The organism is Salibacterium sp. K-3 (assembly GCF_054052005.1).
On record NZ_JBSVZE010000005.1, the window covers coordinates 1 to 54,202 of the forward strand.

A 54,202-nucleotide genomic window follows, 5' to 3' on the forward strand; every position below is an offset into this window, starting at 1 on the left:
CTGTACTGCTTCTTATCTGTATGGTTCGTTGAACCATTTGAATTGACAGACGCTTGACTTTCATTCAATTTTCAAAGGACAATTTTCGTTCCGCCTCGATGGCGACTTTTTTATACTAACACCGTGAAAACGGAATGTCAATATATTTTTTGTCGTTTCTTATGAGGTGCGCTGCCTTTCGCAGCGACAAATAATAATATATCACCTGAATTTATGTTACACAACCCGTTCATTTAAATTTTTTATTTTGATTTTTTCCTGAAAGCAGCATCAAACGAAAAGAGGGCTTCCGATCCTGTCGCAAGCCCCCTTCAGCCTGTTATTCCTGAGATTGGTTCCGCATCTGCGGGAATAATAGAACATCCCGGATTGATGCAGAATTTGTTAACAGCATGACAAGACGGTCTATTCCTATACCAAGGCCGCCGGTTGGCGGAAGACCGTATTCCATAGCTTCAAGATAATCAGTGTCCATCCGGTGTGCTTCCTCGTCTCCGCCTTCCCGTTCCTGAACCTGAGCTTCGAAACGGCGGCGCTGATCGACTGGGTCATTTAATTCTGTAAAGGCGTTGCCGTGCTCCCGTCCCATGATGAACAATTCAAACCGGTCTGTAAAGCGCGGATCATCTTCGTTTTTCTTGGCCAAAGGAGAAATCGCCAGTGGATGGCCGTACACAAAGACCGGCTGGATTAATTTTTCTTCAACGAAGTGTTCGAAAAACTCGTTGACGATGTGGCCAAATGTCATCGTTCCGGTCACGGGCACACCATGTTCTGCCGCTAATGCATGAGCTTTTTCATCGCTCATATCTTCCCGGAAGTCGATACCTGTCTCTTCTTTAATCGCATCCACCATATGAATTCTACGCCACGCCGGGGCCAGATCAATTTCATGACCGCCGTAAACGATGGTTGTGGTACCCAGCACATCTTCCGCAATATGGGCAATCAGGTTTTCGGTCAGTGTCATGATGTCGGTATAATCAGCATAGGCTTCATAAAGTTCAATCATCGTAAATTCCGGATTATGACGGGTGGATATCCCTTCATTCCGGAAGACACGGCCGATTTCATACACCTTTTCCATCCCGCCGACGATGAGCCGTTTTAAATGAAGTTCAATAGCAATCCGGATATAAAGTTCCATGTCAAGGGCGTTATGGTGTGTGATAAACGGACGGGCGGATGCACCTCCCGGGATGGAATGAAGCATCGGCGTTTCGACTTCGAGATAACCCTGCTTGTCCAGATAACGCCGCATCGCCTGCAGAATTTTGCTGCGGACCACAAACGTATCCCGGACCTCAGGGTTTACAATCAGATCCAGATAGCGCTGGCGGTAACGTTGCTCGACATCTTTTAATCCGTGGAATTTATCCGGAAGAGGGCGCAGAGATTTGGATAAGAGATTAAACGTCGATACCTTTACGGATAATTCACCGACTTTTGTTTTAAACGCTGTACCAGTCACTCCGACAAAGTCGCCGATGTCTGTGTTCTGAAATAACTCATATACATCCTCACCGACCTGGTCTTTGCGTACATAGATCTGAATCTGGCCGGAAATGTCCTGGATATGAGCGAAACCCGCTTTCCCTTTGCCGCGCTTGGTCATCACACGTCCGGCCAGGGAAATGGACGTCTCCTTTTCTTCCAGTTCCTCTTTTGAGAATTCATCAAACTGCTCCGCCATGGAAGCTGCCGTATGGGTTCGGTCGAAACGCTTTCCGAACGGGTCTCTCCCCTGTTCCTGCAGGGATTCCATTTTCTCCCGGCGGACCGCCATTTGATCATTTTGTTCCTGTTCCTGACTCAACAACAACAACTCCTCATTTGTAAAAATTTAAACTCCGGCTGTTCTCATACAAAGAGGACTGACCCTTTATGCCGAGGGGCAGCCCCTTTTTTGGTACCGGATTATACCGCCGCCGTTTTTTCCCGTTCTTCCAGTTGTTCGACGAACTCGTATAAAGCATCCGCAACATCATTCCGGGTATCCAGATGGTTGATTTTATCCCGTACTTTGTTATTACCGCGCATGCCTTTCAGGTACCAGGCCGCATGCTTTCTCATTTCCCGGACCGCAACGGTCTCCCCTTTGAGGTCAATGAGACGGTCCATGTGAATCATGCATACATCTATCTTCTCCCGTGGTGCCGGTTCTTCGCTAAGTTCCTCGGTTTCCAGGTAATGTATGGTACGGTACAGCATCCATGGATCACCAAGAGCTGCACGCCCGACCATCACGCCGTCGACTCCGGTCTGTTCAAGCATCGCCTGGGCATCCTGAGGTGTCTTTACATCACCATTGCCGATGACAGGCACCTGTACTGCATTTTTCACTTCTTTCAGGATCTCCCAGTCGGCAACCCCTTCATACATCTGTACACGGGTGCGCCCGTGCAGGGATACAGCTTTACCTCCTGCTTCCTCGATCGCCCTCGCGTTTTCCACGGCAAGAATATGTTCATCATCCCAGCCCATTCTCATTTTGACAGTGACGGGCTTATCGACCGCTTCAACAGCGACTTTGACCATTTCATAGATTTTATCCGGGTCGAGCAGCCATTTCGCTCCTGCATCACATTTTGTGATTTTCGGGACAGGGCAGCCCATATTGATATCAATGATATCGGCATTCGTCTGTTGATCAACGACCTGGGCCGCTTCTGCCATCGTCTCCTTTTCCCCGCCGAAGATCTGAAGACTGAGCGGCTTTTCGCGTTCATCCACATAAAGCATTTTCATGGATTTCTCGTTTTGATTGACAATAGCCTTGTCACTGACCATTTCTGCACAGACGAGACCGGTGCCGAATTCCTTGGCAATCAGACGGAATGCGGGATTGCAGACTCCCGCCATCGGTGCGAGTACCACCGGGTTTTTCATCTCAATATTATCTATTTTCAGCAACTCGCGCGCACCTCCTGTACTTAATCGGATTGAAGTTCCTTTATTGACACTCCCAAGGCATCTGCTGTCTTTTTTAAAAATGTCTCATCCGGGACTCTGGTTCCCCGTTCCACCTGTCCGAGGATGGAAACAGCGATTCCCATCTTCCTGGCAAGACTGATCTGCGTAAATCCTTTCAGCTTTCGAAAGGCCCGGATCCTCCTTGCCCAGAGCAGCTCTTCCATAATTGTACACCCTCTTTTTCCTGACCGGATACTCGAGCTGTAAGCTCACGTATCGTCTGTTCATAATAGGATACGTAATGCGGAGCAGCAATTTCACACAACGGTATCAGTACAAAAGCTCGTTCGTGCATTCTTGGATGAGGAACAGTTAATTCATTCATCTTAATATTTTCATCATTGAACAGTAAAATGTCAAGGTCTATCGTGCGGGGGCCCCAGCGTTTATGACGGACCCGGTCCAATCGCTGCTCTACAAACTGTGTTATTTCCAGCAGTTCTACCGGAGATCGTCCGGTCCGAAGCGACAGAACCATATTTAAAAACGGAGGCTGGTCTGTGACACCAACCGGGGCCGTTTCATAAATGGAAGAGAGCTGCGTGACCTCCAAACTTTCCTTTTGTTCGAGCGTACGTACCGCTTCGCGCAGATAATGTTCCCGGTCACCGACATTTGACCCAAGAGCGATATAACTGACGTTTTTCATCCCCGCGACCTCGCCAGTTCAATGGCCACATACTCGTAATGGCCGTCAATCGGCGGGTTTGGTTTTTTTACTTTGACAGATGCCTCCTGCACAATAGAGAAGGTGTTTAATATTTCTTCGGCAATCCCTTCGGCAATGGTTTCCACCAGATTGTAGCATTTGTCTTCCACGACCGATTTCACGGTTTGATGGGCCTCTGCATAATTGACACTTTTCTCCAGATTGTCTTCGGCGGCAGCTTCCGTGAGGTCCGCGTGCAGAACGAGATCCACCTGAAACGGCTGGCCGAGCTTATTTTCTTCCGGAAAAACCCCGTGATACGCGTAAAACTCCATGCCTTTCAGGAAAATTTTATCCAACGGTTTTCACCTTCCCCTTTCCAAGCATCGCATCCATCATCTTTACCGTCCGGCTCATTTCCAGTACATCATGGACCCGGACAATGTCAGCGCCGCGTTCTATCCCGAGGCTGATCGTGGCACCGGTTCCTTCCACCCGGTCGGATGCGGGAAGATCCAGCGTTTTTGAAATCAAAGACTTGCGCGAGGTGCCGAGAAGGACCGGATAATCGAGCGCGGTAAACTCTTCCAGCCTCCGCATCACTTCGAGATTCTGATCATACGTTTTGGCAAAGCCGATGCCGGGATCCAGCATAATGCGTTCTTTTTTTACGCCTGCGCTGCGGCAGATGTCGATGCTTTCCTGAATATCGCTTATCATATCCTCCATAACATCGTGGTAATCTGTGTTTTCCCGGTTATGCATTAATATAATCGGCACATCGTAACGGGCAGCAACCTCTGCCATCGCTGGATCTGCTTTGGCGCCCCAGACATCATTAATGATGCCTGCTCCCGCTTCCAGGGCCTGGCGGGCGGTTTCAGCCTTATACGTATCAATCGAGATCGGCACTGTCAATCGGGCGGCCAGTTTTTCCAGCACCGGAATCACCCTGCGCCGTTCCTCGTCTCCGTCCACTTTGACGGAACCGGGACGGGTGGACTCCCCGCCGACGTCAATCATATCCGCACCCTGTTCAATCATCTCAAAGGCACGCTCAAGCGCTGCATCTATGCGGTTAAACTGTCCTCCATCCGAAAAGGAGTCAGGAGTAACATTCAGTATGCCCATGACATAGGTTTTGTCTTTAAAATTGATTTCTTCGAATTTCATAGCAGTCTCTCTCCTTCTCCCTCGTCCATTCCAGGCCCTTTTATATCTGCCGCTTTCCACAGGAGTCCGCGGTATGAAGCATATTCCTGCTGCAGCAGACGGGCTGCTGTCCACTGAGCTTCATGGTACCGGTGTGTGCCGATTCGGCGGAGCGGTACAATTTCCTGAATCGAATTGGTCAAAAACGCTTCCTCCGCGCGGCGAATATGATCTGCCGAAAAACGGCCTTCTCTAATATAATACCCGTGTTTTTCTGCCAGCTGCATCACAAACGCACGAGTCACTCCGTGTAATATCCCTGTTTCAGGCGAAGGAGTATACAGTGTATCCCCACGCCTCCAGAAAATATTCGATACGATTCCTTCGGCTACAGCGCCCTGTTCTGTCAAAAACAGACCTTCCACCCCGGGACCGGCACCTGTCTCCCGTTTTCCGGCAATATTGTTCAGGTAATGGTGGGACTTCAATCGTTCCGGCGTCTCCGGTGTATTACGGGGAATACTCAAAAACTCTGCTGTTTTCGATGTTTCCTGTATATCCTCCGGAGCAGGGAGGGGTTTCATATAAATGATCACGACAGGGTTTTCATATACCTCTGTGGAAATACCAAGGGCTGCAGACCCTGCGGAAATGTTGTAACGAACATAGGCATTGTTCCAGCCGTTGGCTTGCAGCAGCTCCTGCAGCTGGGAAAGGACGGTCTCTCTGTCATATGTCCAGGCTATATTCATCCATTGCAGCCCGCTTTCCATTCTCCGGAAATGGTCATCGAGCAGAAAGGGATGTCCGTTGTAAATCCGGAATGTTTCAAACAGACCCAGTCCGTACATAAAACCATGTTCAAAAACAGAAAGACGAGCAGCGCCCGCCTCCTGTACCTCTCCATTTATATACACGTACATCGTTTTAAACTCCCTGCGGACTTTTATGGGCTTCAATAAAATTGCGGAGCAGCTGTCTGCCTTCACCGGTCATAATTGATTCCGGGTGAAACTGGACGCCTTCCACCGCCATCGTTTTATGGCGTATTCCCATAATATCACCCTCACTGGTTTCCGATGTGATCTCAAAGCAGTCCGGCAGGGTTTCCCTCTCTACAATCAAGGAGTGATAACGGGTGGCAGTGAAAGGATCGGGCAGTCCCTTATACACCGACCGGCCGTCGTGATGAATGGCAGACGTTTTGCCGTGCATCAGCTTATCCGCCCGGATAACCGTACCGCCGAAGACCTGGGCGATGGACTGGTGGCCAAGACACACACCAAACACTGGAATGCGGCCGGCAAACCGATTCACCGCTTCCATGCTGATCCCAGCCTCATCCGGGCTGCATGGTCCCGGGGATACCATCAGAAAATCGGGCGCCAGGTCCTCCATTTCTTCGAGTGTTATTTTATCATTACGCCGGACAACCAGCTCTTCGCCCATTTCTCCCAGATACTGCACCAGGTTGTACGTAAACGAATCGTAATTATCAATCATTAAAATCATATACGTTCTCCTCCTCTGCTCTTCTCGTTCTCCCATGCCTCAGCTTCGCTCTTCTCTTTGGCTTTCCACAGCGCCCGGGCTTTCTTCAGAGATTCCTCGTACTCCGCCTCCGGATCCGAATCAATGACGATCCCTGCACCCGCCTGAACATAGGCTTTTCCTTCTGTCACAGCCATTGTCCGGATAGAAATATTCAATTCCATATCATTGTTAAACCCAATCCATCCGAACGATCCGGTATACATGCCGCGCCGGACCGGTTCGAGTTCTTCAATGATCTCCATCGTCCGGATTTTCGGGGCTCCGGTAATCGTTCCGCCGGGAAAAGCTGCTTTTATCATATCATAAACATCCACCTGGTCGGCAAGTTTTCCTTTCACATTGGAAACAATGTGCATGACATGAGAATACCGCTCCACCACCATCAGTTCGTCTACTTCCACACTTCCCGGAGTACATACTTTCCCCAGATCATTGCGCTCCAGATCCACCAGCATCACATGTTCCGCCCGCTCTTTTTCCGTATCCATCATTTCCTGCTCATAAGCTGTATCCGCTTCTAAGGAATGGCCGCGCGGCCGGGTGCCGGCGATCGGCCGGGTGGAGGCTTCCTTTCCCCTCTTTTTGACAAGCAGTTCCGGAGATCCGCCGACGAGCTGCAGATCCGGCGTATGAAAATATCCCATATAGGGGGAAGGGTTCAATTCCCTCAGTTTTTCGTATATATGAAGCGGCGGGGTCAATAGAGGCTCCGACTGCCGTACAGATAAATTGACCTGAAACACATCTCCGCGGCGGATATATTCTTTTACTTGTTCCACCGATTCCGCAAAAGCACCTTTTGAGAAAGACGAGCTTTTCCCTGCTGCAGGCTGCAGCAGCGGTGCATTATATTCCCGGTGCCGGGCAGACGGCTTTTTCCACTGCTCTTTCAGCTCCTGCCAATTCCGCGCTGCCTCGGCTTCATGCCCTTTTTCATGATGAAGAACAATCCATAATGTTTTCTGTTCATGATCGTAAATGAACACCTGCTGGAAAGCCAGAAAATACAGATCGGGGGTTTGCAGGTCATCCGCCGCCTCCACCGGCAGCTTTTCGATATAACGGATATAGTCGTAACTAAGCGAACCGGCCACCCCCGTCTGGAAATCCGGAGCCCCCGGTACCGTTTCCACCTGGAAAGGCGCAAGCCACTGCTTCATCTCCTCGAGCGGCTCGCCCTCTCTCCGGACCGTCTCCTCTTCTGTCTTGATGTGCAGGATTCCGTCCTTTGCAGTAAATACCGCAAACGGATCAAGGGCCGCCATGCTGTACCGCCCTTTCTGCCCGCTCTCCAGGAGAACGTGGTACGGCCTCCCGGCACTGAGCGTACGGTACGCCGCATAAAACTGTTCTTCCGGATACACAAAAGAAGCCGCCATCACCGTATAGGATGCAGCGGGATCTGGAACCGGGGACATTCCTCTATTCATCATCATCACCTTCAATACAGGAAAAGCAGAGCCGCCAGGCCCTGCTTTCCCAACATGCGTTTGATTTTACTCTTCTTCTTCGAACTGGTAGAGAGGAGTACTGAGATAGCGTTCACCATTACTTGGAATAACAGCCACCACTTTTTTACCCTTACCGAGTTTTTTCGCTTCCTCAAGCGCTGCATAAATCGCAGAGCCGGACGAAATACCGCCGAGCACTCCTTCTTCTTTGGCAGCGCGTCTGGCGTAGTCAAATGATTGTTCGGTTGTGACTGTCATCACTTCATCATAGATATCTGTATCAAGAATCTCCGGAACAAAACCGGCACCAATCCCCTGGATTTTATGAGGACCTTTATTACCTCCGCTCAATACAGGGGAATCAGCCGGTTCCAGTGCAATGATCCGCAGATCCGGATAATGCTCTTTCAACAGTTTGCCGGCACCTGTAACTGTTCCTCCGGTACCGATACCGGAAACAAAAGAATCAATCTGACCGTCCACCTGCTTCAGCAGCTCGCGTCCTGTCGTTTCGCGGTGGATTTCCGGGTTGGCCTCGTTTTCAAACTGCTGCGGCATAAAATATCCTTTTTCCTGCGCCAGTTCCTTTGCCTTGCCGATCGCACCTCCCATGCCTTCCGGTCCGGGCGTTAACACAAGTTCTGCGCCGTATGCACGCAGAAGGTTGCGGCGTTCCATACTCATCGTATCCGGCATCACAAGGACAGCACGGTATCCTTTGGCAGCTGCTACCATCGCAAGGCCGATTCCGGTATTACCGCTTGTCGGTTCAATGATGGTGTCGCCTTCTTTCAGTTTGCCGTCCCGTTCCGCGGCTTCAATCATCGCGAGGGCAATCCGGTCTTTAACACTGCTTCCGGGATTCATATATTCCAGCTTCAGATAAACGTCTGCATCGTTTTCACCGGTTAAGCGGTTCAGCTTGACTAGTGGTGTGTCGCCAATGAGTTCAGTAATGTTATTTGCCACTTTCATCTTAACGGTTCCCCCTCAAAATACCAAGTAAATTTATTGGTTTTATTGTCTATATAGTATCAGCCTTTGCATGACGTGTCAAACAATTCAGACTTACTGCTCCTTGTTCTCTATATTCCACGCTTCTTCCTTCAATTCCTGCAAATCTTCGGCAGAAAATTGATAAACCTCATTGCAGAAGTGACACTGCGTTTCCGCGCCGCCGTCTTTTTCGATCATATCCTGCAGTTCGTCCGTGCCGAGTGACATTAACGCATTCGACACCCGTTCCTGGGAGCAATGGCAGGAAAAAGAAACCGCAGACCGTTCGAGCACCTTCACGTCTTCTCCCAGAATCATATGCAGGATATCTTCCGGCGCTTTTTCCTTCTCAATCAGCTTGGAGACCGGCGGCATAGCTTCCAGCTGCTGTTCAATACGCTCGGCCAGTTCATCCTCTGCATCCGGCAGCACTTGAATGATAAATCCGCCGGCCGCCAGAATCGAATTGTCCGGATTGACTAGAACACCCAGACCCACGGAGGAGGGAATCTGTTCAGAAGAGGCAAAGTAATACGTGAAATCATCTCCGATTTCCCCGGAGACGAGGGGGACACTTCCGGTAAAGTGATCTTTCATGCCAAGATCCTTTACGACCGACAGTACTCCTTCCCCGCCGACCGCACGGGATACATCCAGCTTTCCTTTGTCGTTCAGATCAAAGTGTACCTGCATATTGTGGGCGTATCCTCTCGTATCTCCGTTGGAGCTGCTGTCCACAATAATCGGCCCCATCGGACCATTTCCTTCAATCTTAATGGTCAGTTTATCGTCGCCTTTCAGCATCGCTCCCATCATCGACCCGGCCGTCATGGCCCGGCCCAGGGCGGCGGAAGCTGTAGGCCAGGCATGATGGCGCCGGGCTGCCTCGTTGACCATATTCGTCGTCTGAATCGCATAAGCCCGGATCTTGCCGTCATATGCTGTTGATTTCACCAGGTAGTCTTCCATAGAGGAGGACCTCCTTCCTCTTTTTTTATCAGGTTTTGTTTTTCCCGTATATATAACGAAGCCCTTTCAGGGTCAGAAAGGCATCCACCATATCAATGGATGCAGCCGCCTCCCTGATGAAAGGAGCATCACCGCCGGTGGCTATCACAAGGGGATTCTCCTTCACTTCTTCTTTCATCCGGGTGATAATGCCGTCCACCTGGCCGGCATATCCGAAAAACATCCCGGATTGTATCGCATGCACTGTATTTTTTCCAATAATCTGCTCCCTGGGTTCCGCCTCCACTCTCGGCAGCTTGGACCCATGCTCGTACAGCGCTTTTGATGAAATGGAGAGCCCCGGGGCAATCACACCTCCGATATATCGATTCGACGCGTCAATATAGCAGAAAGTGGCCGCTGTGCCAAAATCGGCCGTTATCAGCGGGCCGCCATGTTCCTCCACCGCTGCGACAGCATTGACGATCCGGTCGGCTCCCACTTCCCTGGGGTTTTCATAACGGATGTTGAGTCCTGTTTTTACCCCCGGGCCTATCACGAGAGGAGAAACATGTAAGTATTTTCGACACATTCCCTCAATGACCGGCTGCACCGGCGGAACAACGGAAGAAATGATCGCTCCTTCCACCTTTGCCCCTGTTGTTTCAGCTGTCTGTTCCACTAACGGCTGTATCTGCAGGCCGTATTCATCTTCTGTTTTTCGTTCTTCGGTCGACAGACGCCACTGGCCCGCCAGTTCTTTCCCCTGAAACAGACCGAAGTGAATATGAGTATTTCCAATGTTCAGGACGGCGATCACCGGTTCTTTCCCTCCGATCCACTATTTATGAAAAACATTCCTCTGTTAAAAAGGGATGCCTTGATTTGGCATCCCTTTTCTTCAAACAACCTGTTATCTCCGATCTTCATCGTCAGAAGAAGGAGGGCTGTTATCTCCTAGTTTTTCCGAGTCCGTTTTATCTTCCACCTGGTTTCCTTTTGAAGGGCTTCCGCCGGTCTCTTCTTCCGTGGAATCGGCGTCATCCGCTTCGGATTCCTGCTTGGACTGAATGTTTACTTTCACATCACTGTCGTCCGAACTGGAAGTGTGCTTTGCGCCGACTTCTTCATCATCTTTATTGGTATGATGATCCTCCGGAAGCTTTCCATACTCAACAAGGGACTCAATCTGTTCTGCGTCAAGGGTTTCGAGTTCGAGCAGAGAAGAGGCAACCGCTTCGAGTTTATCCTTGTTTTCCGTAAGAATCTGTCTGCATCGTTCGTAACACTCATTCACGATATTCTGGACTTCTTTATCTATTTCGTGAGCGATGGCATCACTGTAGTTCTGCTCATTCTGAATGTCGCGTCCGAGGAATACCTGGCCGCCGCTGGATCCGAACTGCACCGGTCCGAGTTTTTCACTCATGCCGTATTCGGTTACCATTTTACGGGCAATTTCGGTCGTGCGCTGGAAGTCGTTATGCGCACCCGTACTGACTTCATTGAACATCACTTCTTCTGCGACGCGGCCGCCGAGAAGCCCGGTGATTTTATCAACCAGTTCAGGTCTTGTCATAAAGAAGCGGTCTTCTTTCGGGAGCATGACGGCGTAACCGCCTGCCTGTCCGCGCGGCACAATTGTCACTTTATGCACCATATCGGCATTCTCCAGCTTGACGCCGACCACCGTATGACCCGCCTCGTGGTGAGCCACAATGTTCTTTTCTTTTTCGGAAATAACCCGGCTCTTCTTCGCCGGACCGGCGATAACACGGTCAATGGCTTCTTCAATATGAACCATCCGGATTTTTTCCATGTCCGATCTGGCTGCCACAAGTGCCGCTTCGTTTAACAGGTTCTCCAGGTCCGCCCCGGTAAATCCAGGGGTCCGCTGCGCGATGGCTTTCAGGTTCACATCATCGGCAAGCGGCTTATTGCGGGCATGTACGCCGAGCACTTCTTCCCGGCCTTTTACGTCAGGACGGCCGACCATGATCTGGCGGTCGAAACGGCCCGGACGCAGAAGCGCTGGGTCAAGAACGTCGGAACGGTTGGTAGCGGCAATGATAATGATTCCTTCATTAGCACTGAAACCGTCCATTTCAACAAGCAGCTGGTTCAGCGTCTGCTCGCGCTCGTCGTGGCCGCCGCCCACACCGGCGCCGCGCTGACGGCCGACAGCATCAATCTCGTCAATGAAAATGATACATGGTGCGTTCTTCTTGGCATTTTCGAAAAGGTCACGGACACGGGATGCGCCGACACCGACGAACATTTCCACAAAGTCCGAGCCGCTGATGGAGAAGAACGGCACTCCTGCTTCTCCGGCAACCGCACGGGCAATCAATGTTTTACCCGTTCCAGGAGGGCCTACCAAAAGCACCCCTTTTGGAATCCGGGCACCGATACTGGCGAATTTGCGCGGGTCTTTCAGAAAGTCCACTACTTCTACAAGTTCCTGTTTCTCTTCTTCGGCACCGGCAACATCCTTGAATCGCTCTTTCTTCTTTTCTTCCTGATAGAGCTTCGCTTTGCTTTTGCCGAAGTTCATCATCTTACTTCCGCCGCCCTGAGCCTGGCTCAAGAGGAAGAAAAAGAGGATGAAGATGATAACAAATGGAATAATCGAGGTGAAGAACGTCACCCAGGCGCTGGGTTCTTCAGCAGGTTCTGTATCCAGTTCCAGCGAACCGCCTTCAGGCCCTTCTGCTGTCATCAGCATCTGCGTATTCTCTTCGGAAATCGGCAGATGGGTCTGGAAGCTTTCGTCCTCTGTCTGGCCGGTTTCCTGTCCTTCAACCAGATACACTTCACCTTCCGGCTGCAGTGTGACCGTTGCTATTTCGTTGTTTTCCAGTTTCGTGATAAATTCTTCCGTCGTCATCTCTGTTGTATCCGTCTGGTCATTACTGAGAAAACTGATGATTCCTATAATGACCAGGAACAATAGCAGGTAAAAAACAGTGTTTCGAAAAATTCGGTTCATTCCTGACCTCCTCCCACGGGCATTGACAACTTAGGTAATAGTACCATATTTGTTTTCTTTCTCACAATCATGACCCCTTGTAAATCTCCGGCTTAAGGATACCAATGTAAGGGAGGTTGCGGTACTTTTCTGCATAATCCAGACCATACCCTACGACAAACTCATCCGGCACGGTAAATCCTGCAGTATCCGGAATCAGCTCCACCTGCCTGCCCTCCGGTTTATCCAAAAGGGTGACAACCTTCAGGGAAGCCGCTCCTCTATGTTTGATCAGACTGATGAGATAATTGAGTGTCACGCCGCTGTCAATAATGTCTTCCAGAATAATGACATCTCTTCCCTTCACCGTCGTATCGAGATCCTTGATGATCTTCACTTCTCCGGAAGAAACGGTGCTGCTGCCGTAACTCGAAACATCCATCACGTCTATTTCCAGATGATCATCGATCCGTTTGGTAACATCAGACATAAAAGGGAGTGCTCCTTTCAGCACCCCGATAACGAGCGGAAAGCGCCCTTTATACTCCTCCGTTAAATCACTGCCGATTTCACGGATCTTATTCTGCAGTTGTTCTTCATCAATTAAGATCTTCTGGATATCATTATGCATTTGTTTTTATTTTACCCTCCCGAGTGATATATACGCACATAACGGCTGTTTTTTTCTCACAAAATGTCCGTTCCCCATCATACCATGAATCCCTGTCCGATTTCATCCTAAAAGGATGTGCCAAAGCGCCGCCGGCATATTATAAAGACCGGACGCCGGCATTTCCGTTCGCCGGCGCGGAGATGATACACTGATTTTTTCACAAAAGGAAGCCACAGCACGGTGCTGTCCGCATCCGTCACCACCGGCTGGAACGGCCGTTCATAAAAGGGGGTTTTTTCATCTATAAAGATCCGGTTCACCTTTTTGCTTCCGGTCATTCCGAGTGGGGGGAGGCGGTCCCCGTCCTGCCGCGGACGGATGTGAAGAGGAAACGATACGGCTGCAGGTTCGATCACCAAAAGATCCTCTTCTTCTCCGGTGTGCCGGGGAGAATGAAAAGAAGCTTCAAACACATAATCGCCAAAAGAGGCTTCACCCGGGGTGGAAAGGCTCACAGGCTGCGGTGCACTTCTGGTCTGCTGCAGTGGAACCATGGAAATCGTTATCTGGTCATAATCACGGCGGACTTCCAGATTCCCCGGCCAGTCCAAAACCGCGGATGGACGACCCCCATGCAGCAGCGAAAGAAACTGCTCAATATGTACGATCGACAACTCCGGTACATTATGCATACAAAGATACTTTAATATTAGAGGAATACCTCTTCTTTGTAAAGGGAGAGGAAGCGCTTCCATTCCTTTTATGGAAATCGTCACCGAATGTTCATCTTCCCTTATGATCCTTTGCCGCCATTCCTCTTCCGCCTGCTCTTCAATATAGCGCCTGTCTTCCTCGATCCAGTCTGCATAATGTTGAAAATGGCGGTGGACGAGAGGCTCTTCTTCTTTCAGGACAGGGAGAATGCGTTGTCTGATCCGGTTTCTCGTATATTTACCGGAGGCATTGCTTTCATCCTCCTGAAATGAGATCCAGTGGCTGCGGCAGTAGTCGTAGATCTCCTCTTTCGTTACACCGAGCAGAGGGCGGATCAAGGTGCCTCCGCCAAACGGCCGTTCTGCTTTCATGGCAGTCTCTCCCAGCAGGGCCCGCCCAGTCGTCTGCTTCATGACTATCGTTTCGACCTGGTCATCCGCGTGATGTCCCACAGCCAGAACGGAAATCGATTCCGCTGCCATCAACCCTGCCAGATAATCATAACGAAGCCTGCGCGCCTGTTCCTGAACGCCGCCCCCCTCTTCCCTTATTTTCTTTTCTACGGAGACACGGGCGTTATAAAAAGGGATACAGTTGTTTTCACACCATTCTTTCACAAACCGTTCATCCCTGTCTGCCGTTTCCTGCCGCAGTCCGTGATGGACATGTGCTGCCAGCACAGTAAGATCCCACTCTGTTTCCATCTCTTTCAACAGATGGAGAAGGGCCATGGAATCAGGTCCGCCGGAAACAGCAGCAAGGACCCGCGAACCCGGCTGCAGCAGATGCCGCGCTTTTATCCACTGTTCAACGGTCTGTTTCATAACGCTTACCGGCTCCTTTCCCGATTGAAAAGATGGAGAGGGCAAATCCGACCCCTCCTGCAATCGCACCCGCCTGCAGAAGCGTCTCCACACCTAGACCAAGGCCGTTCACGTAATTCTCTTCAACAAATGCAAGCATACTTGAATACGCACGCCCCCCTGGCACAAGCGGTATTATACCCGGGATCATAAACGTCGTCACTGGCACTTTTTTATATTTGGCAAGGCGGTGGGAAGTAAGAGCAGCAGCAAACGCAGCCACAGCGGCAGCATTGACCTGGGTCAACCCGATTTCGGGAAGAGTGCTGTAAATAAACCAGGTCATGATACCGATTCCTCCGCCCCACCAGACGAGACGAAGCGGAATATTGAAAATAATACCGAACGCCACGGTCGACATAAAACAGAACATCAGCTCAAGCCACATCGTTACCGACACCCCCGCTCATTCATCCACTAAAAATAAAGAATCGATAAAGAAACTACTGTCCCTGCTGCGATCGACAGAGAAGTGACGGCAGCTTCCGTTCCGCGGGCCACCCCGGCTACTAAATCTCCGGACATGAGATCCCGCACCGAGTTGGTAAGCGGAATGCCGGGCACAAGCGGAATAAGCGTCCCGATCACGACCTGGTCCATGTTCTGCACCAGACCTCCCGTCTCCATTCCTACAACCGCAAGAACACCTGAAACGGCTGCGAGAAACTCAGAAAAGAACTTAACGTTCAGGACCTTTTGATACAGGACGAGGGTGAGGGTGGTAATTAATCCGCCGATAAATGCGGGAAAAATATCAATAAACGTGCTGCCGATCAGATAGGAAAAAGCAGCGCCGCCGATGCCGGAGGCCAGATAAATCAGCCAAAGCGGATAGTTCATGGGCGCCTTTTCAATATCGGTCAACTGTGCGGCGGCCTCTTCAATCGAGATAATACCATGGGTGAATTCTCTGGACACCTGATTGACCGCCGTCACTTTGCTTAAGTCCTGGAACCTTTCCCGGACCCGGATCATCTGCATGAAATCCGTCCCGTCTTCGGTACGGAAGGCAAGAAAAATGCCGGTTAACGTAACAAAACTGTTAATATTACGCATTCCGGCTGCTTTTGCCATCCTGTACATCGTTTCCTCCACCCGGTACGTCTCAGCGCCGTACCGCAGCATTAACTTACCTCCTGTAAGACAGAGCGACATCGTCTGTTCCGCTTTCCCCATGAAGGGTCCTCCCCCTCTTTTTTTCCTTTTACATCCATTGTCCCATAAAGTATAGAACAGATGAGAGAAAGAGAAAAGAGGTTGTAAGAATTATTTCTGTCCGGTAGGACGGCTTTTCTTTTGAAGAGGAGGCTGAGGTCCGTCTGGATGGTGCGGGCGTTCCACTTTTTTGTTTCCGGGACGGGGGTTCCGGCGGTTTTCGGCTCGTCTGTTTTTCAATCGTGTAAATCAGATCTTTTTTCATAATCTGAGCATTCGGATAATCTCCCTTCAACGCCCGTAAGAGAACATTCTGATAATCCGCAAGCGCCGGGGAATGTTTGATATAGCGGCGTAACAATGCCATCGTTTTCTCTGCGGAAGCGCCGGGCGGTTTTTTAAAACGGCGCGGATACTCGGTTTCCATAAAAATCATGGCCGCGGCAAATAAATCATAAGAAGGCTCTGCTTTCCGGTCGCCAAGCCCCCAGGAGCCCCGGTCATAAAATTCCGTATACTCTTTTACCGCCCTTCCCTGCCTCGTCGTTCCACCCACGTCAAACCACCTGACTCTGGAAGGCGGTCCTGTAATGATTAAATTGTCAGATTTAAGATCTCCGAAGATCCACCCTTCCTGATGCAGACGGTCCAAATCCCCCAGCAACTGCACCATAAAAACAGGGATCCACTCCGTTCCCCGTTTTCGTGCAAAATCAAGAAGTGTTTCCCCTTTCAGATATTCCATACAGAAAAAAGGATAAACCTCTCCTCTCCAGATCAAATCATCCACATCCAGGAGCTCCGGGCCGAGAACGTTACCCCTCACTTTCGAAAATGCTCTCAGGACGTTGACTTCCGAAGTCAGAGACATTTTATTTTCGCCAATTTTTACGGCTTTCGGTCCGGTTCTTGTATCCGCCAGATAAACCGCTCCGTTTGCTCCTTTTCCCAATTTACGGATGATTTTGTAGGGATTTTGATTCCATTTACCGGTCCACGCCGTTCCCGGCGCCAGATCAAAAGCCTGATTCTTCGATTGGGAATTCATCTTCTCCATAACGTTTCAGACTCCTTTTTGATAACCGCTTGTCAAAATGCTGCAGCGCCGCTTGAAGAGCAGGCCCGGTCGGGGTGATGCCGCCCGCCGTCAGCCGGTGGAACATACCGGTCAGCGAATTCATTTCCGGAGTCCAGTCCAACACCTGTTCCGCGTCTTTTCTTTTCCCGGGAAATAAAAACAGGGAAAAATGATTATTTCCTTTTCTCGAATTCAGACTGATCGACAAATCCATCAAGGCATCCTGTACCATCGGGAGTTTTGGTTTCATACTGGCACTCGTATCAACGAGGATCAGTACATCCAGATCCACCGTTTCACCAAGCTCATCGACAACATCGACCACTTCTCCTCTTTTATCCGGGGGGAGATCCTCCACCTCCTGGTGATCACCAAGTATCTGGCTGAGCTCTTGATGCACAACACCGTGAAGAGTACGTGTCATCGCCTGTTTTGTTACCATCTGAACAGTATGGGCCAGTTGATCGACATTGACGAGCTGGCTGACTCCCCCTCCGGAAGCCGCGATGTTTTCCACTTCCTGCATACCGTGGTCACGAGCAGCTCCGTGATCCAGCACGCCTATCACGTTTACGGTGATTCCTTTTTCTTTGGCAAAGGCCGCTACTGACGCCGGGTCTTCCCCTTGATTGGAACACCCATCGGTTAAAAGCAATATCTGCTTTATTTTTCCATGATTCATCTCATGTCCCCTCCGTTTCTGGTATTATTTTCATCTTTGACGGAGGGGTGAAAATATATACCCGGCTCCTTTCCTCACGCTTTTTTTCTTTTTAAGGGCACGGTACGCCCAGCCGGAATAGCCGCCCATTCCGGAATATTCCGCTGAACAGAGGCCGCCATAACGGTCATATCATCCCTGATGTTCCCCTCTGAGGCTTTGATGACTTCTTCAAGCAGATAATCTGCCATGTCCTGGGGATCCTCAGAATCCATCTGGCCGATCAAACGTTTCATCCATATTTCCTTGTTTTCAATCTGGACGGCCGCGTCAAAAATACCATCACTCATCATGATTACCATATCGCCCTCTTTCATCTGTTCGTTAACAACATCCAGCTCCGCATGCTCCACCATTCCGATCGGAAGGTTTCCTGCTTCAATCTGTTTTACCTTCCTGCCTCGTTTGATAAATCCGGGCAGGGAGCCGATTTTGATAAAGCGCCCCCGTGCCGTCTGCAGATCCATTAAAAACAGATCCAGCGTTGAAAACATTTCTTCCTTCGAACGAAGGCTTAAAACGGAATTAATGGATCTTACGGCCGTCTGCTCATCCATTCCGGAAGCTAGAATAGTTTTTAAAATTTCAAGCGCAGACTGACTGTCCCGGTTGGCTTTCCAGCCGCTGCCCATTCCGTCGCTGATGGCCATGACATATTTGCCCGTTCCGATGTCCATGGCGGCATGACTGTCACCGGACACCCACCTTCCTTCTTTGGCAACAACGGCCGCGCCGGCTTCAACTGTATACGTGCGGGCCGAGGAAAACGTGACGTTGGAATAATCGGTAATATCTTCGTACGGCTCTTCCCGGTCTACTACAATATGCTCATTCAAGATATCCGACAGCATCGGCGCTATGATTTTTTCGGCCTTCTCTTTTCCGGAAGGTTTCGAGACGCTCATTTCCACTTCCACATTACCCTCGTCCAGCCTGTATATATCTACATGGCCGATATCGAGGCCGGCATCCTGCAGCGCTTCATGGATCTCTTCTTCCTGCAGGTGGTGCGCCTCTTTTTCCTGTTGAATTTCCCTGGCGAAGTTGTTCATTACATTCGAAACCCCCTGCAGCTGATCGGCCACAAGCCTGCGGCTTTCATTCATCTGCCTGGCTATAACCTTTTTTGTTTCTTCCCGCTGAAGTTCTTCGGCCATGACCTCTATCATCCGCTTGTCATAATGGCAGTAGTTCTTCCAACGGTTGGCCGTGCGGGGGGTGACTCTGCCGTTTTCCTCCAGTTCCCGGACCAGCCGTGTCATGCCGTCGTATGTCTGTTGAAACTGCCTCACCCAGCACCGCTCTTTAAGAAAACACTGCTGGCAGGTGTTTTCCGTTACTCTGCTCAACACATCGTCTTTTTCACGGCTGTCCTGCTGCTCTGCGCTGTCCGTCTCGGCTCCGGATTCAAAGCTTGTCGATAACGTCTCAAACAGCCGGGAAAACTGTTCCACCTTCATGGCGGTAACATCCCTGATTTTTTTCATATGTTTCTGCTGTTCGCGCGCATATTCAGGCGTGCCTGGAATATATTTTTCTATAAAAGCTGTCATAACGCGGGGAGTAAGCAGAAACACGCCGACAGCCGCTGCTGATTCAGCCAGCGTCAGTGAGACCCCGTTCAACCCGTCCCCGTAAAGAGCGATCAAAGCAGTTCCCAGCAGTACTCCGATACTGACCCCGATTCTGCCTCCTTCTTTCAGGAGGCCGCCCAACAGCCCCGCAAAAGCAAGCAGGCTCATTTGATATAGATTGGCAATCGAAGCAAGACTCAGAACCAGGCCGGCGATGACGCCGACTGACGCTCCAATTGCCGCACCTCCGGTAAAGGAGAACAGGAGTACCAGATAGCGGGCCAGTATATGTTCCGCCCCCATGCCGTAAATTACCCATCCAATCGCCCCGGTCATAATTGAGGCGAGAAGAATAATAAAACAGATAATCTCTTCATGTTTTAACGGCTGTTTTCGTTTGTTTGTGATAAGTAAAGGAAGACTCTGCAAAAATATCATCGTCAGCATGAAACTGAGTCCTGCTTCCACACCTGCCATGACAAAGGCATACGATGTAACCGTTCCTTCCATCAGCCAGATCACCGCTGTCCGTGCGCCGATGGTGGCAGTAAATACGGTCAGCGGCAGCGTCCAGGATGTTTTCCAGCCGAATCGGTTCATCCATTCATAGAGCGCTATAAATAATGGGACAGCTGCGATAACAAAAGCGGCATGCAATACTGCACCGCTGAGCACCCCCGCCATTAAACCGGCTGCCCCGATCACCGCTTTTTCCCGGCGCCATGCATAGACAACCGCAAAAAACGGGATCGCAAACGGGAATAATTCTGCCAGCAGTACCGCCCGTCCCAGCAGCATCCCCGTGATAAACACGAGCGCTCCCCACTGGATGAACAAGCGTTCCAATCCTGCCGCCGTCCTTCTCTTCCACCGCTCCCGTACAACTTTCATTTTTCTTCCTGCCGCCTCAAGCAGCGGTTGTACTTCTTCCGCACGCCGGATCAAATCTTTCTGGGACATTACACGCACCACCTGATCTTGAAATGATGGGACTCATTATACCGGGTGCGGAGTTCAATGTTTGTCAAAATAACCAAGCCGGTCCGAAAAATCCTTCGACGATTTCCTGTCAGCCGTCCAGCCTGTTATGACAGCGTTTTTACGGTATACAAAAAGGAGTATAAGCAAATTGAAACAATTTCTTACAGCAAACAAAGGGGAATAGTGGAAGAGAATGAAATGAAGGGAAGAAGCATGGGAAAAGCATCCTTCGTTTTTCGTCAGAGTAAAAAAAGCCTGCCTCCCGCGCTTTTGCTGCGGAAAACAGGCTGTGGTGTTATGTATGGTAGCGGCGGAGGGAATCGAACCCCCGACCTCACGGGTATGAACCGTACGCTCTAGCCAGCTGAGCTACGCCGCCTTAAGGAAAGCAACACGAATGATTATATAATGAGAGCGGGGAAAGCGTCAACCTCAAAATAAAAAATGCTGCCGGGAACGTTTCTGTTCCGGCAGCAGGCAGAGAGTGTATCTATCAATTCTTCAGCAGCAGGTCTATTTTCTGGAACCACCGCCGCGTTTAGAGTCTGTCTGTTTTCTCAGGGACGACAAGCGTTCCTCGCTGTCCTTCATAAAACGATTCATTTTTTCCTCAAAGGATAACGAACGCTGCTGGCCCTTGTTTCCCTGTCCGCCGCGTCCCCCTTTGGAGCGGTCGTTCTGGGAACGGTCTTCTTTCGGGCGGTCAACGGCTTTGCGGATCGACAGACCGATTTTTCCATCGTCTTCGACCTTCATCACCTTTACAGTCACTTCATCCCCGACACTGACATAGTCGTTGATGTTCTCCACATACTTGTCCGCCACTTCACTGATATGGACCAGTCCTGTTTTACCTCCCGGCAGCTCAACAAATGCTCCAAAATTGGTGATTCCTGTGACCTTCCCCTGTACCTTGCTGCCTTCTTCAATGGACATGTAAAAAATGCTCCTCCTTATCTTCGAGCTTGATTTTAACGCCGTTAAAATCACCATTATTATACTCGACCGCTGAAAAAAGTGTCAATCTGCGTTCTCTGCCTTTTTTTCCGGTAGTTTATACAGTGTTTCTCCGGGCTTGGTTAAATAATAGTCCCGCCTGGCAATTTCAGCTATGTAGTCGAGATCATTGTAGTTTTCAATATCCTGTTTTAATTCTGCTTCCTGCGCTTTTAATTCTTCCATCTTCTGTTCCAGCTCCGCCCGTTCCGTTTTTTTCGCTTCCAGGGTCGACAGCTGCGATGTCAGAAGGACAGTGAACACAACAGCCAGCACAACCCCGACAGCTGCGAGTGCTGTCAGGCGCCGGATTAATCCCCGTCTATGCTTATCAACAGCGTTGCGCTGCCTCTCCTGTTTCTTTTCCTCTTCCTGGACGTAGGAACGGTTCATTTCCGTAACTTTCTCTTTATTTGATACCAATCCATATCCCTCCGGCATATTACTGCTTGGTCAATCTTTTTTGCGGTGTGTTATCACGTCGGTTGTTTTTCTTATAAATGCAAGGACAGGTGCGGGAAGCACTTTTTCCACTACCCGGCGGAACAACCGGGTCGTTCCTGTCAAAGGCACCAGTAGAAGATGCAGAATAAAGAACAGAAAATTTTTAATTATCGTTAGTCCCATCATAACGGAGCCGGCGGCCAGTTGCAATACGAAGTTCAGCGGACGCAGCACAAGCACCTTAAATACAGCGGTAAAGATCCTGCGCACCCGGTTCCCTGTCCGGCATAGCATTTCCAGCCTGCCGAGAAAAGATGAACGTCCGTAATACCGGTAAAGAAAAAAACCTGCCGCCAACCCCGGGAAGATATAGAACCGAAGTTCCCCTTCATTGATGCGGAGAAGCGCATAAAATACAATCAAAGCCTGCAGAATCCAGAATAAAATATCAGCGCCGGCTCTTGTCCACATGCTGCGCCGGACCAGCCCAAGACACAGACGTTCATATACATCCAGGGACACACCGGCAGCCACTCCCATCATAAACATCGCCGCCATTGTCTGAAACTGCACAGCCAGCGTCACTTAAACAACTTCCCCAGAAACCCTTTGGATTTTTCCTTCGAGGAATCCACGTACACAAGGTCGTCCACTCTGCCTTCAATAGCAATCACTCCCTCATGTACATCAAGATTCTTGATATGAAGTTGATCCCCCCGCACGGAAAGAAAACCCATGGATGTTTCCAGTAAAAATTCTTCATTGTCAAAGCTCTCCACTTCTTTCACACCAGTAATCTCCAGGCTTTTCCTCCCTTTCATGACAACCTCGTGAGACGCACCGGGCCGCTGCAGCACCGGTTCTTCAGAAAAGGACATAGCAGATGCTCCCTTCACGGATATAGCTTGTATATCATCTATATGTGCATCCGCCGGTAATTAGTCCTGTATTTTTACGAGAGTGGTTCGTCGCGCAGCAGCGTATACATGGATTCCGAAGCTTCTTTTTTCGTGGTGTCCTGGATGTCGTCGACTCTTACCGTAATGACTTTGGTGCCGAACTGGATCGTTATTTCATCTCCCTGCGCCACTTCCGTCCCCGCTTTTGCCTTATTGCCGTTCACCGTGATTCTCCCCTGTGATGCCACTTCTTTGGCCAGGGTTCTTCTTTTGATTAAACGGGACACTTTTAAAAATTTATCGATTCTCATCCGTGTTTCCTCCTGTTCCTGCGTTTTTGGCCGCTTCCCAGTAACGGTCCATTTCTTCCAGGGTGGCATCTTCCGGCCGCCGCCCCTGCTGATACAGCGATGCTTCAATATGCTCAAAACGCTGCCTGAATTTACGGTTGGTCATGTGAAGCGCTTCTTCCGGATACAGATGGTGATACCTGCCCAGATTCACAAGAACAAACAGCAGATCACCGTATTCTTTTTTCATGGATTCGGCCGAGCCATATTTGACTTCATAGAGCCATTCGGCTAGTTCTTCCTGGAGCTTCTTCCACATCGGTGCGTCATCGTTCCAGTCAAAGCCGGCCTTCCCCGCTTTTTTCTGGAGTTCATACGCCTGCATCAACGCCGGCATGGAAGACGGAATGCCTTCCAGCAGCGATTCGGGCGGAGCACCTCCCTTTTCCTTCTGCTTCACCGCTTCCCAGCCGGCGTTTACCTGATCCTCGGTTTCTGCCGTTTCCCCGCCGAATACATGAGGGTGACGACGGATCATTTTTTCCGTTAATGTCTCTGTCACATCTTCCATCGTGAAATAGCCGTCTTCCTCTCCGATTTGGGCATGGAGAAGCACCTGAAGCAGCACATCGCCGAGCTCTTCCTGCAGATGTTCCTCATCCTGCTCGTCGATGGCATCCAGCACTTCATAAGCTTCTTCGAGCAGATATTTTTTCAGAGACTCGTGGGTCTGTTTTTTATCCCAGGGACAGCCGTCCGGTGCCCGAAGCGCTGCAATGACCCGGCGGAGAGTTGAAAATTCCCGGTACATCAGTGTTTCATCTGTCACCGGAGGCACATACAGCGCGGTCAGATTATCGACAGCAGCCATCCGGTCGAGTTCAAACAGCGGCAGCCGTTGAATCGTTTCCGATGTTGTTCCAGCTGCTGTCACCAACGTTACCTCATAGTCATCCGGGTATTTTTCCATCAACGTTAATTTTACATCGGAGGCACTCATTTGATCATAAATCTGACTGATGATAATATGCTGATTCATCCGTATATCATCGGGATCCAGAGCGGTACCGTCCAACAGCTGAAACCCGTCATTCGGATCCACGTTCAACGCGGTGAACATCGGATCCAGAAAACTCTGTCCGCCCTTGATAATAACATGAAGATGTCCCTTTTTTTCTTCTTCCAGGAGCATTTGAACGGTTGTTTCAGCCGTCATCGGATGGCCTGGGACCGCGTAGTAAATCTCTTTATACCGTCCGGCAGCCCGGAGCAGTTCATCGACAATGGCTTCATAAACTTCTTCGAAGGTATCATGTTGTTCGTACAGGTTATCAAAACCGTGAAATGACACACCTTCCTGTTTCAGTTCTTCAGCGGCAGGATGCTTTTCCGTCCGGACATACAGGCGCTCTGCGCGGGTCAGCATTTTATAGACACCTACAGACAGCCCGGATAAATCCCCGGGGCCAAGGCCGGTAATATGTATAACCGGGGAATTGGCATGTGTATGTTGTTCTGTGGTCACAATTTATCTCCTTTCTGGTGCGGTCGGTGGTCCAGATGATGAAAAACGGGAAGCAGCATCCGTTCCTCCCTCGTAAACAGAGACCATTTTTTCATTAGTATCACCTGCAGAGAGGCCCCAGCCGCCGCTGAAGTCAGCGCCTGCCACGCAGCTGCCGGGCGGGTGCGTTCCGTAAATATCCACTCATACCCATAGTCTAACATAACCAAAAGAACGGCCATTGCCGCAAGTGATGCAGCCAGCCTCCCCATCCATCTTCCTCCAGGGACGTTCACCACACGCAGGCGGACAATACATAGGATACCGCATCCTGCCGTCACCGCCATCCCAAGAACCGTAGATGCTGCTGCTCCCTGGATACCAAATAGAGGAAGCAGCGCAATATTGCCTGCAGCTTTCACCACTGCTCCAATCCCCAAAAAAAGAACCGGCCGGATGAAGTAATGATGTCCCTGCATCACCGCTGACGTTATCATCACTACCCCGCTGAACAACAGCGTCACCGCCAGTACGCGGAGGGCCCCGGTCCCGGAATCATTTTGAAACAGCATGACGTTGACAGGTTCTGCGGTCATTATTAAACCAGCTGCCGCCGCGCTTCCAAGAAATAGAACAAGACGGAGCGTCAGGCCGGCATAGTGCCCGGCAGCCTCTTCTCTGCCTGTCTGTTTCTCTTTCTGAATCAACGGAACCACCGTCATGGCAGCCGATGTTGCGAGAACAGTACCAAATTGCAGCAGCGGCTGGCCCCGGTCAAACATACCTTTCAGGCTTTTTGCGTAACCGGGTTCTGTTCCACTTTCGGTCAGAATTCGTACAACAGTAAACGCATCAATCCATTGGTACAACAGAAAAATCATCGCGCCCGACGCCGCCGGCAGTCCACGGAGCAGAACTGCCGCCCGGATTTCTTTGATACGGCGGAAGACATCGACGACGGACACCGAAAAAGGAGCACCTCGGCGGGTCCAGACAAACACAAGATATCCGGCGCATACTGCAGCCCCCAGCACGGATGCGGCAGCGGCGGCTTTTCCGGCGGCATAGGGACCGAATCCGAACCAAACAACAATGGCAGTACCTCCTATTATCCCGGCAGACCGGATGACCTGTTCAGCCAGATGGGAGACAGCAGCAGGGTGCATATTTCCCAGGCCCTGATAATAGCCACGAACTGTTGATATAAAAGGGACCAGTAACAGCACCCCTCCCGCCAGCCGGAGAATGTCTGCCAGGGCCGGGTCCCCCATCCACCCGGCAATAACCGGCGCCGAAAAAAGAAGCAGCCCAAAAACCAGACCGTGAACCAGCAGTAGCACCATAAAGGCTGCATACGCCGTCGTATCCGCTTCTTTCCACGTTTTATCCGCTCCACGTTCTATCATCAGGCCGGACAGGGCCACCGGAAACCCGTACATGGCCAGGATCATTGCCGTACCAAGCAGCGGATACACCTGCTGATAAACGTACAGCCCCTGATCACCAGCCATATTCTGATACGGCACCCGGTATAAAGCACTCAACACTTTTCCAATAAAGGCAGCCGCCGTCACAAGCATTGCGCCTTTCCACCATCTGCTGTTATTCCTGCCCGTACCAGCCATACTCATCTTCCTTCCTCGATCCCCAAGTGTACCATAAAATAAACAAAAAGAAGGAACCCCTTCCTTCATGGAGGTTCCTTCTTTCAAAAACGAGATACGGTTTTACTGTTCCATCTGCCTGGCCAGGAATCCGGAAGCGGTTTCGAGCAGTTTGGCGGAAATCGCTTCATCTACTTTATCTTCCTTGGCAATCATGACAACAGCGCCGATGGGATCCCCGTTTGCAATAATCGGGGCAACCGCATACCCTTTCATCGTCTCTTCATGATCACTGACGAGATTATAATCGCCTTTACTCGATGTCACCTTCGTTTTTCGTTCCGAGATGGCATCCTCCACCACCCGGCCGATACTCTTATTAGCATAGTCTTTTTTTACGCCGCCTGATACAGCGATATACGTGTCACGGTCGGCGACCAGTACAGGGTGATGGAGGGTATCATATAAGGCCTCTGCGTATTCCCTGGCAAAGTCACCCAGCTCGGAAATGGGCGAGTATTTTTTCAGGATGACTTCTCCGTCCCGGTCGACAAAGATCTCGAGCGGGTCGCCCTCCCGGATGCGGAGGGTACGTCGGATTTCCTTTGGAATAACTACTCTTCCCAAGTCGTCAATACGTCGAACGATTCCAGTTGCTTTCATCAATTGGAGCTGCCTCCCTTTCTGCTGTTGGTTTTCCTGGGATGGATAAGAGACATAATAAAGGCTGTGTCGATTCCGGGTCTTTAGACAAGAGACGGAAAACGTTGTGCCTGATTCCTGTATTGTCTTTATTATCCACCAGCAGAAAAGAACTATTCATCCGATTTTGAAAAAGGAGGGCTTTTCTCCCCCATTTTTAGGAAGAGGCTGTCTCCTCGGCTTCTTTTTTCGTCTCAGAAAGTTTGGCCATCAGGCGCTCCATCACGTCAAGAAACTGCCGGTTCGACATTTTATGCTGATGTACCGCCAGCTTAATCTTTTCGCCTTCCGCTCCGATCCCGACGTTTCGTCCAAATTCGTGTACAGCTTCAAACAGCGCTGCGCCGTCGGTCGACTTACTGGCTTCCTCAGATAGCATAATGTTGGTTTTGCCGGCTTCCTGGGTGATGGAGGCCACTCCGTTATCTTGCGCCAGCAGTTTGACTTTCGATAAGGTAAACAAGTCCGCCGTTTCCTGGGGATACTCACCGAAACGGTCGATCATTTCATCCTGAAGGTCACGCAGATCTTCCAGCGATTCGAGACCCTTGAACCGTTTATACATCTCAATCTTCTGTTTGGAATCATCGATGTAGGACGCCGGAATATAAGCATCCAGTCGTACATCCATTTCCATCTCCGGCTCCGTTTCTTTCGGAGCTTCTCCCTTCTGTTCTTCAATCGCTTCTTTCAGCATTTCGGAATATAGGTCAAAGCCGACCGATTCAATAAATCCGTGCTGTTCGGCACCTAGAAGATTTCCCGTCCCCCGGATGGACAAGTCACGCATGGCTATTTTAAAGCCGGAACCAAGCTCGGTGAATTCTTTGATTGCCTGCAGCCGCTTTTCCGCAATTTCTGTTAGTATTTTATCCCGCTGATAAGTGAAATAAGCGTAGGCGACCCGGTTCGAGCGTCCTACCCTGCCCCGGATCTGATAAAGCTGGGAGAGTCCCATTTTATCCGCATTATAGATAATCAACGTATTCACATTCGGTATGTCGACGCCCGTTTCAATAATGGTTGTAGTTACGAGCACATCCTTATTGCCTTCCAGAAAATCTATCATGACGGATTCCAGTTCCTGTTCATTCATCTGCCCGTGGGCGTAGGCAACCTCCGCCTCGGGAACCAGCATCGAGACCTGGTCAGCCATTCTGCTGATATCATCCACCCGGTTATAGAGAAGATATACCTGTCCGCCCCGGCTCAATTCCCGCTGGACTCCCTCCTTGACGAGAGATGGATTGTAATCCATCACATACGTCTGTACCGGAAAACGGTTTTCAGGCGGGGTCTCAATGACAGAAAGATCGCGGACGCCGAGCATCGACATATGCAGCGTACGAGGTATCGGTGTTGCAGTCAGGGTGAGTACATCAATATTGGCTTTTAACTGTTTGATTTTTTCTTTGTGGGTCACTCCGAAACGCTGTTCTTCATCAACGATGAGCAGCCCCAGGTCTTTAAAGGTAATATCTTTGGACAATACCCGGTGGGTGCCGACAACGATGTCGAGTCCCCCGGTCTTCAGCCCCTTGATCGTATCAGACTGCTGTTTTTTGGTCCGAAAACGGCTGAGCATGCCGATGTTGATCGGGTAGTCGGCAAAACGTTCCGTCAATGTATCGAAATGCTGCTGAGCCAGAATCGTAGTAGGAACAAGCATGGCGACCTGCTTTCCGTCCAGAATCGCCTTAAAAGCCGCACGGATCGCGACTTCTGTTTTTCCGTAGCCGACATCACCACAGAGAAGCCGGTCCATTGGACGTTCGCGTTCCATGTCCGCCTTGATTTCCCGAATCGCTTTCAGCTGATCTTCGGTCTCCTGATAGGAAAAAGTATCCGCAAATTCCTGCTCTTCTTCCTCATAATTGCCGAATGCATGCCCTTTCGAAGCTTCCCTGGCGGAATATACCTTAATCAGGTCATCAGCAATATCCTTGACCGAAGATTCCACTTTGCGCTTCACTTTTTTCCATTCCGTGCCCCCGAGCGCATGGACTTTCGGTTCTTTCTCCTCCGAGGCGACATACTTCTGCACAAGATCGATCTGCTCCACCGGGACATATAATTTATCATTGCCACGGTAGGAAATGTTGAGGTAATCCTGATGCACCCCGTTGACTTCCAGTGTTTCGATGCCGAGATATTTTCCGATACCGTGATTGACATGAACAACGAGATCTCCGGTTTTCAGTTCGGAATAACTTTTAATGCGTTCTGCATTGGAGAGCTTCTGCCGACGCTGCGGCCGGCTTACTTTTTTCGTAAATGTCTCTTCCTCGGTAATAACGGCCGTCTTTTCCATCGGCAGTTCGAAGCCGCTGTTGAGCTGGGCCTGTATGATCGAAGGCCTTTCCGGCGTGAAAGGTCCTTCGGGATCGGCCTTATCCGCTTCCATTCCGTAATCATACAGCACATTCTGGAGTTTCTGGACACGTTCTGCATCCGCTGCGGCAAAAACAACCGTGTACCCGTCTTTCTGCCAGCGCTCCATCTCATTCTTTAAGACATGCATCTGCCCGTGGAACTGCTGCATGGCTTTACACTGAATGTTGGCCACATTCTGGGGATGAATGGAAGGATTATTTCTTAAAAACAAAGAAAAATAAACTTTCGGCTGCGTTCTCCCCTTGAACAGATGCTCAAACGAGATCGACAACGAAAGATTCACAGGTGCCTGTCCCTGTTCCAGCACAGCCGCAGACCATTCGGCTTCTTCCTTGTCCAGGCTTTCCGCCATGTCCTGAACTCTGCTGATCTCATCAAGAAACAACACGGTCTCCTCCGGAAAATAAGATAACAGCGTAACCGGCTCGTCGTAAAAATACTGCATGTACTTATACAGGCCCTGAAAACGGGTCTGTTCCTCGAGCTGTTCTTTTTCATGCCCGAGATAGGTCTGCAGCTTTTCTTTGACCTCTTGATCCTTTACCTGCTGCAATGTTTCCGCAAGCGACTGTTCAAGCCGCTCGGCCGCTTTCTCAAACTGTTCCGTATATAAAATCGTTTCCTCGGCCGGCCCGATCGTAATGCCCTGAAGATGATCCAGAGAGCGTTGATCCTCCGCCTGAAAATAACGGAGGGAATCCACCTCGGTATCAAACAATTCAATCCGCACCGGATGCTCTTCAGTAAGCGGATAAATATCAATGATACCGCCCCGCATGCTGAATTCTCCCGGAGCCGATACCATATCCGTCCGTTGATATCCTAAAGATAACAGCCTCGAAAGCAGATTATCGGGGTCGATATCTTCCCCGGTCTTCACCGAAATCCGGGAATCCCGCCAGATATCGACCGGCGGAAGCAGTCTTCTTACTCCAGCTGTCGGGGCAATCACAATGCCCTGGAAATCATTCATCAGTTCATTCAGCACTTCAATGCGCTGCGCCCTCATTTCCGGACTCGCTGCTGCTATTTCAGAAGCTATCAGCTCATTGACCGGATATAAATAGACAGGGTGGTCCGTCAAATCGATAAGATCCTCGTACAGCTTCTGAGCCTGAAGTAATGTATGGGTAATAATAAGCTGGGGCCGGTCCACTTCCGCCTTCGTCAACGCCATGAACAAGGAGCGGGCGGAGCCGCTCAACCCTGCGGCCAGCTGTTCACTCATCCCATGTTTAATACCGTCTACAACCGCTCTTACGTGGTCATTGGCGGACAGAGCATTCTGCAGTCCCTTCATGACACTCGTTCCTCCTTCATTCCCTGGCCCGGCCGTAAACCAACCGCGCATCGTGTCTCTTTCCGTCCATCATCCCATGAATGGACGGAATGAAAAACATATCTTTTCGTTCAATAAGAAAAAGGGCTGGTCTTTTTCCCCGCATCATAATTACGAAAGACCAGGCCCGTTGTTTTTTGCCTATTTCCGCACGCAGACTTACTGAATCCACCTGTCGAGTTCGTGAAAGTGAGGATTCTGCTGCAATGCTTCTTCACAATGTTCACACGTGACTCTCACGTGAACGTGGCCATCCGACCCGTAATGAATCGTCTGCTGCTGCTCCTCATCCGTCAGCTGGTCCAGTCCCAGCCTCGGTGACACCAGCAGTTCCTCATTCTCCAACGTTCCGACCTCGGTGCCACAGTGCCTGCAGTAATAACATATAGCCATAAGAAAAGCCCCTTTGAAAAAGGTATCTGCTTTATAGTATGGCCGGGACAAAAAAAGCTATACCACTCCGAGCGGCTAAATTTTCCTGTTATACTGATTCATCACTTCGGCAAACGGATGGGATATCCATGCTTTTGCTGCTTTGGCCGCCAGCGGGATCGATTCCTGCATCTGCTTCTTTTCTTCCGGGGTAAACGTGCCGAGAACATGAGAGATCACCGAGGTGCCTGGATCAGGATGGCCGATGCCGATCCGCATCCGCTTAAATTCTTTTGTTCCCAGATCATGAAAAATGGATTTCAGGCCGTTATGTCCACCGTGACCTCCGTTCAGGCGGAGACGCAGCGCCCCCGGCTCCAAATCCAGATCATCATAGATGACTAAAAGGTTTTCCGGCGGGATTTGATAAAAATCCATGAAAGGCTGAAGCGCCTCCCCGGATAGATTCATATACGTAAGCGGTTTTATGAGAGTGATCTTTTCTCCTTCTATCACCGTTTCAGCCGTCCGGCTCTTTTTTTCCTTTTTCCAGGACACATTCAGGCTTTCCGCCAGACGGTCAGCCGCCTGAAAACCGACATTATGCCGCGTTTTTTCATATTTCCGGCCTGGATTGCCAAGACCTGCAATAACCTTCATCGGCCGTCCCTCTTTTCTGCCTCTTTCATATTCACACAGTAAAAAGGCATAACCGCACCACGGCTATACCTTTCACACTGCTTTATCATTATTCGTTCTTCTCGTCTCCGGCAGCCTGGTCATCGTCTTCAGCACCAACAAGCTCCGGCTCCTGTGCCTCTTCTTCCTCCGGCTTCTCCTGGTCTGGAGTCTGGACAGTCACAACCGTTTCTTCGGCTTCGGTAACGAATTCATAGGCTTTACCGGCAGTCAGGTCGCCGATCTGTATCGAATCTCCGATACCCAGTTCTGAAATATCCACCGTGATTTCTTCCGGAATATCTGTCGGCAGGGCACGTACGGTTATGTTGTAGAGGAGCGGGGAAAGCACGCCGCCTTCTTTTTCACCCGGTGCATCTCCGACGAGATTGACGCTTACTTCTGCCTCCATTTCGGATTTCAGGTCGACTTCAAAGAAATCGATATGCACAAGATAATCTTTGATGGGATCCACCTGCATATCATGTACAATAACCTTATGCTTACCGGATTCTCCATCTACGTCCAATTCAATGATACCGTTACGTCCCACTTCACGCATTGTTTTAATAAATGTGATATTTGGAACGGAAACCGGAGTACTTTCCGTATCTTTTCCATACAGGACGGCTGGTACGTATCCAGCTGCACGCAGCTGCTTGGATGCGGATTTTCTAAAATCCGTCCGCGGATTGGCTTCTAATACTGTAGCCATTGTTATTCACCTCGTTCTATTGTCTTGTTAGGGAATCTATTTTCAAACCCACCTGAGAAAGGATTATACCATTTCAGCAGATGAATATCAAGATAGTTTGCGGTATTCAACCGGTTATTCAAACAACGTACTAACCGATGTCTGTTCATGCACGCGGATAATGGCTTCCGCAATCAGGGGCGCTACCGACAACTGCGTGATTTTATCGATCTGCTTCTCTTCCGGGAGAACAATCGTATTGGTCACGGCCAGTTCCTCGATATTGGAATTTTCAATCCGTTCTATCGCCGGGCCTGACAATACAGGATGCGTACTGCAGGCATAAACCGCCTTTGCCCCTTTTTCCAGAAGGGCGTCCGCGGCCAGGGTCACCGTTCCGGCTGTATCGATAATATCATCAACAATAATCGCTGTCCGGCCTTCAACCTCTCCGATAATATTCATCACTTCCGAAACGTTTGGTCTCGGACGGCGTTTATCAATGATGGCAATCGGCGCCTTCATGCGGTCCGCCATTTTTCTTGCCCGGACGACGCCGCCGTGGTCCGGAGAGACAATAACGGTGTCTTCCACGCCTTTATCCTGAAAGTGTTTCGACAAAATCGACTCGCCGAGAAGCTGGTCCACCGGAATATCGAAAAAGCCCTGAATCTGCGAAGCGTGCAGATCTACGCTGAGGACTCTGGTAGCGCCGGCTGTTTCCATCAGGTTGGCAACGAGCTTGGATGTAATGGGTTCTCTTGATCTGGCCTTACGATCCTGACGGGCATAGCCGTAGTATGGAATAACAACGTTGATCGTCGCCGCAGATGCGCGTTTCATCGCATCAATCATGATTAGAAGCTCCATCAGATGTTCATTGGCCGGATCCGACGTAGACTGCACAAGGAAAACATCACAGCCCCGGATGCTTTCTTCGATATTTACCTGTATTTCACCGTCGCTGAACCTTTTGATGGAACTCTTCCCCATCTCAACCCCGATCTGATCGGTTACTTCCTTCGTCAATTCCGGGTTTGAATTCAGGGTGAACACCTTCAGATAAGGATCGTCATAAATTGGCATGAAATATTCCCTCCGTAAATGTAATGATGAAAGCCTTACTTTTTATTTTTTACGTATCCTTCTTTGTTCGTCTGTCTGGACCGCGCAATCGACAGGGATTGTTCCGGCACGTCTTCTGTTATCGTAGATCCGGCAGCAACATAGGATCCTTTTTCCACTTTCACCGGAGCGACCAGATTGGCGTTGCACCCTACAAACACGTCGTCTTCAATCGTCGTTAAAAATTTCGACGTACCGTCATAGTTGACCGTAATAGAGCCGCACCCCAGATTTACCCGTTCGCCGATATCCGCATCTCCTACATAACTTAAGTGGGATGCTTTGCTCCCGTTTCCAAGAGAAGATTTCTTCACTTCGACAAAATTGCCGATTTTCACATCATCGTCCAGCTCTGATTCCGGACGGATATGGGCATACGGGCCGATTTTCACGCTGCGGCCGATGCTGCTGTCCGCCACCACCGACTGACGGATGACAGAGCCGGTACCGATCCGGCTCGAGGTGATCTCCGAAAACGGGCCTATTTCGCATCCGCTTTCGATTTCCACTGCTCCGTTCAGAATGGTTCCCGGGTGCAGTACGGTGTCCGGTCCTATCACAGCGTCCGGAGAGATATAAGTTTGATCGGGGTCAATGATTGTTACCCCTTCTTTCAGCCAGTACGTATTGATCCGTTTTCTCATGGCTTTCTCGGCTTCTGCCAGCGCGGCCCGGTCATTGACCCCGATCGTTTCAGAAAAATCAGCAGTCTGCCAAGCCGATAATACTTCTCCCCGTTTCTTCAATATTTCCAGCACATCAGGAAGATAATATTCTCCCTGAACGTTGTCATTTCCCACTGCATGAAGTGCTTCAAAAAGCAGTTTGTTGTCAAAACAGTACGTGCCGGTATTGATTTCCTGTACTTTCTGCTCCTCACCATCCGCATCTTTATCTTCCACGATGCGCAGCACCTGTCCATCATCGTTTCGGATCACGCGGCCGTAGCCGGAGGGATCATGCGCATGAGCAGTAAGGACGGAAGCCTTAGCTTGTGTCTGTTCATGATGGCTTATTAAAGACTCCATCGTCTCCGCACGAATTAGCGGGGTGTCTCCGCAGAGAACAACCGTCACTCCTTCTTTATCTTTCAACAGATCCTCAGCCTGCATTACAGCGTGCCCGGTTCCCAGCTGCTCTTCCTGCAGCACATAAGAAACACGATCACCGATATGCTCTTTCACCGCTTCGGCACCATGCCCTATAATGGTCACAATATCATCCAGTCCCGCTGCGGCCACTTCGTTGACCACGTGCTCAACCATGGGTTTTCCGCATACAGGATGAAGTACTTTATACAAGTCGGATTTCATTCGTTTCCCCTGGCCGGCGGCAAGAATTACCGCATAACGATTGTTCATTACTCAGCCTCCAACTTACCGTTTTTCCCTTACGAATATATCCTAAAACCCTTCACATTTCAAGGAAAGTCACTACATTCAACCCTGCCTGTTCCAATGGAATATTATTCATGATGCAGCAACACAAAAATCAGGCGGCCGCTGGCTGCGCGGTATCCGCCTGATAACACATAAGTATAATAGCTGTAACGATACAGAAGAATCTGCTGCGCTTGTCAGGAAGCACCGGCTTCTTCATATTCCGGCTTTTCAAACTCTCCCTGGCGCTCATACTCCCCCAGAACAGCTGTCTGAATCTTTTCCCGGGTATGGGAGGAAATCGGATGGGCGATGTCCCGGAATTCCCCGTCCGGCGTACGTTTGCTCGGCATGGCAACGAAAAGTCCGTTATTGCCGTCAATCACCCTTATATCATGCACGACAAATTCGCCGTCCATCGTAATAGAGGCGATCGCACGCATCCGTCCCTCTGTATTCACCCGGCGGAGCCTTACGTCTGTTACCTGCATTCTTTCACCACCTTCTTCCAAATAAAAATAGTTCTGCCATACCTTTCAACATAAAGGAACGGTTTTCCTCCTTTTGAAAGAAAAAAATTATAATCGATATTATAAAGAATAGGGCGGCAGGCTCTTTTTTTCCATCTTCGGCATGAAAAAACCCGCCCTTCGGCGGGAGAAGATAGTTGTTCTTTTATTTTACAAGCGCTGTCACTTCGATTTCAACAAGGGCGCCTTTCGGCAGTGCCGCGACTCCTACACAGGATCGGGCCGGCTGATGATCCTGAAAATATTCCCCGTAGACTTCATTGATCACACCGAAGTCTTCCATCCGGGTCGTAAAGACAGAGGCTTTGATGACGGTGTCCAGAGAAGCTCCGGCCTCCTCAAGAACAGCCTGCACATTCGCAAATATCTGATGCGTCTGTTCGCGCAGGCCGCCTGAGACCATTTCACCGTCCGGTGTCAATGGGATCTGTCCGGATCCGTAAAATATATTATTCGCTGTTATTCCCTGCGAATACGGGCCTACCGCTTCCGGTGCTTTGGCTGTGTAAATAGTCTCCATTACAAATTCACCTCTTTCAGTGTATCAAGATAGCTGCCGGGTACTGCCTTCACCTGCTTTTCTTTTTCATTTACTTTTTCAAGCCTTGCAATCGAAATGTAATCGTCCACGAGCCGTTCTTCTACATCTTCAGCCTCAACCAGCACGCCGATTCCGACAACATTGGCATTGAATTCGGTAAGCAGATCCATCATGCCCCGCGCGGTACCTCCGGCTTTCATGAAATCATCTACAATCAGCACATTGGCGCCTTCCTGAAGGCTTCTTCTGGCCAGAGACATCGTCTGGATGCGTTTCGCCGAGCCGGATACATAATTGATGCTTACCATGGAGCCTTCCGTGACCCGGTGGTCCCGCCGGACAATACTTACAGGTACATCCAGATACGAACCGATCGAATAGGCGAGCGGGATTCCTTTCATGGCGACTGTCATCACCGCATCAATCTGCTGGTCGGCATACACCGATGCAAACATCCGGCCGATGTTATTCATAAGCTGCGGATTTCCGAGTATATCCATCATATACAGATAACCGCCGGGGAGCAGACGTTCTTTATCTTCCAGCTTGGTGCAGAGCGCTTCGACCAGCTCCGTCCCTTCCTCAGGTGAAACCGCCGGCACATACTTCACCCCGCCGCCTGCACCAGGAATGGTAAGTAGAAAACCGAATCCCTGCGACTCAAAAATATCTTTCACAATCGTTAAATCTTCGCTGATGGAGGATTTTGCTGATTGATACCGCTGGGAAAAATAACTGAGGGAAACCAGTTGATGCGGATGCTGGATTAAATAATAGGTCATATCCACCAATCGGCCGCTCCGTTTTAATTTTTTCATCATTACCTCCATAAAATCCGAATAATATAATTGAAATATATCATTTTTATACGGATTTTATCAAGCTTGTTTCCCACCGAGCAGCCGTACAGCATATACCTGATCACAGAAACCCCGGAGAGCATTATAGACCCTGTGCAGTTTGGCTTCTTTTTTGATGAGGCCGAATACCGTAGGACCGCTCCCGCTCATCAATGCAGCATCAACACCTGATGCTCTCATCCGCTCCTTGATCTGCCTGATTTCAGGGTGCATCGGCAGCGTTACCTGCTCCAACGCATTGTGCAGAGAACGGCATATATCGCCGTAACTGAAATCATGGAGGGCAGCGGTCATTGTTTCAGAAGAAGTGCTGCCGAAATCTGCCGTCCGCATTTGTTTATAGATCTCCCCTGTGGAAACGCCGATGGGGGGTTTTGCCAGCACTACCCAGCAGGAAGGGGGATCGGGAATCATTTCAATGCATTCCCCCCGGCCGGTGGCAAGGGCCGTTCCCCCGTATACACAAAACGGCACATCCGAACCCAGTGCTGAGCCAAGAGCCGCCAGTTCTTCCAGAGAAAGACCAAGCCCCCAGATTTCATTCAGCCCCCGCAGTGCCGCTGCTGCATCACTGCTTCCTCCAGCTAAGCCGGCGGCCACCGGAATATTTTTGTATATGTATATAGATACTCCCATCTTTATGTCAAAACGCTCTTTCAGCAGGGCAGCTGCCTGATAGGCAAGGTTACGCGAGTCTGCCGGCAGAAAACCTTCCGACATTTCCACCTTAATAACGCCGTCCTTCCGCCATTCCAGATCAAGCCGGTCGGATAAGTCCACCTGGGTCATGACCATTTTCACTTCATGGTAGCCGTCCTCCCGCTTCCCCAATACATCCAGGCTTAAATTGATTTTGGCAGGAGCTTTAACTGATCGTTTCACCTTTCACTTCCCCTTCTCTTCGGTGCCGCACCACATTCAGGTTTCACGTTCATACCTCTGTACATTTTAGTTTAAAAAACAACATGTGTACAGCTTGAACTCTCGAAGATACATTAAAGATATAAGAAAGCTCCGGGGGTTTTCCCCGGAGCTTTCCCTCGTGCCTGCGGGTTATTGACGGGTTGAATCCTGCATGTTCTTTTCCGCCATCTGTACAGCTTGCTTCACCATATTCCCGGCGTCCCGCGATTTAATACCGCCCCAGCCTTCACGCTGGACTGTATCATAAAACCCAAGTTCCTGTGCAATTTCAGTTTTCAGCTGATCCGACATGATACCGCGTCTCCGGCTCATCTCACCCATCTCCTTCACCGCTGAAATAAAAAGCAACCCTGCAGGCATGGTTTAGTATGTGCAGCATCAAGCATAAATATAGCCTTCCGCCTGTACGCAGAAAGCCACTTTATCCCAATTCTTTAACGTCAAGTTTTTCAGGCTTGCATTTCCTCTTCACCAAGCATCGTCAGCTGGATGCTTTTGGTGAGTACGTCCGTATAACTGTACGAAATCCTCTCCACCGAATGCTTGTCCTTGTCCAGTTTCACAATAAACACCGACGGATATGTTTCTTCCAGCAGACCGGAACGCTCAATCGTTTTTTTTCGGCCGCCATTGGCTGTGATCGTGATCTTTTTCCCTACATTGGCATCCAGTGATTCTTTAATTTCGATCAATGTTTTTCCCATCGTTACAGACCCACCTCACTATTTATTATTGTAACAACTCCTCCCCTTTCTGTCAAGCAAACGTAATATGTTATCAACTCAGATGCTTGTTTGTCAAACGTTTTTGCCTGAAGAAAACATTTCCTGTATAAGTTTATGCCGAAATTTCCATATTATGCATTTGATAAAAGGACCGGAATGGCATCCGGTCACATACTGTTTAGTTTTTCCCTGTTCTGGACACGGCACGGGTTTCTTCTTTCCACGGGGAACCCCGCCGCAGCACTCCTTTCGTTTCCAGTCCTCCCAGACCCTCCTGACCGGTGAGCGTATGCCGGATCAGCTGCAGGGCGCTGATGCGGTCCATAAACGGCGTCAAACTGATTTTGGCAGCAATATACACTGGATCCAGAGCATGAATGTTCACCCTTTCCGGAGCACTCGCAAAATTGGATCCGGCTTTGATCAGCCATTCAAAATACGACTGGCAGGCTCCGGCAAAAATGATCAGCTGATCCAGCTGGGGAACCATTTTCCGTGCCTCCCGTACGGTCCGCCCGAAAACTTTGGAATGTTTGTAGGATTTTATGTCATTTTCTGCCCCCCGGGACGAAACAAACGCATCATGGCCTGTTATGACCAATATATCCGGACGGACCATTTCAATCAGTGAACCAATCTGTTCCGGCATTTCTTTTTCCGGAATATGGACTCCGTAGACCGGGATGCCCAGCCGTTCATACAACGTCGTACATTTCGCAAGGTAGTAGGCATCTCCGTCCAGATGCAGAACACGTCCCCGCATTTCAAAATAAGAGGTGTCTTCCTTATACCCCTCGGATGTCTCATGTTCATTTCGTTCTTTCATCAAACGGGCTTCCTGTCGGAAGAGGCGGTAGCTTCGTTCTTCTTTTTCGCGGAGATTTTTTTCATGGGACCGCCGTTCGTTTTCATCCACTTTTTTCAGGTCTTCCAACGGAGCATCTGCAGCCAGACGCAGTTCTTCACCGGCAAGCTCTGCGCCTTTCTGATCAATGGAAGTAATCCGGAATATAATATCACCGTCATAGGAATACCTGGTCACGAGATCTCCTACATTTAGTTCCACTTCCACTCGCATCTTCCCCCTTCACCCGACAGCCTATTCCATCCACCCTGAAAATGTGCCCAAAAAACTGCCTCCCCCGAAACGAAGAGACAGTCTTATTCATGATGGATGATGCTGTTTGACGCTGCTGCTGAGCCGGGCGAATTCTTCCATCGTCAGCGTCTCCCCCCGTCTGGCGGGGTCGATCTCTGCTTCCTCAAGGGCTGCGGCCAGTTCATCCCGCTGATCTCTGCCGGTGAGATTATGCTGCAGATTGTTCCAGATGGTTTTGCGGCGCTGCGCGAAGGCTGCTTTTACCACCCGGAAAAAATACGCTTCATCTTCGACCTCTACAGGCGGACGTTCCCTGATATCAAAACGGACGACCGCAGAATCTACGTTCGGTTTCGGCATAAATACCGTTTTGGGAACGACCATAGTTTTCACCGGATTGGCAAAATACTGAGCTGCAATGGAGAGCGAACCGTAGTTTTTCGAACCAGGTCCGGCCGCAATCCGTTCGGCTACTTCTTTCTGCATCATAAATACCATCCGGGTAATGGGGAGACGCTGTTCCAAGAGGTTCATGATAATAGGGGTGGTTACGTAATACGGCAGATTACCGGTAACAATAACCTCCTCCACGTTCTGCATGTGTTCCGTAAGGACCTCTCTGATATCTACATTCAGAATGTCTTCATGCCACACCCTCACATTGGGATAGGGAGCCATCGTTTCTTCGAGCACCGGCAGAAGCCGGCCGTCAATTTCAAACGCTTCTACCTGCTTTACGGCTTTAGCGAAATGTTCCGTCAACCCGCCAATGCCGGGACCTATTTCCAGAACCCCGTCCTCCGGGCCTGCTCCGGCGGTCCGGACAATGTTGTCGAGAATATTACGGTCAATTAAAAAGTTCTGCCCCAGGCTCTTTTTGAACGAAAAGCCGTGCTGTTCAAGTATTTCTTTCGTTCGGCCCGGGACGGCGATCTCTCTTGGCAATCGTTTCTTCCTCCTCCAGCACAGCGGCAGCAGCCCGCGCAAACTCCGCCCGCTGAATATTAAAGACATGCAGCCTTTTCAGGAACTGCTTGGCGTTCGCATAGCCGATGGTAAGTCTTTCTCCCATTTTTTCGCGCCTCCGTCTGGCATCCGTCCCTGCCATCATGCCTGCATCCATGAGATCCTGTCTGGTCACAGGTTCTGTATTTTCCGCTGTTTCCGGGACTTCTTCTCTAACCATCTGCAGCGCCCGACGTACTGCTTCCGGCGGGGCATGTTCCACGCCAAGACTGCCGCTGCCGCCGGAATCTGCATCTTTTTTTGTCAAAAAAGCATGTTTGCACCCCGGGACTTCCCTGCTGACAATCCGGCGTATCCTTTCTCCCGGAACATCAGGATCCGTGAATATAATAACACCGCGCCGTTTCTGGGCCAGTGCAATCCGTTTCAATACGTCTTCACCGACAGCGGCACCGTTTGTTTCAATCGTATCAGCTGTTACCGCCCGCTGCACCGCCGTTGTATCAGCCTTTCCTTCCACCACAATACATTCCTGCACGTTCATTCGTATGTCAGCCTCCCAGGCTCCAGCTTGCATTATTATACTATGATCAGTAATGAAAAAAAAGGCGGAAAGAGAAGGGAGCATCCCTTCCTGCTTTCACGCCAGGATATGATATAAAATATTATTCCAGAATGGTCACTTGTACATTACGTCTTCCAAAACTCATCGCCTGCTGATTGGTCGGCACATGCACATCAATTCGTCTGCCGTTGATGGCACCGCCGGTGTCTGCTGCCACCGCTTCTCCGTAACCTTCGACATGGACTCTCGTTCCAAGCGGGATGACAGCCGGATCCACTGCCACTACTTTACGGTTTGGATTGGCGTTCAGATTCACTCCCGTCGCGGTTATTCCGGAACATCCCGTACAGTCAGCTGTGTACGCGGTAGCTTCCATGGAAATGGTGCGTCCTCCGGCACTGCTCTCAGAAGGACTGCTTCCGCGAGAGGCAACAGCCGTCTGATCCGTCGGACCGACCGCCACGACTTTATCTTCGCTTTCTTTCACCTGTGTTTCATCAACCAGTTCGCGGGATACTTCTTCCCCGTTTTCCAGTACAACTTCATACTTTTTCTCTACAACACCCTTGCTGCCGCTTTCCATTACTTCTTCCTGTCCATTTGCCAGGGAATCATCACGGCGAGTGACTGTTGCATAATCCTGTTCTTCTTTGACAACATCCGTAACTTTCTCCACACGGATGACTTCCAGTTTTGTTTCATGTGAAACAGCTGTCTCTTTACCAGGTTCCACCCGGTCATTATCATCCAGCGCTATATCTGCTTCCTTCAGCACCTCAGCGACAGTACTCTCTGTGGTCATCACTTCTTCGGTTTCATCCTGATCCTGAACTGTTACTGGAAAGGCAGGCTCATAAGCCACGGTCATTCCATCCTGAACGGAAGCGGTGATATCTTTATTCAAATCGTCATTCGGTCCGACGTCAATGTTCTGTTCTTTCAGCACTTCTCCCACTGTGGAGGCGGTCGTCCAGATCTCGGATGTTGTTTCATCATCCGATACAGTGATTTGTCTGGCCGGCATCCATTCCAACTCCATGTTGCCGACAATGGGATCGGTGAAAGATGAGCTGAGTTCATCCCTCTCTTTTACATCAAGGTTCTGTTCTTCCAGCAGGCCTTTTACGGTATCCGCATGAGTCGCTACTGTCATTTCTTCTTCTCCTTTAGTAATCGTTACCGTTGCCTTCGTCGTTTCATGCACAGCATAAAACAGACCGGCAGCGGTCAGAAGAAGAAAAGAAAAAACCAGAACCGCGCCTTTTCCCGGCTTCCATCCGGCGAAAAAAGCGTTTCGTTTCAAACTCATCTTCTAACCCTCCTTTACAGCGAAGAAATTATAGACCCTTCCTCCTTTCTTGTCAATTCATTTGATCATCCAACTTCTATTATTGCGTAAAAGAGGAGCAAAGAGAATCATAATCGTTCGACGTTCTGCAGCAGCAAAAAGAGAAGAAAGGGAGAAAGGCCTCGAAATAACAAAGACGGCGCCAATAAGCGCCGCCTTTCAACAGAAAATCCCGTCAGCTGATGCGGAAAAGTTTTTCCGCATTCTCCGTTGTCTGCTCTGCCAGTTCTTTCAGTGTCATACCTTTTAGTTCCGCTATCTTTTCCGCCACCAGTTTCACATAAGCCGGCTCATTCCGCTTGCCGCGGTTGGGATGCGGAGCTAAAAACGGGCAGTCGGTTTCCACCAGAAGCCGCTCCATCGGTATTTCTTTAGCTACATCTTTGGGAAGCTGTGCATTTTTAAACGTAACAGGCCCGCCGAACGATATATGAAAATTCATATCCAAAGCCTGCCGCGCAATATCCAGATCCCCTCCGAAGCAGTGCATAATTCCGCCGGTTTCGGCGGCATTCTCTTCCCTCAGCACGTCCACAATGTCCTGATGGGCTTCGCGGTCATGAATAACGAGGGGCAGGTTTACTTTTTTTGCGAGAGCAATCTGTTTCCGGAATGCCTCTTTCTGTACATCTGCCGGTGATTTATCCCAATGATAATCCAGCCCTGTCTCTCCAATGGCGACGACTTTCGGATGCGCCGAGAGCTCCTCGATCCATTCCAGGTCCCTTTCGGTCATGTCCACAGCATCGACCGGGTGCCAGCCGATAGAAGCATACATGAAGTCATAGGTTTCAATCAGGTCCATCGCTTTTTTGATCGTTTCATGATCAAATCCAACGACATTCATTTTTTCCACCCCGGCATCTTTGGCCCGCTCTATCGTATCCTGAAGATCATCCTGAAAGTCCTCAATATTCAAATGAACATGGGTATCAAACAACATCCTGATCCGCTCCCTTGCTTTTTCCGACAATAAAGGCTGACCCGAAAGGCATAACTTCTTTCAGGTCAGTCTTTTATTCCTCGTATTAATTGACTTCCGATCCATTCGGAAGATGGTCATTCACTGTGGCAAGTGTCAGTTCGTCTCCGCTGGAAGCTGCCAGTATCATACCCTGAGACAGTTCTCCCCGGAGTTTTACCGGCTTCAGGTTCGTTACACAAATTACTTTTTTCCCTTCCAGATCAGCCGGCGTATAGTGTTCGGCAATCCCGGATACGACCTGGCGCTTCTCACTTCCGACATCGAGCTGGATTTTCAGCAGTTTATCTGTCTTTTTCACAGGCTCTGCTGAAAGCACTTCTGCCACTTTCAGATTCACTTTCGAAAAGTCATCGATCGTGATTTCCTGCTCTTCTTCCACCTCTTCTGCTTCTTGCTCATCTTCAGCGGTTTTCACCGTACCGCCCATATCCTGAATAATGTTGGCGACTTCATTTTCGATTTCGAGTCTTGGAAAGATCGGCTCGCCTTTGGAAACTACCTTCGTTCCTTCCGGGAGCTGTGCAAATTCACGCATCGTCTCCCATTTTGTACAGCCCTCCGGAATACCAAGCTGGTGCCAGATTTTCTGAGGAGTTTCCGTCATAAACGGCTGGATCATGATGGAAATATAACGCAGCGATTCAGCCAGGTGGTAAAGAACGGTTCCCAGCTCCTCACGCCGGTCTTCTTCTTTTGCCAGCATCCACGGCTGGGTTTCATCAATATATTTGTTCGTGCGGCTGATCAACTGCCAGATGGCAGTCAGGGCCACCGAAAACTCCATCTCCTCCATCGCGGCCTCTACTTTGTAAACCGTGGCATCCACCAGTTCCACAAGCGATTCATCGTATGGCGTGCCGTCTTTCAGATAAGCCGGGAGATGCCCATCGAAGTACTTGTTAACCATGGCAACGGTCCGGTTCAACAGATTGCCCAAATCATTGGCAAGATCATAATTCAGCCGTTCGACAAAACCTTCCGGTGTGAAGACACCGTCGGAGCCGAAAGGAACTTCCCGCAGCAGATAGTACCGCAGGGCATCAAGTCCGTACCGGTTAATCAGCGGAACCGGATCGACAACGTTTCCTTTGGATTTGGACATTTTCCCGTCTTTCATCAAAAGCCAGCCGTGGCCGAATACTTTTTTCGGGAGCGGCAGATCAAGAGCCATCAGCATAATCGGCCAGTAAATCGTATGGAAACGGACAATTTCCTTGCCGACCAGGTGTACATCCGCCGGCCAGTACTTCTTGAAATCTTCATCGTTTTCCGTGTCATACCCGAGAGCGGTAATGTAGTTGGAGAGCGCATCAATCCATACATACACGACATGTTCCGGATCGCTCGTCACCGGTATTCCCCATTCAAACGCAGTTCTGGAAACGGCCAGATCTTCCAGTCCCGGTTTGATAAAGTTGTTAATCATTTCGTTTTTTCGGGACTCCGGCTGGATAAAGTCCGGATTTTCTTCGTAAAACGCAAGCAGCCGGTCGGCGTATCTGCTCATCCGGAAAAAATACGACTGCTCCCTCACCCATTCCACGGGGTTGCCGCTTTCCGGACTGTATCCTCCGACAATTTCTCCATTTTCATAAATAGGATCTTCCAGCTGGCGTTCTGTATAAAAAGATTCATCCGACACGGAATACCAGCCTTTATATTCATCCAGATAAATATCTCCGTTTGCTTTCAGTTTCTCAAATATCCGCTGTACGACTTTTTTATGCCGCTCTTCCGTCGTACGAATAAAATCGTCATAGGAAATATCCAGTTTATCCCACAGGTTCCGGATTCCCGCCACAATTTCATCGACAAATTCCTGCGGAGATACCTCTTTGTCTTCCGCTTTGCGCTCAATTTTCTGGCCGTGTTCATCGGTACCGGTCAGATAGCGTACATCAAAGCCACGGAGACGTTTGTATCTTGCCATGGCATCTCCGGCAACCGTTGTGTAGGCATGTCCGATATGAAGTTTATCGCTTGGATAATAAATCGGGGTTGTGATATAAAAGGTATTCTTTTCTTCTGCCATTTTCATCCTCCTTGCGTCTATTAAAAAAACTCCCGTCCTTCTACAAGGGACGAGAGTATCACTCACGCGGTACCACCCAGATTTCTCCATCTCCTGCGATGAAGCTTTGTGTACTGTCCGGGCCTGATCGTCAGTAGACAGCACGCTCTCTGTAACGCGAGAGCTGCGTTCCTCCCTTACTGCAGCAGTTCGGGAAGAAAATCCTCCCGGGACCATGTTCAAGAGTGCTCTCTGTACCGGTTCCCAGCATCTCCGGCTCTCTAAGACAGGTTTCCTCTCTACTCATCCCTTCATCGGAATCATCTATAATATTTTCCACTTCTTCTCTTTAAGACTATAACGAAGCGCTTCCTCTCTGTCAAGACCAGCACCACAGAGGGCCTTTTCTCTGTACACTCTATTTTTCTACATATTTCGACAAATATATGCCATATATGTCGAAATTCGTTTTCTATCTATGTTTTCCATGTTACAATGGTTTTATCCAAAAGGTATTTTTTCACAGAGGTTTTAGTCACCTCGTCAAGCGGGTATCCTTTTGTAACAGCATTTTAATTAAATTGAAAAAATTTCAAGGTTTTTCAGTTTTTTTATTCAAAGGAATTGACGTGTTTTGGAAAGATTGGTATTCTTAGTCTATAACAGAGAAAAATGTCGAAATGTGACACATTTTATTTGAATACTTGAGGAGGAACTGAAATGAAATCAACTGGAATTGTGAGAAAAGTCGATGAACTCGGCCGCGTTGTTATCCCGATCGAACTCCGCCGCACTCTCGATATTGCAGAAAAAGATGCGCTGGAAATCTATGTCGACCACGACCGTATCGTACTGAAAAAGTACAAGCCCAACATGACCTGTCAGGTGACGGGTGAAGTGTCCGATGAAAACATTTCCCTCGCCGACGGTAAAATCATCCTTTCCCCGGAAGGTGCCGAAGAAGTCATTAAAGACCTGCAGTCCTATGTAGACAACAATAAATAAATGATCCCGCGACAAAGAATATAGGTCATATAATAACCCGGACGATGGTCGGCAAAGCTTGCTGGAAGAAACCGACATCGTCCGGGTTTTTTGTGGTGCTTTTAGTTTCCATAGGAGATGTTCCTGGAAACACTGTGATTCAAGCACCGGTACTTAGCGTCTTCAAGACATCCGCTCGAAACCATTATGGCCTGATTTTAGCTCCGTAGTGTCCCCGGGACGACCTCCTGTGGACACTATTCCTTCATTTCAGGCTGCTGATGGGGCTGACTCTTTCACCATTTTTTGGGAGTTTTTATAGCTCCCATTTCATGACAGGCGGTGATAAGCTGCATATACATCCTGTTTCGGCAGCCCGCGGTCTTTTGCTGCTGCCTTGATGGCTTCTTTTGCCGTCATTCCCTGTTCCATGTAGGCTTGCACATGCGCTGCCGGATCCATCGTCTCCCACCAGGTATTCCGGAAAACGTCCACTTCATCCGCCCCGTCCACAATAACACAGCACTCGCCCTTCACAGCATGCAGCCTGAGGTACTCCGCCAGTTCCGGGAGTGATCCACGCAGGATCTCTTCGTACTGCTTGGTCATTTCTCTTGCCAGGACAGCTTCCCTACTCCCCCAGCATTCTTCCAGATGCGATACCATTTCTTTCAGGCGGTGCGGGGATTCATAAAAAATAATGGGGACGTCTACAGAAGCGAGCTTTTCAAGCTTGTCCCGCCTGTCCTTTTTCTTTCTCGGGAGAAAACCATAGAAGTAAAAAGCCCCTCCACCAAGTCCCGAAGCGGTTAACGCCGTCACAGCGGCATTGGCTCCGGGGAGGGAAATGACGGCAATATCCTTCTCCACCGCCTGCCGGACAAGCTCTCTGCCTGGGTCGGAAACAAGAGGCGTCCCTGCATCACTGACGAGTGCAGCCGTACCGCCTTCCTCGAGCAGTGCGAGAATTTTCTCCCCTTTTCCTTCCTTATTATGTTCATGATAACTATCCAGTGGTGTCGAAATCTCAAAATAATGGCACAGCTTCCGGGTCTGGCGGGTATCTTCGGCAAAAATTCTGTCCGCCTCCTGCAGCATCCGGACCGCCCGGTATGTCATATCTTCCAGGTTGCCGATCGGGGTGGGTACCAGATACAGGGCAGCCGTTGCTTTTTGCTTGTAGCTCTGCTGATGGTTCATGAGGATCCTCCGTTTCTTTCCCTTAGAAACTTCTCTTTGTCTTTCCGGTTCCATTGTTTGACTTCATATTCCATGCGCATCGCTTCTGTTTTGGAGTCAAACACCTGCTGGTAAACGAGCCGGAACGGACCGCGCCCTCTCGTGTATTTTGCCCCTTTTCCCTGTTCATGCATGCGCAGCCGCTGTACCAGATCCGTCGTATATCCCGTATAGAACGATCCATCCCCGCATTCCAGTATGTAAACGTAATGTTCAACGGCCTTCATAATAGCTTCTGAACTCCTCGGTATAAATTCCCTCTTCATCATAAACCGTTAACGGAGGCAGGCAGGCGAGGCCCGGCTTTCCATCTTTAATCCCTTCAGCCAGCAGCATATCCGCCTCTTTTCCGTATTTCGGAAAAATCATCTTGATTCGTTTTGGTTCAATCCTGTGCTTTCGAAATGTTTCAAACAGTTCAGCCATACGTTCCGGACGGAGAACCATGGACACCTTTCCTCTCTGTTTCACTACACTGGATGCTGCCCGTACGATGTCATCAAGCGTGCCGTATTCTTCATGACGGGCGGCACGGAACAACGCACTGTTGTTTTTTTCCTTTTCCAGCGGTGTTGAAAAGTATGGGGGATTACAGGTGACCAGATCAGCCAGGCCGGTCTGCCCGGAAAGCTCCGGAGCACGAACATCGGCCTCCATCACAGAAATCTGTCCCTGTTTTTGATTCCAGATCACACTTCGTGCAGCCATATCAACGAGAAGCGGCTGTATTTCCACACCGGTAATCGGTACACTGCTGCGTGTCGACAGCACGAGCGGAATTACACCGTTTCCGCTGCATAAATCTATAATACTTCCTTTTGTTTTTGGTACATATGTAAAACGGGCCAGAAGTACGGCATCAATGGAAAACGCAAAAACAGAAGGGCTCTGTACAATGTGCAGCCCTTTCGTAATGTAATCAAGCCTTTCTCCCTCCCGCAAAGGTGGTTGCATCCTGCTCACCTGCCGATCCCGTTCTTATAAAAGAGGCTGCCCCCTGCGGCAGGGACAGCTCTCGTGACGTCATTTATTTCTGATTGAGAAAAGAAAGACAAAACAAGCAGTCTCCATTGGCTCTCAGGCTGCCATAATGCATATTGCAGATATGGAACCCTTCATGATACAGACGCGCTAAATTATCATATCCTTCTCCCACGCTTTTTCTGCCGCCGGAAGAAGCCTCTGTTCCATTTTCCGGCTCCCCGGTCTCTTTTTCTTCAAGGAGCTTGCGTAAATGCTGATTTTCCAGCGCCAGCGCATGGTTCTCTTCGATGAGCATTGCCAACTGTTCTTTTAATTCTCCCAGTTCATCATGAAAGGTGCCGATCCGTTCTTCCATGTGTATGACCTGCGAGAATATTTCTTTCTTCTCCACGTTCCTTCCACCTCAATTAATCCCCTTATCTTCAGCTCACGATATGGCCTTCCTCCATGAGTTCATCGAGACTGTATTCGAGCACGTTCTGTTCTTCCCTCAATTCCACCTGAACGAGACGTTCCAGAATGTTCAAGCCGACCACTCTGCCTTCGCCCTGCGGCGTCGTAATGTGTTCTCCGATATCCGGGAGCTCTTTCTTCGCGGTTTCGTAGTGATCGTTTTCATACTTCAGACAGCACATAAGCCGTCCGCATAATCCGGATATCTTCGCCGGGTTCAGCGACAGATTCTGGTCTTTTGCCATCTTGATCGATACCGGTTCAAAATCGCCGAGGAATGTCGAACAGCAGAGCACGCGGCCGCACGGACCGATCCCGCCGAGCAGCTTTGCTTCGTCGCGTACCCCGATCTGGCGCAGTTCAATCCGTGTACGGAACACGGATGCCAGATCCTTAACGAGGTTCCGGAAGTCAATCCTGCCTTCTGCTGTAAAATAAAAGAGCACCTTGTTCCGGTCAAATGTGTATTCCGCATCCACCAGATTCATATCCAGGTTATGTTCTTCAATTTTGTCCCGGCACACTTCATATGCTCTCGTTGACAGTTCCTTGTTCTCTTCAATGACTGTTTTGTCCTTGTCTGTGGCAATTCGTACAACTTCTTTCAGCGGCAGGACGACATCATCTTCGCCCACCTGCTTTTTCCCAATGACCGCTTTTCCGAATTCCAGTCCTCGGGATGTTTCTACAACAACCCATTCGTCTTTTTCTATTGTTAAGGAACCGGGCGAAAAATAATAAATTTTCCCCGCCTTTTTAAACCTGACTCCTATTACATCATGCAATGCTATGATCCCTCCTGTATATGAAGCAGTAAATGCTCCATAAGAAGCTGGGCATTCACATTGGCCCGAAGCTTCCGCTTCGCATCCAGGATCAGCTGCAATATACGGGCGATATCTGTTTCCGTCATTTGAAGACCCTGCTTTTCCATCGTTTCTCTCTGATCCGGATAGGCAAGGTCCTCCCCGCCGTGTTTTACCGTCAACAGATCACGGTACCAGAAAAGCAGCAGATCGAGACCGATGTCCAGCTCTTCTCTATCCTTAAAATGAGTAAGCCACTTTTCCTGCAGTGTCAACAATACCTGATGAGGTCTGGAGTGAACCTCTTCCACTAATTGTATCACTAGTGCTCTTCCCTGTACAATCCAGTCTGTCCCTTCCTGCTGATAGCCGGCGGCTGTCTCATCCGGTAGTCTGGCAAGGAGCGGCGCTGCTGTTTCCGAAGCCCCTTCCTCACGATAGAGGCGGGACCGCTTATCCGGAGCAGGGGGAGCAAACGACAGTTTCTGGGCACGGGAAAGAATGGTATCGAGCATAAAATGGACATTCTCTGTCAATAAAAGAGCCAGAATCGGGCTTTCCGGTTCTTCCAGAAACTTGAGAAGACTGTTGGCAGCACCTGCTGTCATTCGATCCGCATCATTAATAATATATATTTTAAATGAGGTTTCCATCCCTTTATACGTCAGTTCTTTCTGCAGGGCTTCCACCTGGGCTTTTTTGATCGATGCTCCATCGGGCTCAATAACGATGATATCAGGATGGTTGCCGTTTTCAATCCGCCGGCATTCCCGGCAGGTTCCACAGGGAGCAGCATTCTCCCTGTGAGGACAGAACAGGCTTTGGGCAGTGAGCCAGGCTGTCGATTTTTTTCCGGATCCCCGCATTCCTTCAAAAATATACGCATGCGCCAGCCTGTCCTTTTCCATGCTCTGTTTCAGCATCGTCATAACGGTCGGCTGATCTTCCAGCATCTGGTTCCATTTCATGAGGACCCCTCATTTTTAAAACTGTTCAAACTGTTCCACCTGCATAATAAATACCGTCGCTCCTCCGACCTGTACTTCCACCGGATACGGAACATAGGAATCGGCGTTGCCTCCCATGGGAGAAACAGGGGCAACCAGCTGGTCCCGGGTCTTGCAGTTGTCCTGAATAATATCAAGCACAGATTGCACCTTTTCATCTTCCACCCCTATCAAAAAGGTGGTGTTGCCTGCCCGCAAAAATCCACCTGTACTGGCCAGTTTTGTCGCGCGGAAGTCCTGTTCCACCAGCGCATTGGAGAGCCGGTTGCTGTCTTTGTCCTGCACAACTGCTACCATTAATTTCATCAGAACACCCTCTTTCTGTGCTTGTATGTTCAGCTTTTCTTTTATATTACTGGATATACCTTCAAAAAGAAAACCCCGTCTTTTCCAATCATCGTCCTATTACATCCATAACCTGGTTTACGGCCTGCTGCCGTACGTTTTCCATCGATAATGATGCATCTATTTTATGTATACGCTCCGGAAATCGTGCCGCCAATGTTTCGTACGCCTGGTAGACTTGTTGGTGAAAATCCAGATGTTCCTGATCCAGTCTGTTGTATTCCCGCTTTTTATTTTCAGCAATTCGGGTAAGACCCTCTTCCGGATCAATATCAAGATAAATCGTGGCATCCGGCATATAGTCCCCTACAGCGAATTCGTTGATGGCAAGTACTTCTTCCACCCCTATGCCTCTGGCAGCTCCCTGATAGGCAAGACTGCTGTCAATAAAACGGTCACAGAGCACAATACAGCCTTCCTCCAATGCCGGAATGACTTTTTCGGCAAGATGCTGGCGCCGGGCTGCGGCATACAGCAGTGCCTCCGTACGCCTTTCCATCGCTGTATGGGCGGGATCAAGAATCAACGTGCGGATTTTTTCCGCAATATCAATACCGCCCGGCTCCCGGGTTTTGAGGACGGAATATCCTTCCTGCTCCAGTTGACGATGCACCTGATTCAGCACCGTCGTTTTACCCGCTCCCTCACAACCTTCAAATGTGATAAACAGTCCTCTATCATTCATTGCTTTTCCATCCTTTTTACTGTACTGGTCAACCATTGTCCGTCCTCCCCCTGCCAGACCCCCTGTATGCCTCCGCTTTGCTCCAGTCGTTCCAGCAGATAAGTATACCGCTTTCCGGTGAGCATCTCTCCTTTTAAGAACAACGGGATTCCGGGAGGATAGGGGATAATATCAACGGCAGCTTTTTCATGCTCTGCTTTTCGGACCGCCCGTACTTCTCTCTGTCCTTTTCCTGCCTGGTGCCAGTCTTCAGGCATACGCTGCATGCCAAAAGACGGCAGAGACCGTGCGCTGGAACCGGAGTACACAGCCGGATTTTCATGGTGCAGACGAGCTGTCCCTCGTTCAATCCGCTCCAGGGTTTTAGTGGACAGAGGCTGAAAGGAAAGAAAAAAGACTACATGCGCCTCATCCGCCAGTTCCGTGAACACCTGCTCTTTTTCCAGGTACTGCTGCAGCGCCCAGCCGGTATGTCCCTTCGGCGCCTGAACCACTACTTTCAACGGATCCGTACCCACGTGCGGCGGCGGATGCCGTTCTTCCAGACCCCCGGCGTGAAGAAGCGCCTGTTTTGTCTGCTCAAGCTGCGCATGCAATACAGCATCATCGATCTGTTTCAAATCGTACAGGTATTTTCTCGCCGCGTCCAATGACGCCAGCAGCAGATAGGACGGACTGCTCGACTCGATCATGGAGGCAGTTTCCTGTACCTCTGCTGCGGTGATACGGCTCGACCATCCAACATGAAGGTATCCTGTCATCGTCAGCGCAGGCAGCGTTTTATGGGCTGAATGCACGACAAGATCGGCACCAAGCGACACGGCACTCTTCGGAAAAAAGTCGGCTGCCGGCAGATGTGCTCCGTGTGCCTCATCTGCCAGTACCACCGCTCCGTGCTTTTTGGCTTCTTCAATGATAGAGCGGATCGAAGACGTCCATCCATGGTAACCGGGCCGGTTCACGATTAAACCAGCTGCTTCCGGATAAGAGCGAAAAGCCTGCTGCACCGTATGAAAGCCCAACCCCATCGACAGTCCGGACGTTTCGTCGTATTCCGGTTCCAGAAACACCGGCTGTGCTTTTACAAGCCGGAGACCATTAATAATCGATTTATGAGTGTCCCTCTGAACAAACACCATATCGCCTTCCTGCAGAGCAGCTAGAATCATAATCAGGTTTCCTGCTGTCGATCCTCCGACGAGAAAAAACGCCGCCCGGCTTCCATAAACGTCAGCCGTCAGCTGCTGAGCCCCGGCGATGATGCCATCTGGATCATGCAGGTCATCCAGGCCTGGAAGCTCCGTCTGATCAAAAGAAGCAGCCGCCGACAGGATCTTCTGTGCATACTCAGGCTGCACGGCTCCATTTTTATGACCTGGTACATGAAAGGAATCCGGCAGTGCTTCAGCATGCTGCTGCAGGGCTTCTACGATAGGAAGCGATGATTGATCCATGTGTTGTCCCTCTACTTTTTTATATGAATATCTGTATCTAAAATTATGACGTAATCCCCGTTTTCCTGCAAATATTCCTTATTACATCAACAGCTTGGAAGCTTTGGAAGAACTCAATGTTTTTACCGCGTGATGATAGGCGGGGTCTTCTGCCTCCATCTGGATCAACTCTTTTTCACAATCCAGGCATAAAAAGATATCCAGAATATGAATGCCTCTGCTTTCCTTCCGGCCGCATAGAGTACAGAATTCCGTCTGTGTTTCTTTTTCCATATTGATGTCACCTCCTCTTTTCATCTATGAATCTTATTCTGCCCTTTTCTTTTTGTTATTATTCCGCCAAACAACCGTTACGTACTATATGTTATGTTTTTTATTCAAAAATGTCATGGTGTTGCAGCACGTTCTTCTGCTGTTTCCCTTTGTCACAGGAGAAATAGAGAAGCTCCCCATGAATGTAGGAGAGCTTCTCTTTTTCTATGATGTCTCTTCCCCTTGAAAGAATGAGAGGGTGGCAGTATCGTACAGGGCACAACGTACCCCCGGACGCCGCCAAAAGAATAAAACTTACTGCGAAAACTGGGAAAGGTTATTCCCCTTAAGGGACAGTGGCTGCTTAAAACAGCATAATAGTGGTCGAAAGACAGGCTTCAGAAGACAGTATCGCAGCGGAATGGGAATGTAGTCGTCTCAAGATGGATGTCAGAGGTCACTATCGGCCCTTTTTTAACGAGCAGTCTCCTTTAAAACCACATATTTCCAAAAACCATTAAAAAAAGAACCGCCGGATGAATATCCGACCGTCCTTTTGGTGCCTGGCAGCGTCCTACTTTCACAAAGGGTTGCCCCTTCATTATCATCGGCGCTGGAGAGCTTAACTT

Annotated in this window: 57 protein-coding genes, 1 tRNA gene and 1 other annotated feature; of the genes, 1 reads left to right on the plus strand and 57 read right to left on the minus strand. The window is 49.7% G+C overall.

What is annotated here, in order from left to right; all coding sequences use genetic code 11:
* Positions 1-319: 319 nt before the first annotated feature.
* From lysS to metG, 47 genes are all read right to left on the minus strand, one after another.
* The gene (gene lysS / locus ACW9JV_RS18980) at positions 320-1,816 is read right to left on the minus strand and encodes a lysine--tRNA ligase (protein WP_457337407.1); all 1,497 of its coding nucleotides are present in this window, start codon (positions 1,814-1,816) and stop codon (positions 320-322) included.
* A gap of 101 nt (positions 1,817-1,917) precedes the next feature.
* On the minus strand, positions 1,918-2,913 hold the full coding sequence (gene dusB, locus ACW9JV_RS18985; RefSeq protein ID WP_457337409.1) for a tRNA dihydrouridine synthase DusB: 996 nt from the start codon (positions 2,911-2,913) through the stop codon (positions 1,918-1,920).
* Between the two features lie 20 nt (positions 2,914-2,933).
* A complete protein-coding gene (locus ACW9JV_RS18990) occupies positions 2,934-3,137 on the minus strand; it encodes a helix-turn-helix domain-containing protein (RefSeq protein WP_457337411.1) in 204 nt (67 codons plus the stop codon).
* The gene (folK, locus tag ACW9JV_RS18995) at positions 3,089-3,622 is read right to left on the minus strand and encodes a 2-amino-4-hydroxy-6-hydroxymethyldihydropteridine diphosphokinase (protein WP_457337413.1); all 534 of its coding nucleotides are present in this window, start codon (positions 3,620-3,622) and stop codon (positions 3,089-3,091) included. Before folK ends, ACW9JV_RS18990 begins: the two co-directional genes overlap by 49 nt.
* Positions 3,619-3,981, minus strand: a complete 363-nt coding sequence (folB, locus tag ACW9JV_RS19000) for a dihydroneopterin aldolase (protein WP_457337416.1) — start codon at positions 3,979-3,981, stop codon at positions 3,619-3,621. Before folB ends, folK begins: the two co-directional genes overlap by 4 nt.
* Positions 3,974-4,795: a dihydropteroate synthase gene (gene folP / locus ACW9JV_RS19005; protein WP_457337418.1), complete on the minus strand. Its 822-nt coding sequence runs from the start codon at positions 4,793-4,795 to the stop codon at positions 3,974-3,976. Before folP ends, folB begins: the two co-directional genes overlap by 8 nt.
* Complete coding sequence (gene pabC / locus ACW9JV_RS19010) at positions 4,792-5,697, minus strand: aminodeoxychorismate lyase (RefSeq protein WP_457337420.1); 906 nt, start codon at positions 5,695-5,697, stop codon at positions 4,792-4,794. Before pabC ends, folP begins: the two co-directional genes overlap by 4 nt.
* A gap of 4 nt (positions 5,698-5,701) precedes the next feature.
* The gene (pabA, locus tag ACW9JV_RS19015; RefSeq protein ID WP_457337421.1) at positions 5,702-6,286 is read right to left on the minus strand and encodes an aminodeoxychorismate/anthranilate synthase component II; all 585 of its coding nucleotides are present in this window, start codon (positions 6,284-6,286) and stop codon (positions 5,702-5,704) included.
* A complete protein-coding gene (locus tag ACW9JV_RS19020) occupies positions 6,283-7,758 on the minus strand; it encodes an anthranilate synthase component I family protein (RefSeq protein WP_457337423.1) in 1,476 nt (491 codons plus the stop codon). Before ACW9JV_RS19020 ends, pabA begins: the two co-directional genes overlap by 4 nt.
* A 66-nt stretch (positions 7,759-7,824) precedes the next feature.
* Positions 7,825-8,754, minus strand: coding sequence for a cysteine synthase A (cysK, locus tag ACW9JV_RS19025; RefSeq protein ID WP_457337425.1), 930 nt, complete (start codon positions 8,752-8,754; stop codon positions 7,825-7,827).
* 93 nt (positions 8,755-8,847) lie between these two features.
* Complete coding sequence (gene hslO, locus ACW9JV_RS19030; protein ID WP_457337427.1) at positions 8,848-9,744, minus strand: Hsp33 family molecular chaperone HslO; 897 nt, start codon at positions 9,742-9,744, stop codon at positions 8,848-8,850.
* Positions 9,745-9,772: 28 nt separating this feature from the next.
* On the minus strand, positions 9,773-10,543 hold the full coding sequence (locus ACW9JV_RS19035; protein ID WP_457337429.1) for a type III pantothenate kinase: 771 nt from the start codon (positions 10,541-10,543) through the stop codon (positions 9,773-9,775).
* 93 nt (positions 10,544-10,636) lie between these two features.
* Positions 10,637-12,712 carry an ATP-dependent zinc metalloprotease FtsH gene (gene ftsH, locus ACW9JV_RS19040; protein ID WP_457337431.1) on the minus strand — a complete coding sequence of 692 codons (2,076 nt, stop codon included), beginning with the start codon at positions 12,710-12,712 and terminating at the stop codon, positions 10,637-10,639.
* 67 nt (positions 12,713-12,779) lie between these two features.
* Positions 12,780-13,322 (minus strand): hypoxanthine phosphoribosyltransferase, encoded by a 543-nt coding sequence (hpt, locus tag ACW9JV_RS19045; protein WP_457337433.1) that lies wholly within the window; start codon positions 13,320-13,322, stop codon positions 12,780-12,782.
* Between the two features lie 107 nt (positions 13,323-13,429).
* Positions 13,430-14,842, minus strand: coding sequence for a tRNA lysidine(34) synthetase TilS (tilS, locus tag ACW9JV_RS19050; protein ID WP_457337435.1), 1,413 nt, complete (start codon positions 14,840-14,842; stop codon positions 13,430-13,432).
* Positions 14,826-15,269: a threonine/serine exporter family protein gene (locus ACW9JV_RS19055; RefSeq protein ID WP_457337437.1), complete on the minus strand. Its 444-nt coding sequence runs from the start codon at positions 15,267-15,269 to the stop codon at positions 14,826-14,828. The genes tilS and ACW9JV_RS19055 overlap by 17 nt, the downstream gene beginning before the upstream one ends.
* Positions 15,270-15,298: 29 nt before the next feature.
* Positions 15,299-16,057, minus strand: coding sequence for a threonine/serine exporter family protein (locus ACW9JV_RS19060; protein ID WP_457337439.1), 759 nt, complete (start codon positions 16,055-16,057; stop codon positions 15,299-15,301).
* A 28-nt stretch (positions 16,058-16,085) separates the two neighbouring features.
* Positions 16,086-17,093, minus strand: coding sequence for a protein kinase domain-containing protein (locus ACW9JV_RS19065; RefSeq protein WP_457337441.1), 1,008 nt, complete (start codon positions 17,091-17,093; stop codon positions 16,086-16,088).
* Positions 17,053-17,796, minus strand: a complete 744-nt coding sequence (locus ACW9JV_RS19070) for a VWA domain-containing protein (protein ID WP_457337443.1) — start codon at positions 17,794-17,796, stop codon at positions 17,053-17,055. Before ACW9JV_RS19070 ends, ACW9JV_RS19065 begins: the two co-directional genes overlap by 41 nt.
* A 74-nt stretch (positions 17,797-17,870) precedes the next feature.
* Entirely contained in the window at positions 17,871-20,369 is a 2,499-nt protein-coding gene (gene spoIIE / locus ACW9JV_RS19075; protein ID WP_457337445.1) for a stage II sporulation protein E, read from the minus strand.
* A gap of 323 nt (positions 20,370-20,692) precedes the next feature.
* Positions 20,693-20,769, minus strand: a tRNA-Met gene (locus ACW9JV_RS19080).
* 134 nt (positions 20,770-20,903) lie between these two features.
* Positions 20,904-21,326, minus strand: a complete 423-nt coding sequence (locus ACW9JV_RS19085) for a S1 domain-containing RNA-binding protein (RefSeq protein ID WP_457337447.1) — start codon at positions 21,324-21,326, stop codon at positions 20,904-20,906.
* 84 nt (positions 21,327-21,410) lie between these two features.
* Positions 21,411-21,809: an FtsB family cell division protein gene (locus tag ACW9JV_RS19090; RefSeq protein ID WP_457337449.1), complete on the minus strand. Its 399-nt coding sequence runs from the start codon at positions 21,807-21,809 to the stop codon at positions 21,411-21,413.
* Positions 21,810-21,839: 30 nt separating this feature from the next.
* Positions 21,840-22,415, minus strand: coding sequence for a spore cortex biosynthesis protein YabQ (gene yabQ / locus ACW9JV_RS19095; RefSeq protein ID WP_457337451.1), 576 nt, complete (start codon positions 22,413-22,415; stop codon positions 21,840-21,842).
* The gene (gene yabP, locus ACW9JV_RS19100; RefSeq protein ID WP_457337453.1) at positions 22,412-22,708 is read right to left on the minus strand and encodes a sporulation protein YabP; all 297 of its coding nucleotides are present in this window, start codon (positions 22,706-22,708) and stop codon (positions 22,412-22,414) included. The genes yabQ and yabP overlap by 4 nt, the downstream gene beginning before the upstream one ends.
* Positions 22,709-22,782: 74 nt before the next feature.
* The gene (locus tag ACW9JV_RS19105) at positions 22,783-23,040 is read right to left on the minus strand and encodes an RNA-binding S4 domain-containing protein (RefSeq protein WP_457337455.1); all 258 of its coding nucleotides are present in this window, start codon (positions 23,038-23,040) and stop codon (positions 22,783-22,785) included.
* The gene (gene yabN / locus ACW9JV_RS19110; RefSeq protein ID WP_457337457.1) at positions 23,027-24,544 is read right to left on the minus strand and encodes a bifunctional methyltransferase/pyrophosphohydrolase YabN; all 1,518 of its coding nucleotides are present in this window, start codon (positions 24,542-24,544) and stop codon (positions 23,027-23,029) included. Before yabN ends, ACW9JV_RS19105 begins: the two co-directional genes overlap by 14 nt.
* Complete coding sequence (locus tag ACW9JV_RS19115) at positions 24,541-26,154, minus strand: putative polysaccharide biosynthesis protein (protein WP_457337459.1); 1,614 nt, start codon at positions 26,152-26,154, stop codon at positions 24,541-24,543. The genes yabN and ACW9JV_RS19115 overlap by 4 nt, the downstream gene beginning before the upstream one ends.
* Positions 26,155-26,250: 96 nt before the next feature.
* Positions 26,251-26,790 carry a stage V sporulation protein T gene (spoVT, locus tag ACW9JV_RS19120; RefSeq protein WP_457337516.1) on the minus strand — a complete coding sequence of 180 codons (540 nt, stop codon included), beginning with the start codon at positions 26,788-26,790 and terminating at the stop codon, positions 26,251-26,253.
* Positions 26,791-26,986: 196 nt separating this feature from the next.
* A complete protein-coding gene (gene mfd, locus ACW9JV_RS19125) occupies positions 26,987-30,523 on the minus strand; it encodes a transcription-repair coupling factor (protein ID WP_457337461.1) in 3,537 nt (1,178 codons plus the stop codon).
* 198 nt (positions 30,524-30,721) lie between these two features.
* Positions 30,722-30,955, minus strand: coding sequence for an anti-sigma-F factor Fin (locus tag ACW9JV_RS19130; protein ID WP_457337463.1), 234 nt, complete (start codon positions 30,953-30,955; stop codon positions 30,722-30,724).
* A 75-nt stretch (positions 30,956-31,030) separates the two neighbouring features.
* A complete protein-coding gene (gene pth, locus ACW9JV_RS19135) occupies positions 31,031-31,594 on the minus strand; it encodes an aminoacyl-tRNA hydrolase (RefSeq protein WP_457337465.1) in 564 nt (187 codons plus the stop codon).
* A gap of 88 nt (positions 31,595-31,682) precedes the next feature.
* Positions 31,683-32,327 (minus strand): 50S ribosomal protein L25/general stress protein Ctc, encoded by a 645-nt coding sequence (locus ACW9JV_RS19140; RefSeq protein WP_457337467.1) that lies wholly within the window; start codon positions 32,325-32,327, stop codon positions 31,683-31,685.
* 114 nt (positions 32,328-32,441) lie between these two features.
* Positions 32,442-33,392: a ribose-phosphate diphosphokinase gene (locus ACW9JV_RS19145; RefSeq protein ID WP_457337469.1), complete on the minus strand. Its 951-nt coding sequence runs from the start codon at positions 33,390-33,392 to the stop codon at positions 32,442-32,444.
* A 35-nt stretch (positions 33,393-33,427) separates the two neighbouring features.
* Positions 33,428-34,792: a bifunctional UDP-N-acetylglucosamine diphosphorylase/glucosamine-1-phosphate N-acetyltransferase GlmU gene (gene glmU, locus ACW9JV_RS19150; protein ID WP_457337471.1), complete on the minus strand. Its 1,365-nt coding sequence runs from the start codon at positions 34,790-34,792 to the stop codon at positions 33,428-33,430.
* 215 nt (positions 34,793-35,007) lie between these two features.
* Entirely contained in the window at positions 35,008-35,301 is a 294-nt protein-coding gene (spoVG, locus tag ACW9JV_RS19155; RefSeq protein WP_090928736.1) for a septation regulator SpoVG, read from the minus strand.
* Positions 35,302-35,485: 184 nt separating this feature from the next.
* Positions 35,486-35,860: a RidA family protein gene (locus tag ACW9JV_RS19160; protein WP_457337474.1), complete on the minus strand. Its 375-nt coding sequence runs from the start codon at positions 35,858-35,860 to the stop codon at positions 35,486-35,488.
* Positions 35,860-36,699: a pur operon repressor gene (purR, locus tag ACW9JV_RS19165; protein ID WP_457337476.1), complete on the minus strand. Its 840-nt coding sequence runs from the start codon at positions 36,697-36,699 to the stop codon at positions 35,860-35,862. The genes ACW9JV_RS19160 and purR overlap by 1 nt, the downstream gene beginning before the upstream one ends.
* A gap of 60 nt (positions 36,700-36,759) precedes the next feature.
* Positions 36,760-37,623 (minus strand): 4-(cytidine 5'-diphospho)-2-C-methyl-D-erythritol kinase, encoded by an 864-nt coding sequence (gene ispE, locus ACW9JV_RS19170; protein WP_457337478.1) that lies wholly within the window; start codon positions 37,621-37,623, stop codon positions 36,760-36,762.
* A 171-nt stretch (positions 37,624-37,794) separates the two neighbouring features.
* Positions 37,795-37,977 (minus strand): small, acid-soluble spore protein, alpha/beta type, encoded by a 183-nt coding sequence (locus ACW9JV_RS19175; RefSeq protein WP_457337480.1) that lies wholly within the window; start codon positions 37,975-37,977, stop codon positions 37,795-37,797.
* A 137-nt stretch (positions 37,978-38,114) separates the two neighbouring features.
* Positions 38,115-38,369 (minus strand): Veg family protein, encoded by a 255-nt coding sequence (locus ACW9JV_RS19180; protein ID WP_457337482.1) that lies wholly within the window; start codon positions 38,367-38,369, stop codon positions 38,115-38,117.
* A gap of 199 nt (positions 38,370-38,568) precedes the next feature.
* Entirely contained in the window at positions 38,569-39,456 is an 888-nt protein-coding gene (yabG, locus tag ACW9JV_RS19185) for a sporulation peptidase YabG (protein ID WP_457337518.1), read from the minus strand.
* Between the two features lie 99 nt (positions 39,457-39,555).
* Positions 39,556-40,434: a 16S rRNA (adenine(1518)-N(6)/adenine(1519)-N(6))-dimethyltransferase RsmA gene (rsmA, locus tag ACW9JV_RS19190; protein ID WP_457337484.1), complete on the minus strand. Its 879-nt coding sequence runs from the start codon at positions 40,432-40,434 to the stop codon at positions 39,556-39,558.
* Positions 40,388-40,999: a ribonuclease M5 gene (rnmV, locus tag ACW9JV_RS19195; protein WP_457337486.1), complete on the minus strand. Its 612-nt coding sequence runs from the start codon at positions 40,997-40,999 to the stop codon at positions 40,388-40,390. Before rnmV ends, rsmA begins: the two co-directional genes overlap by 47 nt.
* Positions 41,000-41,120: 121 nt before the next feature.
* On the minus strand, positions 41,121-42,329 hold the full coding sequence (locus ACW9JV_RS19200; RefSeq protein WP_457337488.1) for a ubiquitin-like domain-containing protein: 1,209 nt from the start codon (positions 42,327-42,329) through the stop codon (positions 41,121-41,123).
* Positions 42,330-42,543: 214 nt separating this feature from the next.
* A complete protein-coding gene (locus ACW9JV_RS19205; protein ID WP_457337490.1) occupies positions 42,544-43,311 on the minus strand; it encodes a TatD family hydrolase in 768 nt (255 codons plus the stop codon).
* Positions 43,312-43,396: 85 nt separating this feature from the next.
* Complete coding sequence (metG, locus tag ACW9JV_RS19210) at positions 43,397-45,385, minus strand: methionine--tRNA ligase (protein WP_457337492.1); 1,989 nt, start codon at positions 45,383-45,385, stop codon at positions 43,397-43,399.
* Between the two features lie 42 nt (positions 45,386-45,427).
* Positions 45,428-45,688 (minus strand) — a binding site (T-box leader).
* Positions 45,689-46,084: 396 nt separating this feature from the next.
* On the opposite strand from metG, the gene ACW9JV_RS19215 reads away from it, so the two are divergent.
* Positions 46,085-46,369, plus strand: coding sequence for an AbrB/MazE/SpoVT family DNA-binding domain-containing protein (locus tag ACW9JV_RS19215; RefSeq protein ID WP_457337494.1), 285 nt, complete (start codon positions 46,085-46,087; stop codon positions 46,367-46,369).
* Positions 46,370-46,678: 309 nt separating this feature from the next.
* Here ACW9JV_RS19215 and rsmI read toward each other — a convergent pair whose 3' ends face one another.
* From rsmI to ACW9JV_RS19265, 10 genes are all read right to left on the minus strand, one after another.
* Entirely contained in the window at positions 46,679-47,548 is an 870-nt protein-coding gene (gene rsmI / locus ACW9JV_RS19220) for a 16S rRNA (cytidine(1402)-2'-O)-methyltransferase (RefSeq protein ID WP_457337496.1), read from the minus strand.
* A complete protein-coding gene (locus ACW9JV_RS19225; protein ID WP_457337498.1) occupies positions 47,545-47,814 on the minus strand; it encodes a GIY-YIG nuclease family protein in 270 nt (89 codons plus the stop codon). The genes rsmI and ACW9JV_RS19225 overlap by 4 nt, the downstream gene beginning before the upstream one ends.
* Positions 47,801-48,541, minus strand: coding sequence for a tRNA1(Val) (adenine(37)-N6)-methyltransferase (locus ACW9JV_RS19230; protein ID WP_457337500.1), 741 nt, complete (start codon positions 48,539-48,541; stop codon positions 47,801-47,803). Before ACW9JV_RS19230 ends, ACW9JV_RS19225 begins: the two co-directional genes overlap by 14 nt.
* A 73-nt stretch (positions 48,542-48,614) precedes the next feature.
* A complete protein-coding gene (gene yabA / locus ACW9JV_RS19235; RefSeq protein ID WP_457337502.1) occupies positions 48,615-48,962 on the minus strand; it encodes a DNA replication initiation control protein YabA in 348 nt (115 codons plus the stop codon).
* 31 nt (positions 48,963-48,993) lie between these two features.
* The gene (locus ACW9JV_RS19240) at positions 48,994-49,809 is read right to left on the minus strand and encodes a PSP1 domain-containing protein (protein ID WP_457337504.1); all 816 of its coding nucleotides are present in this window, start codon (positions 49,807-49,809) and stop codon (positions 48,994-48,996) included.
* Between the two features lie 2 nt (positions 49,810-49,811).
* Complete coding sequence (gene holB / locus ACW9JV_RS19245; protein WP_457337506.1) at positions 49,812-50,798, minus strand: DNA polymerase III subunit delta'; 987 nt, start codon at positions 50,796-50,798, stop codon at positions 49,812-49,814.
* Between the two features lie 15 nt (positions 50,799-50,813).
* A complete protein-coding gene (locus ACW9JV_RS19250) occupies positions 50,814-51,143 on the minus strand; it encodes a cyclic-di-AMP receptor (RefSeq protein ID WP_457337508.1) in 330 nt (109 codons plus the stop codon).
* Positions 51,144-51,231: 88 nt separating this feature from the next.
* The gene (gene tmk, locus ACW9JV_RS19255; RefSeq protein ID WP_457337510.1) at positions 51,232-51,903 is read right to left on the minus strand and encodes a dTMP kinase; all 672 of its coding nucleotides are present in this window, start codon (positions 51,901-51,903) and stop codon (positions 51,232-51,234) included.
* Positions 51,864-53,321 carry an aminotransferase class I/II-fold pyridoxal phosphate-dependent enzyme gene (locus ACW9JV_RS19260; protein WP_457337512.1) on the minus strand — a complete coding sequence of 486 codons (1,458 nt, stop codon included), beginning with the start codon at positions 53,319-53,321 and terminating at the stop codon, positions 51,864-51,866. The genes tmk and ACW9JV_RS19260 overlap by 40 nt, the downstream gene beginning before the upstream one ends.
* An 81-nt stretch (positions 53,322-53,402) precedes the next feature.
* On the minus strand, positions 53,403-53,594 hold the full coding sequence (locus ACW9JV_RS19265; protein WP_457337514.1) for a sigma factor G inhibitor Gin: 192 nt from the start codon (positions 53,592-53,594) through the stop codon (positions 53,403-53,405).
* Positions 53,595-54,202 lie beyond the last annotated feature (608 nt).

What these genes read in the sequence shown, in the direction of transcription:
- ACW9JV_RS18990 (WP_457337411.1), bottom strand. Translation starts at nt 3,137, where the DNA reads ATGGAAGAGCTGCTCTGGGCAAGGAGGATCCGGGCCTTTCGAAAGCTG.
- folK (WP_457337413.1), bottom strand. Translation starts at nt 3,622, where the DNA reads ATGAAAAACGTCAGTTATATCGCTCTTGGGTCAAATGTCGGTGACCGG.
- folP (WP_457337418.1), bottom strand. Translation starts at nt 4,795, where the DNA reads ATGAAATTCGAAGAAATCAATTTTAAAGACAAAACCTATGTCATGGGC.
- pabC (WP_457337420.1), bottom strand. Translation starts at nt 5,697, where the DNA reads ATGTACGTGTATATAAATGGAGAGGTACAGGAGGCGGGCGCTGCTCGT.
- pabA (WP_457337421.1), bottom strand. Translation starts at nt 6,286, where the DNA reads ATGATTTTAATGATTGATAATTACGATTCGTTTACGTACAACCTGGTG.
- ACW9JV_RS19020 (WP_457337423.1), bottom strand. Translation starts at nt 7,758, where the DNA reads ATGAATAGAGGAATGTCCCCGGTTCCAGATCCCGCTGCATCCTATACG.
- cysK (WP_457337425.1), bottom strand. Translation starts at nt 8,754, where the DNA reads ATGAAAGTGGCAAATAACATTACTGAACTCATTGGCGACACACCACTA.
- hslO (WP_457337427.1), bottom strand. Translation starts at nt 9,744, where the DNA reads ATGGAAGACTACCTGGTGAAATCAACAGCATATGACGGCAAGATCCGG.
- ftsH (WP_457337431.1), bottom strand. Translation starts at nt 12,712, where the DNA reads ATGAACCGAATTTTTCGAAACACTGTTTTTTACCTGCTATTGTTCCTG.
- hpt (WP_457337433.1), bottom strand. Translation starts at nt 13,322, where the DNA reads ATGCATAATGATATCCAGAAGATCTTAATTGATGAAGAACAACTGCAG.
- tilS (WP_457337435.1), bottom strand. Translation starts at nt 14,842, where the DNA reads ATGAAACAGACCGTTGAACAGTGGATAAAAGCGCGGCATCTGCTGCAG.
- ACW9JV_RS19055 (WP_457337437.1), bottom strand. Translation starts at nt 15,269, where the DNA reads ATGTGGCTTGAGCTGATGTTCTGTTTTATGTCGACCGTGGCGTTCGGT.
- ACW9JV_RS19060 (WP_457337439.1), bottom strand. Translation starts at nt 16,057, where the DNA reads ATGGGGAAAGCGGAACAGACGATGTCGCTCTGTCTTACAGGAGGTAAG.
- ACW9JV_RS19065 (WP_457337441.1), bottom strand. Translation starts at nt 17,093, where the DNA reads ATGGAGAAGATGAATTCCCAATCGAAGAATCAGGCTTTTGATCTGGCG.
- ACW9JV_RS19070 (WP_457337443.1), bottom strand. Translation starts at nt 17,796, where the DNA reads ATGAATCATGGAAAAATAAAGCAGATATTGCTTTTAACCGATGGGTGT.
- spoIIE (WP_457337445.1), bottom strand. Translation starts at nt 20,369, where the DNA reads ATGTCCCAGAAAGATTTGATCCGGCGTGCGGAAGAAGTACAACCGCTG.
- ACW9JV_RS19085 (WP_457337447.1), bottom strand. Translation starts at nt 21,326, where the DNA reads ATGTCCATTGAAGAAGGCAGCAAGGTACAGGGGAAGGTCACAGGAATC.
- yabP (WP_457337453.1), bottom strand. Translation starts at nt 22,708, where the DNA reads ATGTCCTTTTCTGAAGAACCGGTGCTGCAGCGGCCCGGTGCGTCTCAC.
- ACW9JV_RS19105 (WP_457337455.1), bottom strand. Translation starts at nt 23,040, where the DNA reads ATGAGAATCGATAAATTTTTAAAAGTGTCCCGTTTAATCAAAAGAAGA.
- ACW9JV_RS19115 (WP_457337459.1), bottom strand. Translation starts at nt 26,154, where the DNA reads ATGAGTATGGCTGGTACGGGCAGGAATAACAGCAGATGGTGGAAAGGC.
- spoVT (WP_457337516.1), bottom strand. Translation starts at nt 26,790, where the DNA reads ATGAAAGCAACTGGAATCGTTCGACGTATTGACGACTTGGGAAGAGTA.
- mfd (WP_457337461.1), bottom strand. Translation starts at nt 30,523, where the DNA reads ATGAAGGGACTGCAGAATGCTCTGTCCGCCAATGACCACGTAAGAGCG.
- ACW9JV_RS19130 (WP_457337463.1), bottom strand. Translation starts at nt 30,955, where the DNA reads ATGGCTATATGTTATTACTGCAGGCACTGTGGCACCGAGGTCGGAACG.
- pth (WP_457337465.1), bottom strand. Translation starts at nt 31,594, where the DNA reads ATGAAGGTTATTGCAGGTCTTGGCAATCCAGGCCGGAAATATGAAAAA.
- ACW9JV_RS19140 (WP_457337467.1), bottom strand. Translation starts at nt 32,327, where the DNA reads ATGGCTACAGTATTAGAAGCCAATCCGCGGACGGATTTTAGAAAATCC.
- ACW9JV_RS19145 (WP_457337469.1), bottom strand. Translation starts at nt 33,392, where the DNA reads ATGCCAATTTATGACGATCCTTATCTGAAGGTGTTCACCCTGAATTCA.
- glmU (WP_457337471.1), bottom strand. Translation starts at nt 34,792, where the DNA reads ATGAACAATCGTTATGCGGTAATTCTTGCCGCCGGCCAGGGGAAACGA.
- spoVG (WP_090928736.1), bottom strand. Translation starts at nt 35,301, where the DNA reads ATGCAGGTAACAGACGTAAGGCTCCGCCGGGTGAATACAGAGGGACGG.
- ACW9JV_RS19160 (WP_457337474.1), bottom strand. Translation starts at nt 35,860, where the DNA reads ATGGAGACTATTTACACAGCCAAAGCACCGGAAGCGGTAGGCCCGTAT.
- purR (WP_457337476.1), bottom strand. Translation starts at nt 36,699, where the DNA reads ATGAAAAAATTAAAACGGAGCGGCCGATTGGTGGATATGACCTATTAT.
- ACW9JV_RS19175 (WP_457337480.1), bottom strand. Translation starts at nt 37,977, where the DNA reads ATGAGCCGGAGACGCGGTATCATGTCGGATCAGCTGAAAACTGAAATT.
- ACW9JV_RS19180 (WP_457337482.1), bottom strand. Translation starts at nt 38,369, where the DNA reads ATGGGAAAAACATTGATCGAAATTAAAGAATCACTGGATGCCAATGTA.
- rnmV (WP_457337486.1), bottom strand. Translation starts at nt 40,999, where the DNA reads ATGAACGTGCAGGAATGTATTGTGGTGGAAGGAAAGGCTGATACAACG.
- ACW9JV_RS19200 (WP_457337488.1), bottom strand. Translation starts at nt 42,329, where the DNA reads ATGAGTTTGAAACGAAACGCTTTTTTCGCCGGATGGAAGCCGGGAAAA.
- ACW9JV_RS19205 (WP_457337490.1), bottom strand. Translation starts at nt 43,311, where the DNA reads ATGTTGTTTGATACCCATGTTCATTTGAATATTGAGGACTTTCAGGAT.
- metG (WP_457337492.1), bottom strand. Translation starts at nt 45,385, where the DNA reads ATGGCAGAAGAAAAGAATACCTTTTATATCACAACCCCGATTTATTAT.
- ACW9JV_RS19215 (WP_457337494.1), top strand. Translation starts at nt 46,085, where the DNA reads ATGAAATCAACTGGAATTGTGAGAAAAGTCGATGAACTCGGCCGCGTT.
- rsmI (WP_457337496.1), bottom strand. Translation starts at nt 47,548, where the DNA reads ATGAACCATCAGCAGAGCTACAAGCAAAAAGCAACGGCTGCCCTGTAT.
- ACW9JV_RS19225 (WP_457337498.1), bottom strand. Translation starts at nt 47,814, where the DNA reads ATGAAGGCCGTTGAACATTACGTTTACATACTGGAATGCGGGGATGGA.
- ACW9JV_RS19230 (WP_457337500.1), bottom strand. Translation starts at nt 48,541, where the DNA reads ATGCAACCACCTTTGCGGGAGGGAGAAAGGCTTGATTACATTACGAAA.
- holB (WP_457337506.1), bottom strand. Translation starts at nt 50,798, where the DNA reads ATGAAATGGAACCAGATGCTGGAAGATCAGCCGACCGTTATGACGATG.
- ACW9JV_RS19250 (WP_457337508.1), bottom strand. Translation starts at nt 51,143, where the DNA reads ATGAAATTAATGGTAGCAGTTGTGCAGGACAAAGACAGCAACCGGCTC.
- tmk (WP_457337510.1), bottom strand. Translation starts at nt 51,903, where the DNA reads ATGGTTGACCAGTACAGTAAAAAGGATGGAAAAGCAATGAATGATAGA.
- ACW9JV_RS19260 (WP_457337512.1), bottom strand. Translation starts at nt 53,321, where the DNA reads ATGGATCAATCATCGCTTCCTATCGTAGAAGCCCTGCAGCAGCATGCT.
- ACW9JV_RS19265 (WP_457337514.1), bottom strand. Translation starts at nt 53,594, where the DNA reads ATGGAAAAAGAAACACAGACGGAATTCTGTACTCTATGCGGCCGGAAG.